This is a genomic window from Pseudomonas sp. PDM32 (assembly GCF_019219225.1).
GTDB lineage: Bacteria > Pseudomonadota > Gammaproteobacteria > Pseudomonadales > Pseudomonadaceae > Aquipseudomonas > Aquipseudomonas laurylsulfatiphila.
This window is the reverse complement of the sequence record NZ_JAHUWE010000007.1, coordinates 114,019-171,473: the sequence shown is the minus strand read 5'-3', so window position 1 is coordinate 171,473 and position 57,455 is coordinate 114,019. Positions and strand designations below refer to the sequence as shown.

Below are 57,455 nucleotides of genomic sequence, written 5' to 3'. Positions count from 1 at the left end.
CAGGCTCGCTCCTACAGAAGGGCGGTAGAGAACACTTCTGGAGGTCAGAAACGCAAAAACCCGCTTTCGCGGGTTTTTGTGAAATTCAAGGCCGTAACCTTGAATTTGAATTGGTGCCCAGAAGAAGACTCGAACTTCCACGACCGTAAGGTCACCAGCACCTGAAGCTGGCGTGTCTACCAATTTCACCATCTGGGCATTCATCTTCAGCGTTGCCGCTGTTGATGTGGCGCACTATACGGAGAGCGTTTTGATCTGTAAACCCCTGATTTTAAAAATTAATAAACCAGTGGTCCAGAATGCAAAAACCCGCTTTCGCGGGTTTTTGTGTGAGCCTTGAAATTGAACTAATCTCAAGCTCGAAATTGGTGCCCAGAAGAAGACTCGAACTTCCACGACCTTGCGGTCACCAGCACCTGAAGCTGGCGTGTCTACCAATTTCACCATCTGGGCAGTATCGGCAACGTCTCCGTCGTCGATGGCGCGCACTATACGGAGCGTCTTTTTAACTGTAAACCCCCGGAATCAAAAAAACCTGGAAAATTTCGCCAGCGGTCTTCAAAACAGCTTTGCGGTGTCGATACAGGGCTTTAGATGGGTCGTCTTAGCCTGAAATTTCCCGTTTCATTACGCCTATGCCAAACTAACCCGCATATAGACAAGGTGAAAACTCTCTAATGGCCGATTGGCAGTCCCTCGATCCCGAGGCCGCTCGTGAAGCGGAAAAATATGAAAACCCTATTCCTAGCCGCGAACTGATCCTTCAGCATCTTGCTGATCGGGGTTCGCCTGCTAACCGCGAGCAACTGGTCGAAGAGTTTGGTCTGACCACAGAAGACCAGATCGAAGCCCTGCGCCGCCGCCTGCGCGCCATGGAGCGCGATGCTCAACTCATCTATACCCGTCGCGGCACTTATGCGCCGGTGGACAAGCTTGACCTGATCCTGGGCCGCATCAGCGGTCACCGCGACGGCTTTGGCTTCCTGGTGCCGGACGACGGCAGTGACGATCTGTTCATGAGCCCGGCGCAGATGCGTCTGGTGTTCGACGGTGACCGCGCCCTGGCGCGTGTTTCCGGCCTGGATCGTCGTGGTCGCCGCGAAGGCATGATCGTCGAAGTGGTATCCCGTGCTCACGAAAGCATCGTCGGTCGCTACTTCGAAGAGGGCGGTATCGGTTTCGTCGTCGCGGATAACCCGAAGATCCAGCAGGAAGTGCTGGTGACACCGGGCCGTAATGCCAACGCGCAGATCGGTCAGTTCGTCGAAGTGAAGATCACTCACTGGCCGACGCCACGCTTCCAGCCGCAAGGCGACGTGGTTGAAGTCGTGGGCAACTACATGGCGCCGGGCATGGAAATCGACGTCGCCCTGCGTACCTATGACATTCCTCACGTCTGGCCTGACGCCGTGCTCAAGGAAGCTGGCAAGCTCAAGCCGGAAGTCGAAGAGAAAGACAAAGAGAAGCGCATCGACCTGCGCCATCTGCCGTTCGTCACCATCGACGGCGAAGATGCCCGCGACTTCGACGATGCGGTCTATTGCGAAGCCCGTCCTGGCAAGCTGCGCCTGTTCTCGGGTGGCTGGAAGCTGTACGTGGCGATTGCCGACGTATCCAGCTACGTGAAGCTTGGTTCGGCACTGGATGCCGAAGCGCAGGTTCGCGGCAACTCGGTGTACTTCCCCGAGCGCGTGATTCCGATGTTGCCTGAGCAGCTGTCCAACGGCCTGTGCTCACTGAACCCGCAAGTCGATCGCCTGGCCATGGTTTGCGAGATGACCATCTCCAAATCCGGCGAAATGACCGACTACTGCTTCTACGAAGCGGTGATCCACTCCCATGCGCGCCTGACCTACAACAAAGTCAGTGCCATGCTCGAAACGCCGAAAGCCACCGAGGCGCGCAAGCTTCGCGGCGAATACACCGACGTCGTGCCGCACCTCAAGCAGCTGTACTCGCTTTACAAGGTGTTACTGGCGGCCCGTCACGTTCGTGGCGCGATCGATTTCGAGACCCAGGAAACCCGGATCATCTTCGGTTCCGAGCGCAAGATCGCCGAAATCCGTCCGACCGTGCGCAACGATGCACACAAGCTGATCGAGGAATGCATGCTGGCGGCCAACGTGGCCACCGCCGAATTCCTGAAAAAACACGAAATTCCTGCGTTGTACCGTGTTCACGATGGTCCGCCACCGGAGCGTCTGGAAAAATTGCGCGCCTTCCTCGGCGAGCTCGGCCTGTCCCTGCACAAGGGCAAGGACGGTCCGTCGCCGAAGGATTACCAGGCATTGCTGGCTGGTATCAAGGATCGTCCGGATTTCCACCTGATCCAGACCGTCATGCTGCGTTCGTTGAGCCAGGCTGTGTACAGCGCCGATAACCAGGGGCACTTCGGCCTGAATTATGAGGCGTACACGCACTTCACCTCGCCGATCCGCCGCTACCCGGATTTGCTCACGCACCGGGCGATTCGCAGCGTGATCCATTCGAAGCAGAACACCCCTCACGTTCGCCGTGCCGGTGCGATGACCATTCCGAAGGCGCGCATCTATCCGTACGACGAAGCGGCCCTGGAGCAACTCGGCGAGCAGTGCTCGATGAGCGAACGCCGTGCCGACGAAGCGACCCGCGACGTGGTGAACTGGCTCAAGTGCGAGTTCATGAAAGATCGCGTGGGCGAATCGTTCCCGGGCGTGATCACTGCCGTGACCGGTTTTGGTCTGTTCGTCGAACTGACCGATATCTACGTCGAAGGCCTGGTGCACGTCACCGCGCTGCCGGGCGATTACTACCACTTCGATCCTGTGCACCACCGCCTGGCCGGTGAGCGCACCGGTCGCAGCTTCCGCCTGGGCGACACCGTAGAAGTGCGAGTCATGCGCGTCGACCTCGACGAGCGCAAGATCGACTTCGAGATGGCCGAAAAAACCATCAGCGCACCGATCGGCCGCAAAAAGCGCGGTACGGAAGCGGCAGCACCTGCAGCCCTCTCTACAAAAACAGTCGCAGAACCGGCCCCGGCGAAAACCGGTCGCCGTCCTGCCAAGGAAAAGGCGGTGGAAGCCTATCGCCCTAGCGATGCCGCGGCGAAAAACGCCGAAGTGCGCAAAAGTCGTGAAATGAAACAGGCGTTGCTGGCCGGTGCGAAAAGCGGCGGTAAAGCGGCGTCTGGGGGAAAGACCAGCCGGTCGGCGCCTGACAAGGCCGTCGGCGGCAAGCCAGCCAAACCGAGCAAACATCGTAAAGGCCCGCCAAAAGCGGGCTCGGCTCCAGCCAAGAGTGGCGGGGCGCGTAAACCTAAGGCCAAGCCATGAGTCAGTTGGAAAAGATCTACGGCGTTCATGCTGTAGAAGCGTTGTTGCGTCATCACCCGAAACGCGTGAAGCAGATCTGGCTGGCCGAAGGCCGCAATGATCCTCGGGTCCAGACGCTGATTGAGCTGGCCAATGAAAACCGGGTCCAGGTCGGCCAGGCCGAGCGCCGCGAAATGGACGCCTGGGTTGAAGGTGTGCACCAGGGCGTGGTCGCGGACGTGAGTCCAAGCCAGGTCTGGGGCGAGGCAATGCTCGACGAACTGCTCGATCGCACCGACGGTGCACCGTTGTTGCTGGTGCTCGACGGCGTGACCGATCCGCACAACCTCGGTGCCTGCTTGCGTTCCGCCGATGCGGCGGGCGCGCTGGCAGTGATCGTGCCGAAGGACAAGTCAGCCACGCTGACTCCGGTTGTACGAAAAATTGCCTGCGGCGCGGCGGAAGTGATTCCGCTGGTTGCCGTGACCAACCTGGCGCGTACCCTGGAAAAGCTCCAGCAGCGTGGCTTGTGGGTTGTCGGTACGGCCGGCGAAGCTGAGGTCAGCCTGTATGACCAGGATCTCACCGGTCCGACCATCCTGATCATGGGCGCCGAAGGCAAGGGCATGCGTCGCCTGACCCGTGAGCATTGCGACTATCTGGTGAACCTGCCGATGGCCGGTAGCGTCAGCAGTCTCAACGTTTCCGTGGCGACCGGCGTTTGCCTGTTCGAAGCGCAGCGCCAGCGCAGCGTCAAAGCCAAGGCTGCCGCCAAGAAATCCTGATCCGGTTGCAGTCCCTGTGGGAGCGGGCTTGCTCGCGAAAGCGGAGTAACATTCAGCAAAGATGTTGAATGTCGTACCGCATTCGCGAGCAAGCCCGCTCCCACAGTGTTTTGCGGTGTGGCATGAATTTGGTGGCTGTTCAAATAATCACCAATTACCTTGCGCCTCTCTCGCCCCTTCTCTACAATTGCGCCCCTTGCTGTGATGGCAGGCACCAACGTGTCTAGCGTCCGCAAGTCCATAAGTGTCATTCACTCCTTGTCTGACCGCTTTTGAGCGGCAGGCTACAACCCGTAAGGAGCATTCATGCGTCATTACGAAATCATCTTTTTGGTCCACCCGGATCAAAGCGAGCAAGTCGGCGGCATGGTTGAGCGTTACACCAAGCTGATCGAAGAAGACGGCGGCAAAATCCACCGTCTGGAAGATTGGGGCCGTCGTCAACTGGCCTACGCAATCAACAATGTTCACAAGGCTCACTACGTGATGCTGAACGTTGAGTGCACTGGCAAGGCCCTGGCCGAGCTGGAAGACAACTTCCGCTACAACGATGCAGTGATCCGTAACCTGGTCATCCGTCGCGACGAAGCCGTTACCGGCCAGTCCGAGATGCTCAAGGCTGAAGAAAACCGCAGTGAGCGCCGTGAGCGTCGCGACCGTCCTGAGCACGAAGGCGTTGAAAGCGCTGACAGTGATGACAGCGACAACAGCGATAACGCTGACGAGTAATCCACGGACCTTTTAAGGAGCCTATCAAATGGCACGTTTCTTCCGTCGTCGTAAATTCTGCCGCTTCACCGCTGAAGACGTGAAAGAGATCGATTACAAAGATCTCAACACTCTGAAAGCCTACGTATCCGAGACCGGCAAAATTGTTCCAAGCCGCATCACCGGTACCAAAGCTCGTTATCAGCGTCAGCTGGCCACCGCTATCAAGCGCGCCCGCTTCCTGGCCCTGCTGGCCTACACCGACAGCCACGGCCGCTGAGACCGGGCAGTCGACACGTAGCAAAGGATTGAATGCATGCGGGCCATAGCTGAGTTCATCATGCGCGGCCGTATGCAGGCCACTCTGGTAGTGGCTGGATGCGCGGCATTGCCGTTGTTGTATTGGTTGGGTGCTGCCGCCGGATGCCTTGTGCTCCTGCGGCGCGGATTGAGGGACGCCCTGGGCGTTCTTGCTCTGGGACTGCTGCCGGCATTGGCCTGGTGGCTTTACTCCGACGACCCACGGGCACTTCTGGTGCTGCTGGGGTCTGCGAGCCTTGCGTTGGTTTTGCGCGCAAGCGAGTCCTGGAACCGCGTGCTGCTGGTCAGCATAGCGATGGGAGTGGTGTTTTCAGTGGTGTTGGGGACAGCTTTTGCTCCCCAGATCGAGATGCTGGCGCAGGCTTTGATCAAAGTCATGCCGTCGCTACTCGGCGATGTCTACCAGAAGTTGTCGGTAGACGAACAAGCGCGTTTCGCGTCCCTGATTGCACCGGTCCTGACCGGCCTGATTGCGGCATTGTTGCAAATCGTCAGCTTGCTGAGCCTGCTTGTCGGGCGCTACTGGCAGGCGTTGTTGTACAACCCTGGCGGTTTTGGTCGCGAGTTTCGCGCCATCCGCTTCCCGCTGTTGCCGGCGATGTTGCTGCTGGCGTGCATGCTTCTGGGGCCGAATCTCGGTTCACAGATGGCTATGTTGACGCCGTTGTGCAGTGTACCGCTGGTGTTCGCCGGGCTGGCCCTGATTCACGGGCTGGTGGCGCAGAAGCGACTGGCCAGGTTCTGGCTGGTGGGGTTGTACGTGACGCTGTTGCTGTTCATGCAACTGATCTATCCGTTGCTGGTGGTCCTGGCCATCGTCGACAGCCTGATTGATTTTCGCGGTCGTTCGGCACCGAAAGATGCCGATAACGCGAACGGTGAAGGTTAAAAGTTAAGAGGATTTTCACATGCAACTGATCCTTCTGGAAAAAGTCACCAACCTGGGCAACCTGGGTGACAAAGTGAACGTTAAGGCTGGTTACGGTCGTAACTACCTGCTGCCTTACGGCAAAGCTACCGCTGCGACCCCAGCCAACCTGGCTGCGTTCGAAGAGCGTCGCGCTGAGCTGGAAAAAGCTGCAGCAGATCGCAAAGCATCGGCTGAAAGCCGCGCTGCCCAACTGGCCGAGCTGGAAGTGACCATCACTGCCACCGCTGGCGACGAAGGCAAGCTGTTCGGTTCGATCGGTACTCACGACATCGCTGACGCACTGACCGCCTCCGGCGTTGAAGTGCAGAAGAGCGAAGTTCGTCTGCCGAACGGCACCATCCGCAACGTAGGCGAATTCGACGTAGCCGTGCACCTGCACGCCGAAGTTGAAGCCACCGTACGCGTTGTCGTGGTAGCAGCTTAAGCAGCACTTGTCGGCTGGCACCCTCGGGTGCTTGCCGGTAACATCGGGCACGATCCTGTTTACAGGTCGTGCCCTTTGTCTTTCTGGCATCCCAGTTTTTACATTCCTGCTTTCCAAAAAAAAACCAAGTGGCCATGAACGAAATCTTAGCTCCCGAGCAATACGACCTGCAAACCGCCGCGCTGAAGGTGCCGCCGCATTCCATCGAGGCCGAACAGGCCGTGCTCGGTGGTCTGATGCTGGACAACAACGCCTGGGAGCGTGTGCTCGATCAAGTCTCCGACGGCGATTTCTATCGACACGACCACCGCCTGATTTTCCGTGCGATCGCCAAACTGGCCGATCAGAACTCGCCGATCGACGTCGTGACCCTTGCCGAGCAATTGGACAAGGAAGGTCAGACCTCGCAAGTCGGTGGCCTCGGCTACCTCGGCGAGCTGGCGAAAAACACGCCGTCCGTCGCCAACATCAAGGCCTATGCGCAGATCGTTCGCCAGCGCGCGACCTTGCGTCAATTAATCGGCATCAGCACCGAAATCGCCGACAGCGCCTTCAATCCTGAGGGGCGCACGGCAGAAGAAATCCTCGATGAAGCTGAACGGCAGATCTTCCAGATCGCTGAGGCCCGGCCAAAAACCGGTGGCCCAGTGGGTGTGAACGAGTTGCTGACCAAGGCCATCGACCGCATCGACACCCTGTTCAACACCGACAACGCCATCACCGGCCTGTCCACCGGCTACACCGACCTCGACGAGAAAACCAGCGGCCTGCAACCGGCCGACCTGATCATCGTCGCCGGCCGTCCGTCCATGGGTAAAACCACCTTTGCGATGAACCTGGTGGAAAACGCCGTGCTGCGCAGCGAGAAGGCCGTCCTGGTGTACTCCCTCGAGATGCCAGGCGAATCGCTGATCATGCGTATGCTGTCTTCCCTCGGCCGCATCGACCAGACCAAGGTGCGTTCCGGTCAGTTGGAAGACGACGACTGGCCGCGCCTGACCTCGGCGGTCAACCTGCTCAACGACCGCAAGCTTTTCATCGACGATACCGCGGGCATCAGCCCGTCGGAAATGCGCGCCCGGACCCGTCGTCTGGTGCGCGAACACGGCGATGTCGGCCTGATCATGATCGACTACCTGCAGCTAATGCAGATCCCGGGTTCCAGCGGTGACAACCGGACCAACGAGATCTCCGAGATCTCCCGTTCCCTGAAAGCCCTGGCCAAGGAATTCAACTGCCCGGTGGTGGCGCTCTCGCAGCTCAACCGCTCCCTGGAACAACGGCCCAACAAGCGCCCGGTGAACTCCGACTTGCGGGAATCCGGAGCGATCGAGCAGGACGCCGACGTGATCATGTTCGTGTATCGCGACGAGGTGTATCACCCGGAAACCGAGCACAAGGGCATTGCCGAGATCATCATCGGCAAGCAGCGGAACGGGCCGATCGGCTTTATCCGCCTGGCCTTTATCGGTAAGTACACCCGATTCGAGAACCTGGCGCCGGGCAGCTATAACTTCGACGATGACGAGTAACTGTTGACGCAGGGCCCCTGTGGCGAGGGGGCTTGCCCCCGTCCGGCTGCGAAGCAGTCGTAAAACCAGCCAACTCGTTTCATCTGGAGAATGGGGGGGCTCAGGATTTGGGGTTGCTTCGCAACCCAACGGGGGCAAGCCCCCTCGCCACAAGGGTTGTGTGTTGCTCCAAGGTATTGCGCTATAGCATCTCCCACCAATTTCCGACCACAGCCGTCGGAATTGGTCAAAATTTGTGCTATATTCCGCGCCCGCGAAATTCAATGAAAGCCAACACCGGTTATCGACATGCAAGCAGCCAAGCCGTTATTTGACTATCCCAAGTACTGGGCCGAATGTTTCGGGCCAGCGCCGTTCCTGCCCATGAGCAGGGAGGAGATGGATCAGCTCGGCTGGGATTCCTGCGACATCATCATCGTCACCGGTGATGCCTACGTCGATCACCCGTCGTTCGGCATGGCGATCATCGGCCGGCTGCTGGAGTCCCAGGGCTTCCGCGTCGGGATCATTGCCCAGCCGAACTGGCAGTCCAAAGACGACTTCATGAAGCTCGGCGAGCCGAACCTGTTCTTCGGTGTCGCGGCCGGCAACATGGACTCGATGATCAACCGCTATACCGCGGACAAGAAAATCCGTTCCGACGATGCCTACACGCCGGGTGGCCTGGCGGGCAAGCGTCCGGACCGCGCCAGCCTGGTCTACAGTCAGCGCTGCAAGGAAGCCTACAAGCACGTGCCGATCGTGCTCGGCGGCATCGAAGCGTCGCTGCGTCGCATCGCGCATTACGACTACTGGCAGGACCGAGTGCGCAACTCGATCCTGATCGACGCCAGCGCCGACATCCTGCTCTACGGCAACGCCGAGCGCGCGATCGTCGAGGTCGCCCAGCGTCTGTCCTACGGTCACAAGATCGAAGACATCACCGACGTGCGCGGGACCGCATTCATCCGTCGTGATACGCCGCAAGGCTGGTACGAAGTCGATTCCACGCGCATCGACCGTCCGGGCAAGATCGACAAGATCATCAACCCGTACGTGAACACCCAGGACACCGCTGCCTGCGCCATCGAGCAGGAAAAAGGTCCGGTCGAGGATCCGCAGGAAGCCAAGGTCGTGCAGATTTTGGCTAGCCCGCGCATGACCCGCGACAAGACCGTGATCCGTCTGCCGTCGGTGGAAAAGGTCCGCAATGATGCGGTGCTCTACGCCCACGCCAACCGCGTGCTGCACCTGGAAACCAACCCGGGCAACGCCCGTGCGCTGGTGCAGAAGCATGGCGAAGTCGACGTCTGGTTCAACCCGCCACCGATTCCGATGACCACCGAAGAAATGGACTACGTGTTCGGTATGCCTTATCAGCGCATTCCGCACCCGGCGTACGGCAAGGAAAAGATCCCGGCCTACGAGATGATCCGTTTCTCGGTAAACATCATGCGTGGTTGCTTCGGCGGCTGTACCTTCTGCTCGATCACCGAGCACGAAGGACGGATCATCCAGAACCGTTCCCACGAGTCGATCATTCGCGAAATCGAAGAAATTCGCGACAAGGTTCCCGGTTTTACCGGTGTGATCTCCGACCTCGGCGGCCCGACCGCGAACATGTACCGCATCGCTTGCAAAAGCCCGGAAATCGAATCCGCGTGCCGCAAGCCATCCTGCGTGTTCCCTGGCATCTGCCCGAACCTGAACACCGACCACTCGGCGCTGATCCAGCTGTACCGCAGTGCCCGTGAATTGCCGGGTGTGAAGAAGATCCTGATCGCTTCCGGCCTGCGTTATGACCTCGCGGTCGAGTCGCCGGAATACGTTAAAGAGCTGGTGACCCACCACGTTGGTGGTTACCTGAAGATCGCCCCGGAACACACCGAGGAAGGTCCGCTCAACCAGATGATGAAACCGGGCATCGGCAGCTATGACAAGTTCAAGCGCATGTTCGAGAAGTACTCCAAGGAAGCGGGCAAGGAGCAGTACCTGATCCCTTACTTCATCGCGGCCCACCCGGGCACCACCGATGAAGACATGATGAACCTGGCCCTGTGGCTCAAGGGCAACGGTTTCCGTGCCGACCAGGTGCAGGCGTTCTACCCGTCGCCGATGGCCACCGCCACCGCGATGTACCACTCGGGCAAGAACCCGCTGCGCAAGGTCACCTACAAGAGTGACGCGGTGACCATCGTCAAGAGCGAAGAGCAGCGTCGTCTGCACAAGGCGTTCTTGCGTTATCACGACCCGAAAGGCTGGCCGATGCTGCGTGAAGCACTGACCCGCATGGGCCGCGCCGACCTGATCGGGCCGGGCAAGAACCAGTTGATTCCTTTGCACCAGCCGTCGACTGACAGCTACCAGAGCGCCCGTCGCAAGAACTCGACGCCGGCTGGCAGCCATAAAGTGGCCAAGGAAAAGACCACCAAGATCCTCACCCAGCACACCGGCCTGCCACCGCGTGCCAGCGATGGCGGCAACCCGTGGGACAAGCGCGAACAGGCCAAGGCGGCGGCGTTCGCCCGCAACCAGCAGGCGGCCAAGGAACGCAAGGACGCGGCCAAGGGCAAGGGGCCGAAGCCGGCTCGCAAGCCCGTCGTCCCGCGATAAGCCTCGCCCGCTGAACAGAACGCCAACCTTCGGGTTGGCGTTTTGCATTCCGGGCTTGGAGGGTGTGCAGGGCTGCTGGCCTCTTCGCGGGCAAGCCCGCTCCCACAGGTTTAGAGGCGTTCGCAAAAATTGTGTTCGACTCGGACACTGTGGGAGCGGGCTTGCCCGCGAAGAGGCCGGTTTTGGCGGCGACTATGCAACTGAACGCCACAAATACGTGCAACTCTTGCAATCCAATTCTCTGCACCGCCCGGTTTTGGTGCTGTACTGCCTCAGGCAACCGAAGAAAGCGCCAGCAATGCGGGATGGCATAAGTCTTGCGCGCTTTCCCACACGCTCAAGGCTCGCAGGAGGCACGCCGTGTCGATTCATGTCGCATTGCACCATGTCACGCATTACCGCTATGACCGCGCTGTCGAGCTCGGCCCGCAGATTGTTCGCCTGCGTCCCGCCGCCCACAGCCGCACGCGGATTCTGTCTTATGCGCTGAAAGTCTCGCCCGAGCAGCACTTCATCAACTGGCAGCAGGACCCTCAGGGCAATTACCTGGCGCGGCTGGTATTCCCGGAGAAAACCGAAGAACTGCGGATCGAGGTCGATTTGCTGGCGGAGATGGCGATCTTCAATCCGTTCGACTTCTTCCTCGAACCCTACGCGGAAAAGATCCCCTTCACGTATGCCGCAGATGAGCGCAAGGAACTGGCGCCGTACCTGGAAACCTTGCCGCTGACGCCGAAATTCAAGGCCTATCTGGACGGCATCGACCGCACACCGTTGCCTGCCGTGGACTTCCTCGTCGCACTCAACCAGCGCCTGAGCGAAGACATCGACTACTTGATTCGCATGGAACCCGGCGTGCAGACGCCGGAACACACCCTCGAACACGCCTCCGGTTCCTGCCGTGACTCGGCATGGTTGTTGGTGCAACTGCTGCGCAATCTCGGGCTGGCGGCGCGCTTCGTGTCGGGTTACCTGATCCAGCTCACCGCCGACGTGAAAAGTCTCGACGGCCCGTCGGGCACCGAAGTGGATTTCACCGACCTGCACGCCTGGTGCGAGGTGTACTTGCCCGGTGCCGGCTGGATCGGCCTGGACGCTACCTCCGGGCTGTTTGCCGGTGAAGGACATATTCCGCTGGCCTGTAGTCCCGATCCTTCTTCTGCGGCGCCGATCAGTGGCCTGGTGGAGCCCTGCGCGTGCGAATTCAGCCACGAAATGTCCGTGGAGCGGATTTGGGAAGCGCCGCGGGTCACCAAGCCCTACACCGACGACCAGTGGCTGGCGATTCAAGCCCTGGGCCGACAGATCGATGCCGACTTGCTGGAGGGCGATGTGCGCCTGACCATGGGCGGCGAACCGACCTTTGTGTCCATCGATGATCCGGACGGCGCCGAATGGAATACCGCGGCACTGGGGCCGGATAAACGACGGTTGTCCGCCGATCTGTTCCAGCGCATGCGTAAACACTACGCGCCCAATGGACTGGTGCATTTCGGGCAAGGCAAGTGGTACCCCGGCGAGCAACTGCCGCGCTGGTCGCTCAATTGTTATTGGCGCCGCGACGGTGTGCCGATCTGGCGCAACAGCGCGCTGATTGCCGACGAACAACAAGACTACGGTGCCGATGGCGCGCTGGCCGGACGTTTTCTGGCGAGTGTCGCCGAACGCCTGAACATTCCGACACGCTTCGTTTTTCCAGCCTACGAAGACAACTTCTATTACCTCTGGCGCGAAGGGATGCTGCCGCAAAACGTCAGCGCCGAGGATTCCCGTCTGGAGGAACCGCTGGAGCGGGCACGTCTGCGCAAGGTATTCAGCCAGGGGTTGGATAAGGTGATTGGCCAGGTCCTTCCGCTGGCGCGCACCGCCAAGGGCGATCAGTGGCAGAGCGGCCGCTGGTATCTGCGCGACGAGCACTGCCGACTGGTGCCGGGGGATTCGCCGCTGGGCTATCGCTTGCCGCTGGGGTCGCAACCCTGGGTGAAAGCGGCGGAATATCCATTCATTCATGCGCAAGACCCGAATCAGGATTTCTCGCCGCTGCCTGACACTGGCCAACTTCCGAGCCAGGGCGCAGCCGTCACAGAAGAGCGCGCGCCCAAAATCGACGAGTCCGCCGACTGGCTGACCCGCACGGCCTTCTGTGCCGAGGCGCGGGAAGGCCGGTTGTACCTGTTCATGCCGCCGCTGGAGCGGGTCGAGGATTACCTCGAACTGGTCGCGGCCATCGAAGCCACCGCTGAAGAACTGATGTGCCCGGTATTGCTGGAGGGCTATGAGCCGCCGAGCGATCCACGCCTGAGCAACTTCCGCATCACCCCGGACCCGGGGGTGATCGAGGTCAACGTGCAGCCGTCCGCGACCTGGGATGAATTGGTCGAGCGAACGGAGTTCCTCTACGAAGAAGCACGCCAGACCCGCCTGACCACCGAGAAATTCATGATCGACGGTCGGCACACCGGTACGGGCGGCGGTAACCATTTCGTGCTGGGCGGTGCGACCCCGGGGGACTCGCCGTTTCTGCGTCGCCCGGATCTGCTGCGCAGCCTGATCAGCTACTGGCACAACCATCCATCGCTGTCCTACCTGTTTTCCGGGCTGTTCATCGGCCCGACGTCCCAGGCGCCCCGCGTCGACGAAGCGCGCAACGATGCCTTGTACGAACTGGAAATCGCCTTCGCGCAGATGCCTGAAGCGGGTGAGGAATGTCCGCCATGGCTGGTGGATCGACTACTGCGCAACCTGCTGATCGATGTCACCGGCAACACCCACCGCGCCGAGTTCTGCATCGACAAACTCTATTCGCCGGACGGTGCCACCGGGCGTCTCGGATTGCTGGAGCTGCGTGCGTTCGAGATGCCGCCCCATGCCCGCATGAGCCTGGCGCAACAATTGTTGCTGCGGGCGCTGGTGGCGCGGTTCTGGCGCGAGCCCTATGCACCGCCAAAACTCGCGCGCTGGGGCACGGAACTGCACGATCGCTTCCTGTTGCCGCACTTTATCGAGCAGGATTTTGCCGATGTCATCGTCGACCTCAACGCCGCCGGCTATCCGGTGCGGGCCGAATGGTTCGCCGCGCATCTGGAGTTCCGTTTTCCCAAGGTGGGCGATTACGCCGTCAGTGGTATTGCCCTGGAACTGCGCCAGGCACTTGAGCCCTGGCACGTGCTGGGTGAAGAGGGCGCCATGGGCGGCACGGTGCGTTACGTGGATTCGTCGCTGGAGCGTTTGCAGGTCAAGCTCAGCGGCTTGCCGCCCCAGCGTTACCTGCTGACCTGCAACGGTATTCCTGTTCCATTGCAGCCCACCGGGCGTGTAGGTGAATTCGTCGCGGGCGTGCGTTTTCGTGCCTGGCAACCGGCCAACTGCCTGCAGCCGACCATCCCGGTCCACGCGCCGCTGGTATTTGACCTGCTCGATACCTGGATGCAGCGTTCGCTGGGCGGCTGCCAGTACCACGTCGCCCACCCGGGCGGGCGCAATTACGACAGTTTGCCGGTCAATGCCAACGAGGCCGAGAGTCGGCGGATGGCGCGCTTCTTCCGCATCGGACACACGCCGGGGAAACTCCCTGTACCCCATCTGGACATTAACGATGAGCTACCGATGACGCTCGATTTACGACGTTTCTAAACCGTCCGCGACGCTCGGATTTTTCGTATATCCGGGCGTCACGAGCCTGCGCTAGTCTGACCGATCATTGCTGTCTGCCGAGCTTTCCATGCCTGACCTGCTTGACCGCTACCCGCTGACGGCGGGCACCTATCACGAACTGCTCGACGACAGTGGCGCCGTGCGCCCGCACTGGCGCCGGCTGTTCGAGCAGTTGCAACGCAGCACGCCGGCACAACTGGTACAGCGTCAGGCCCTACTGACCCGGCAAATCCAGGAAAACGGTGTCACCTACAACGTCTATGCCGACCCCAAGGGCGCTGACCGGCCATGGGAGCTGGACCTGCTGCCCCATGTGATCGCTGCTGATGAGTGGGAGCACTTGTCGGCCGGCATCGCTCAGCGGGCGCGTTTGCTCAATGCCGTGCTGGCTGACCTTTACGGTCCGCAACGGCTGATTGCCGAAGGACTGCTGCCCGCCGAGCTGGTGTTCGGTCACAACAATTTCCTTTGGCCCTGTCAGGGCATCAGCCCGCCTGACGGAGCCTTTCTGCATCTGTATGCCGTGGATCTGGCGCGCACACCCGATGGCCGCTGGTGGGTCACGGCGGACCGTACCCAGGCGCCGTCGGGTGCCGGGTATGCGCTGGAAAACCGCACTATCGTGTCCCGGGCCTTTCCCGAGCTGTACCGCGATATGAAAGTGCAGCACCTGGCCGGGTTCTTCCGCACCTTGCAGGAAACCCTGGTCCGTCAGGCCCCGAGTGACGGGGATGCGCCTTTGGTAGTGCTGCTGACACCCGGGCGTTTCAACGAAAGCTATTTCGAACATCTGTACCTGGCGCGTCAGCTCGGTTATCCGCTGGTGGAGGGCGGCGACCTGACGGTGCGCGATGCCACGGTCTACCTGAAGACCCTGAGTGGGCTGCGGCGGGTGCACGCGATCATGCGGCGGCTCGACGATGACTTCTGCGACCCGCTGGAACTGCGCACCGATTCGGCCCTCGGTGTACCGGGCCTGCTGGAAGCGGTGCGGCAAGGGCGGGTGCTCGTGGCCAACGCGCTCGGCAGTGGTGTGCTGGAATCGCCGGGCTTGTTGGGTTTCCTGCCGAAGATCAATCAGTTCCTGTTCGGCGAAGAGCTGATCCTGCCGTCCATCGCCACCTGGTGGTGCGGTGAAGCGCCGGTATTGGCCCAAGCCCTGGAAAAACTGCCGGAGCTGCTGATCAAACCGGCGTTTCCGTCCCAGAGCTTTGCACCGGTATTTGGCCGCGACTTGAGTGAAAAACAGCGCCAGGAGCTCGCCGAGCGCATGCAGGCACGGCCATACGCTTATGTAGCGCAAGAACTTGCGCAATTGTCCCAGGCGCCGATCTGGCAAGCCGAAGACGGTCAACTGCAGCACCGGGCTATCGGCATGCGCGTGTATGCGGTGGCCAGCCGCGAGGGATATCGGGTGTTGCCCGGTGGCTTGACCCGGGTCGCCGCACAAGCCGATGCCGAAGTGGTGTCAATGCAGCGTGGCGGCGCCAGCAAGGACACCTGGGTGCTGGGCGATCGTGCGCCCAGCGGCGAACAATGGAAGGCCCAGCGCAATATCGGTGTGCATGATCTGGTGCGGCGCGATCCGTATCTGCCATCGCGGGTGGTGGAAAACCTGTTCTGGTTTGGTCGTTACTGCGAACGTTGCGACGACAGTGCCCGTTTGCTGCGCATCATGCTCGCGCGCTATGTCGACGGCGACGACCCGCAAGCCTTGCAGGCCGCAGTCGATCTCGGCGAACGTTTGATGCTGCTGCCCGATGAGGGCGAATTACCCGAACGCCTGTTGGCAGCATTGCTCGGTGACGACTGGCCGTTCAGCCTGCGCTCCAACCTGCAACGCTTGCAGTGGGCCGCTTCGCAGGTGCGCGGCAAGCTCTCGCGGGAAAACTGGCAGGCGCTGGTGGAGTTGCAGCGTGAAGCCATGGAGCTGGAAACCGAAGAACCGGACTTCGGCGAGTTGCTGGATTTCCTCAACCGCTTGGTGATGTCCCTGGCGGCGCTGTCCGGTTTTGCCCTGGACGACATGACCCGGGACGAAGGCTGGCGTTTCCTGATGATTGGCCGGCGGATCGAACGCCTGCAATTTCTCAGCGGCAGCCTGGCGGCGTTCCTGCGGGGCGCCGGGGTCTTCGATCAGGCCGGGCTGGAATGGTTGCTGGAACTGGGCAACAGCAGCATCACCTACCGCTCGCGCTATCTGGCGGTCGCGCAACTGATCCCGGTGCTCGACCTGTTGTTGCTCGACGAGCAGAACCCTCACGCCGTGTTGTTCCAGTTGAAACTGGTGACGCGCACCCTCAAGCGTCTCAACGACGACTTTGGCGTACCGCGTGAAACAATACTGCCGCAATTGGTCGAGCGTCTGGCGCGATTCGATCTGGGGTGCCTGGAAAACCCGTTGTTCGGCGACGCCAGTGTTCGCGCCGCCATCGAAGGGCTGGCCGCACTGTTGCAGGAGATCGCCGATGCCAGCGGGCAAGTCTCCGATCGCCTGGCGCTGCGGCATTTCGCCCATGTCGACGATGTCAGCCAGCGCACGGTGTCCGTCTGATGAGCGCCCACTACCAGATTTTCCACGACACCCATTATCACTACGACAGCCCGGTGTCCCTGGCCCAGCAACTGGCACATTTGTGGCCGCGGCCTTGTGCCTGGCAGCGCTGCACCGACCGGCAATTGCAGATCAGTCCGCAGCCGACCTCGCGTCGCGATGAGCTGGATGTATTCGGCAATCCGCTGACCCGGCTGGCATTTGAGCGTCCCCACGATGAGTTGCTGGTCAACGCCAGTCTCACCATCGAAGTGTTGCCCCGACCTGTGCCGGACTTCAGTGGGTCTGCGGCGTGGGAACACACACGAAGCGCGCTGACCTACAGCAGCCAGCCGTTGTCGCCAGAATTGCTCGAAGCCTGCCGATACCGGTTCGAATCGCCGTATGTGCATTTGAAGAAAAACTTCGTCGAGTTCTCGCAAAGCTGTTTTCCACCCGGTCGACCGTTGTTGCTCGGCGTGCAGGCGCTGATGGAGAAAATCTTCAGCGAATTCACTTTCGATGCCGAAGCTACCCAGGTGGCGACGCCATTGGTGGAAGTGCTGGAGCGCCGACGCGGGGTCTGTCAGGACTTTGCTCACCTGATGCTCGCTTGCGTGCGTTCCCGAGGGTTGGCGGCGCGCTATATCAGCGGCTACCTGCTGACCCAGCCACCACCGGGCCAGCCACGGCTGATCGGTGCCGATGCGTCCCACGCCTGGGTCTCGGTGTTTTGCCCGGTGTCGGGGTGGGTGGATTTCGATCCGACCAACAATGTGCAGCCGGCGCTGGAGCACATCACCCTGGCCTGGGGCCGGGATTTTTCCGATGTGTCGCCCTTGCGGGGGGTAATCCTGGGAGGAGGTAACCACGACCCGGAAGTTCGGGTAACCGTGATGCCACTGGAATAGCCCCCGCCCCTGTAGGAGCTGTCGAGTGAAACGAGGCTGCGATCTTTTGATCTTCGAAAAAAAATCAAAAGATCGCAGCCTCGTTTCACTCGGCAGCTCCTACAAGGGGAATGTATAGCGATTCTGGAGAGGGGTATTTCAGATTGGTCTGTGAGGATCGGCAGCCAAGCTGCCAATCCATTACACAGATCCGGTGGGCCAGATCAGATCAACCGGCCCGGAGGTTCTCAGGCGTCGGGCGCCGAGTCTTTCGGTGCATCAACATCGTCTTCTGCCGCCACTTCACCCTCAGGGTTCAGTGCCGCTTCTTCAGCTGTAGCTTTCTTGCGCTGAAGCTTTTCCTCTTTCTTCTGCTCCTTGGCCAAGTCTCTCTGACGTTTGGCGAAGGAATAATTAGGTTTAGCCATGGGCGATCCTCTGGGGTCGAAGGTGAGGTTGAGCGGCGCATATTCTGCCCTGTATCGGTGCCGAGCCGTTAGCTGGGTTTTTGCTCGGCCCACTTTGGCGCTACGGACGGTTGCCAGGCATCCAGCGCATCGAGCAGGTTTTGCGGTGATTCGCTCACCTGCAGCATGTCACGGTGCTGCCCGCGAACGAAGCCTTCGCCGACGATGTGATCAAGAAAAGACGTCAATTTGCTGTAGAAACCGTTCACTTCCAGCAATCCCAGCGGTTTTCCGTGGTAGCCGAGCTGGCCCCAGGTCCAGACTTCGAACAGTTCCTCGAGGGTGCCAAGGCCACCGGGCAGCGCGATAAAGGCATCGCTGAGTTCGGCCATCCGGGCCTTGCGTGCGTGCATGCCATCGACAACTTCCAGGCGGGTCAGGCCGCTGTGGCCGATTTCCTTGTCCTTGAGGCTTTGCGGGATGATGCCGATCACTTCACCGCCGGCCGCCAGGGCCGCATCAGCGACTATGCCCATCAGCCCGACGGCGCCACCGCCATACACCAGGGTCAGCTTGCGTTCGGCCAGAGCCCGGCCAAGGGCCACGGCGGCTTCGCGGTAAGCCGGGTGGGTGCCGGTGCTGGCGCCACAAAATACACAAACGGATGTTAAAGACATGCCTTGCTCCATGGTCGATCAGGGCCACAGAGTAAAGGCAGGCGCGCGTCACTCCAAGGGCTAGACTTGGTGTTTTGGCGTTTCGTACGTACCGCTGGCGCCGCAGGCGTAGGCGGCCAGCAAACTGCACAACAGGCTGTTGATCGACATGACAGGCATTCCATTTGAAGGGGGACGGCCTGATGATAGGCCCGGGCCAGACACTTGGCCGGTAGATATTTCGTATCGGTGCCATAGCGCGAAAGTTGTATACAATTTTTGATTCAAGTCATATGAACTTGCGAAGTTTTCAGGCAGTCTTCTGTTTATTCGCGATTTCGCTAACCCTGCCTTGGAGATTCACCATGTTTGCCAAACTTGTTGCGGTATCCCTGTTGACACTGGCCAGCAGCCAACTGATGGCTGCCGAGTGCAAAGTCACTGTCGACTCCACCGACCAGATGTCTTTCGACACGAAGGCCATTGAAATCGACAAGAGCTGCAAGACGTTTACCGTGGAACTCAAGCACTCCGGCAGCTTGCCGAAGAACGTCATGGGCCATAACTGGGTGCTGAGTAAAGAAGCCGACATGCAGCCGATCGCCACCGACGGCCTGAGCGCCGGCATCGACAAGAACTACCTGAAAGAAGGCGACGCCCGTGTGATCGCCCACACCAAGATCATCGGTGCCAATGAAACCGATTCGGTGACCTTCGACGTTTCCAAGCTCGCGGCCGGTGAAAAGTACGGGTTCTTCTGCTCGTTCCCGGGCCACATCTCGATGATGAAAGGCACCGTGACCCTGAAGTAATCAGGTACACCGCGTCATCGTGCTTCGCGAGCAAGCCCGCTCCCACAGGTTTGCGCCGTCAATGTGGGAGCGAGCCTGCTCGCGAAGGGGCCATCAGCATCGACATATGTTTTGGCCAAAGAAAAGCCCGCTGAAGCTCAACACTTCAGCGGGCTTTTTCATTCACTCACGCCTCAAGGTGCAAACGGCATCACGCGCTTGTGATGGGTCTTGTTGTAGGTGTCGCAAATGATCTTGAACGCTTCCTCACGCACCGGATGGCCGTGCAGGAACGCGTCGATCTCGGCGTAGGTCACGCCGTGGGAGGCTTCGTCCGGTTTGCCGGGCGACAGGTCTTCAAGGTCCGCCGTCGGGACTTTTTCCACCAGCGATTCCGGCGCGCCGAAGCTGCGGGCGATGGCGCGGACCTGGTTTTTCACCAGGCCGCTCAGTGGCGCCAGGTCGCAGGCGCCATCACCGAACTTGGTGAAGAACCCCATCACCGCTTCCGCCGCGTGATCGGTGCCGATCACCAGGCCATGGGCCGCACCGGCGATGGTGTACTGGGCGACCATGCGCATGCGCGCCTTGGTGTTGCCGAGCACGAAGTCCACCGACACCGCATGTTTGCCTTCGAAGGCTGCCACTTCACTGGCCAGGGATTTGACCGCTGGGCCGATGTTCACGGTGTGGCGCTCGTCCGGCTTGATGAAATCCACCGAAGCCTGGGCGTCGTGTTCATCGAACTGGGTTTCGTAGGGCAGGCGCACGGCAATGAATTTGTATGCGGCATCACCGCTGCGCTGGCGCAGTTCACGCACGGCCCGTTGGGCCAGCAGGCCGGCGGTCAGGGAGTCGACACCGCCACTGATGCCCAGGACCAGGGTCTTGAGCCCGGAGTTGACCAGGCAGTCCTGAATGAAGGTCACCCGCCGGGCGACTTCGGCCTCAAGGGCGGCTTCGTCGGCGAATGGCGGCTGGACCTTGAGCTGTTCAGCAATCTCACGCTGTACGGCTTGCATGAATTCACTCCTTGCTTGATGGACTTGAAAGGGCGGCAGGTACTTGAAAAACGTGTCGCAAGTACGCGACGAAATTCGGGTCTTTGCAGTGCGTCTTGCCGGGCTCGTCCGAGATCTTCGCCACCGGCTGGCCGTTGCAGGCGGCCATTTTAAGCACGATGCTCATCGGTTCGACACCTGGAATGTCACAGGTCAGGTTGGTGCCGATGCCGAAGCTGACATTGATCCGACCGCGCAGCGCCCGGAATATCTCCAGGGCCCTGGGCAGGGTCAGGCTGTCGGAGAAAGTCAGTGTCTTGCTCATCGGGTCGATGCCGAGCTTGTGATAGTGGGCGATGGCTTTTTCCGCCCAGACCACCGGATCGCCCGAGTCGTGGCGCAAACCGTCGAAAAGCTTGGCGAAAAACAGATCGAAATCGCCGAGGAAGGCATCCATGGTGATGCAGTCGGTCAGGGCAATCCCCAGCAGGCCACGGTATTCGCGGACCCAGCAATCGAGTGCGGCGATCTGGCTGTCGATCAGCCGCGGGCCGAGCTGCTGGTGGGCCATGATCCATTCGTGGGCCATGGTGCCCAGCGGTTTCATGTCCAGCTCCCGGGACAGGTGCACGTTGCTGGTGCCGACAAAGCGTCCGGGGAAGTCATGCTTGAGCACATTCACCACTTCTTCCTGCACGCGATACGAGAAGCGGCGGCGCGTGCCGAAATCGGCCACCTGCAACTCGGACAATTCATCGCTGCCGGCGTTGGCGCTCAGCCAGTCGAACTTGCGGTAGAGCTGCTCGCGAGCCTGCTCCAGCACGACTTCGCGGTAGCGATAACGATTGCGTACCTCGCTGACCAGCGCCAGCAGCGGCACTTCGAACAGGATCACATGCAGCCAGGGGCCGCGCAGGCGGATGACCAGCTCGCCGTTTTCGATACCGGTGTGGAGGTAGCGCAGGTTGAAGCGAAACAAGCCGAGAAAGCGCAGGAAATCCGGCTTCAGGAAGCTGATGCGTTCCAGAAAGCTCAATTGATCGGCGCTCAGGCTCAGTTCGGCCAGGCGTTCGATCTGGAAACGGATTTCCGCCAGGTACGGGCGCAAATCCTCGCCGTTACGGCAGCGAAACTCCCATTCGACTTCGACGTTGGGGTAGTTGTGCAGCACCGCCTGCATCATCGTCAGTTTGTAGAAGTCGGTGTCGAGCAGGTTCTGCACGATGCGATCGGCAAACACACTCTCGCTCATAACGGGGGTTCTCCACATTGAATAGAGCTAGTGGCGCACAACGGTGGTGGGGATTGCCAGCAATTTTTCAGACTGCACCAGATCCTTGTGGGAGCGAGCTTGCTCGCGATAGCGGACTGACAGGCAATTCAAGTATTGAATGTAATGACGCCATCGCGAGCAAGCTCGCTCCCACAGGGATTGTGAAAAGGCTCAATGTTGTGGGGCATCCGGGCTATCAATTTGCTCCAGCATCCATTTCACAAAGTCCCGCACCTTGGGCACTTCCGCCGAATGCTCCGGGTAGGCCAGGTAATAGGAGTCGCTGCTGGGCATTGCATGCTGCCAGGGAATGACCAGCTTGCCGTCGGCCAGTTCCTCTTCCACCAGAAAGCGCGGTAGCAGCGCCACGCCGCAGCCAACCTGGGCGGCGCGGATGCACATGTAAAAGGTTTCGAAACGCGGGCCGTGGTAGCTGTGCTCGGTGTGGTAGCCCTGGTGGTCGAACCAGTCATGCCAGGCCTGGGGGCGGGAGGCGTTCTGCAGCAGGACCAGGTCGGTCAGTTGGGTCGGGTCGGTGAACGGCGTGTCCGGCAGGCTACCCGGGGCACACACGGGCACCAGCTCTTCACCGAACAGCTTCAGGCATTCGGTGCCGGGCCGCGAGCCCTGGCCGAAGTAGAACGCCAGGTCACTGCGACCTTGCAGCAGGTCGTCGGCTTCCTGTTCGCTGCACAGGTCCAGATGGATCGATGGGTGTCGCAGACGCCAGCCTTTCAGGCGCGGTACCAGCCAGCGCGCGCCGAAGGTGGGTGGCGTCGAAACCCGCAGGACTTCGGTTTCGCCGCCGTAGGAACGCAGGTAATGGGTCGACATCTCGACCTGAGTGAGGATTTTTCGCACCTCGACCAGGTACAGATCGCCCGCCGGCGTCATCTGCAGGCGACGGCGCACCCGGCGGAACAGCAGGTGCTGCAACAACTCCTCGAGTTGCGCGACCTGTTTGCTCACGGCGCTCTGGGTCAGGTTCAGCTCTTCGGCAGCCCGGGTGAAGCTCAAGTGCCGGGTGACGGCTTCGAAGCACTGCAACGCAGCGATCGATGGCAGGTAGCGTTTATTCAGCATGGGCGGTCCTTGGTTCTTGTTTCTTATTGCCAGCAATGCACTGCATGAATAAACGGAATGATATCTCTCTTAAAGGTCGTTTGTTGAGTAACCTCCGGGCAGCTAAAACTACAGCTCTGATCAGCCGTGATTTTCCGGCTGCACGTGTTCTGTCTTTTGCTTGAGGAGTGACCCATGGTTGCCGCATTGCTTGATCGTCTAGGTGTGAACCCGGCCCTGTACCAGAACGGCAAAGTGCCGGTGCATTCGCCGGTCGATGGCAGCAGGATCGCCGCCGTGAACTGGGAAGGCGCGGCTGAGGTCGAGCAGCACATCAGTCGCGCAGATCATGCGTTCGAACTGTGGCGCAAGGTTCCGGCACCGCGCCGTGGTGAGTTGGTGCGTCAATTCGGTGAAGTGCTGCGCGAATACAAGGCCGACCTCGGTGAGCTGGTGTCCTGGGAGGCCGGCAAGATCACTCAGGAAGGCCTGGGTGAAGTTCAGGAAATGATCGACATCTGCGACTTCGCCGTCGGCCTGTCGCGTCAACTGTACGGTTTGACCATCGCCTCCGAGCGCCCTGGCCACCATATGCGTGAAACCTGGCACCCGCTGGGCGTTGTCGGGGTGATCAGTGCCTTCAACTTCCCGGTCGCGGTCTGGGCCTGGAACACCACGCTGGCACTGGTGTGCGGCAACCCTGTGGTGTGGAAGCCCTCGGAAAAGACCCCGCTCACCGCGCTGGCCTGCCAGGCGCTGTTCGATCGCGTCGTGAAGAACTTCAGCGATGCGCCTGCGAATTTGTGCCAGGTAGTGATCGGCGGCCGCGATGCCGGCGAAGCCTTGGTGGACGACCCGCGCGTAGCGCTGATCAGCGCCACCGGCAGCACCCGCATGGGCCGCGAAGTGGCACCGAAAGTGGCCGCGCGCTTTGCCCGCAGCATTCTCGAACTGGGCGGTAACAACGCCATGATCCTCGGCCCGAGCGCCGACCTGGACATGGCTGTTCGCGCGATTCTGTTCAGCGCCGTCGGCACCGCCGGTCAGCGCTGCACCACCCTGCGTCGACTGATCGCTCATGAATCGGTGAAAGAAGAAATCGTCACCCGCTTGAAAGCCGCGTACTCGAAAGTGCGTATCGGCCATCCGCTGGAAGGCAATCTGGTCGGCCCGCTGATCGACAAGCAAAGCTTCGACAACATGCAGGATGCGTTGGAGCAGGCGTTGAGCGAAGGCGGCAAAGTCTTCGGCGGCAAGCGTCAGCTGGAAGACCAGTTCCCGAACGCTTACTACGTGTCGCCGGCCATCGTCGAAATGCCTGAGCAGAGCGATGTGGTCTGCCACGAAACCTTCGCCCCGATCCTGTACGTGGTCGGCTACACCGACTTCCAGGAAGCGCTGCGCCTGAATAACGCCGTGCCACAAGGCCTGTCCTCGTGCATCTTCACCACCGACGTGCGTGAAGCCGAGCAGTTCATGTCGGCGGTGGGCAGCGACTGCGGCATCGCCAACGTCAACATCGGCCCGAGCGGTGCGGAAATCGGTGGCGCGTTTGGTGGCGAGAAAGAAACCGGCGGCGGTCGTGAGTCCGGCTCCGATGCATGGCGCGGCTACATGCGCCGCCAGACCAACACCGTGAACTATTCGCTGGAGTTGCCGTTGGCTCAAGGGATCACCTTCGACTGATCCGGTAGATGATCCCCTGTAGGAGCTGCCGAAGGCTGCGATCTTTTGAAACAAAATCAAAAGATCGCAGCCTTCGGCAGCTCCTACAGGGGAATGATGAGTTTGTTAGGTTTCTGTTGGAGTCTGGCAATGCCGTTACGCGAAGAGTGTCTGTGGGAAAAACTGACGCCGCAGAGGCCGGACAATTCGGCCCTCAAGGGTGAGGTCACGGTGGATGTCTGCGTCATCGGCGCCGGGTTTACCGGTTTGTCGGCGGCGGTGCATCTGCTGGAGCAAGGCAAGACCGTTTGTGTGCTGGAGGCCCATCGTGCCGGCCATGGTGGTTCGGGGCGCAATGTCGGGCTGGTCAATGCCGGGATGTGGATTCCCCCGGACGAGATCGAAGCAGGGTTCGGCACTGAGGTCGGCAGCCAGCTCAACCGCATGCTGGGCGCGGCGCCATCCCTGGTGTTCAGCCTTGTCGACAAATACAACATCGATTGCCAGTTGCGCCGCGAAGGCACGCTGCACATGGCGCACAACGCCCGTGGCGAAGCCGACTTGCGCAGTCGTGAAGAACAATGGAAGCGTCGCGGTGCGCCGGTGGAGTTGCTCACCGGTCAGGCCTGCGAGCAAGCCACCGGCACGAAAAAGATCGCCGCGGCATTGCTCGATCGCCGCGCCGGCACGCTCAACCCGATGGCCTACACCACCGGGCTGGCCAAGGCGGCCATCGGCCTGGGCGGTCAATTGTTCGATCATTCCCCGGTCACCCGGCTCGAGCGTCAGGGCCAGCGCTGGTCGGTGCAAACCGCCCAGGGTTCGGTGATGGCCGAGAAAGTGGTGATTGCCTCCAATGCCTACACCGAAGGCGACTGGACGGAACTGCGGCGCAATTTCTTCCCCGGTTATTACTATCAGGTGGCCTCGGTGCCGCTGACCGAAGAAGCCGCCCGGCAAATTCTGCCCGGTGGCCAGGGTTCCTGGGACACTCGACAGGTACTCAGCAGTATCCGTCGGGATAAAGACGGTCGCCTGTTGCTTGGCAGCCTGGGCAATGGCAATCAGAAGCCGACCTGGTTCCTCAAGGCCTGGGCCGACCGGGTGCAGCAGCACTATTTCCCCTACCTCAAACCAGTGGAATGGGAGTGCACCTGGACCGGTCGCATCGCCTTCACCCCCGATCATTTGATGCGCCTGTTCGAACCAGCGCCCGGTTTGGTGGCCGTCACCGGTTACAACGGGCGGGGCGTGACCACGGGTACGGTGGTCGGCAAGGCCTTTGCCGAATACCTGTGTAACGGAAATCCTCAAGCGCTACCGATTCCTTTCGCGCCCATGCAGCCATTGGCCGGGGTGGGGTTGCGCAGCTGTCTGTACGAGGCGGGATTCTCGCTGTATCACGCAGGCCAGTGCCTGCGGATCGTGATCTGAATGTTGATTTTTGCAGGGCGCAAGCGGCGCTTTTTCGATCTGCAGCTAGCCTGTAGTGGTGCGGGTTGTAGCAGTCTCGCACCAGCAGTGTGCACTTCGGTGACGCACGTTGTTACAGGCTGGTTGCACGTCGTTTAAAGCCACGGTTGCAATGATGGCGCAGGCGGGTTGCGCCTCAAAAAAATAATGGTTTTACCTTCCGCGGTTTAGACGGTTGCACGCCCAATGAAAATGGGTCCGAAACAGTCGAAATAACAAGAAAGCAGCGACTTTTTTAAGAATAAAAAACCGATGGCACGGCCCTTGCTCTGAGCATTCAGTGAAGTCGCAGTGCCAATTAAAAAAAACCATGGAGCACCACCTCATGTCCCAGACGTTTTACAAGAAAGGCTTTCTGGCCCTCGCAGTGGCAACTGCGTTGGGTGTTTCTGCGTTTGCTCAGGCTGACATCAAGATCGGCGTAGCGGGACCAATGACAGGCGCCAACGCGGCATTTGGCGAACAGTACATGAAGGGTGCACAAGCGGCGGCCGATGCGGTCAACGCGTCGGGCGGGGTCAACGGGGAAAAAATCGTACTGGTCAAGGGCGATGACGCCTGCGAACCGAAACAGGCTGTGACGGTCGCCAAAGACCTGACCAACCAGAAAGTCGCCGGCGTGGTCGGTCACTTCTGCTCCTCGTCGACCATCCCGGCCTCCGAGATTTACGACGAAGCAGGCATCATCGCAATCACTCCTGGCTCCACCAACCCGGCTGTGACCGAGCGTGGCCTGAGCGCCATGTTCCGTATGTGCGGGCGTGACGACCAGCAAGGCATCGTGGCCGGCGACTACATCGTCGACGTGCTCAAGGGCAAGAAAGTGGTCGTGCTGCACGACAAGGACACCTACGGTCAGGGCCTGGCGGATGCCACCAAGGCTCAGCTTGAGAAGCGTGGTGTGAAGCCTGTGCTGTATGAAGGCCTGACCCGTGGCGAGAAAGACTTCAGCACCATCGTGACCAAGATCCGCGGCGCTGGCGCTGACGTCGTCTACTTCGGTGGCCTGCACCCGGAAGCCGGTCCTCTGGTGCGTCAACTGCGTGAGCAAGGCCTGAAAGACGTCAAGTTCATGTCCGACGACGGCATCGTGACCGACGAACTGGTGACCACCGCTGGCGGTCCGCAATTCGTTGACGGCGTGCTGATGACCTTCGGCGCCGACCCACGCCTGCTGCCAGACAGCAAGACCGTGGTAGACGCCTTCCGCAAGGCCGGTACCGAGCCTGAAGGCTACACCCTGTACGCCTACGCTTCGGTCCAGGCCCTGGCGGCAGCCTTCAACGGTGCCAAGTCCAACAAGGGCGAAGAAGCGGCCGCATGGCTGAAGAAGAACCCGGTGAAGACCGTCATGGGCGAGAAGACCTGGGACAGCAAGGGCGACCTGAAAGTCTCCGACTACGTGGTTTACCAGTGGGACAAGGACGGCAAATACCACCAGCTGGAAAAACAGAAGTAAGGGCTGACTCGACACCTGAACCCCACTGATTCCCTGTAGGAGCGAGCCCGCTCGCGAAAAACGTCAACGATAACGCGTGCTTGCTGGTTCAACGCGTTGTCCTCAGGTTCTTCGCGAGCAAGCTCGCTCCTACAGGGGGCGGTGGTGGCCGGGTTGATCCTGGTTGTCATTGCTCCGACGTATATCTGTATTTTCCTTAGAAGAACCGCACAGCCACATGTGCAGGTTCTCATTGCGTGAGATTGCGTTATGGATGGTATTTTCCTGCAGCAACTGGTCAACGGCCTGACCCTCGGGTCGGTCTATGGCCTGATCGCCATCGGCTACACAATGGTCTATGGCATCATCGGCATGATCAACTTCGCCCACGGCGAGGTTTACATGATTTCCGCTTACCTCGCGGCAATCAGTCTGGCTCTGCTGGCTTACTTCGGTATCGAATCCTTCCCGCTGCTGATGCTTGGCACACTGATCTTCACCATCGTCGTCACGGCGGTGTATGGCTGGGTCATCGAGCGTGTCGCCTACAAACCCCTGCGCAACTCCACTCGACTCGCACCGCTGATCAGTGCGATCGGTATCTCCCTGATCCTGCAAAACTACGCACAGATCTCCCAGGGCGCGAAGCAACAAGGCGTTCCGACATTGCTCTCGGGTGCATGGCGCGTGGATATCGGTACCGGTTTCGTTCAGTTGACCTACACCAAGGTCTTCATTCTGGTCGCCGCGTTTGTCGGGATGGCCGCGCTGACCTACATCATCAAGTACACCAAGCTCGGCCGCATGTGCCGTGCAACCCAGCAAGACCGCAAGATGGCTTCGATCCTGGGGATCAACACCGACCGGGTGATTTCCTACGTGTTCATCATCGGTGCAGCGATGGCGGCCCTGGCCGGCGTGCTGATCACCATGAACTACGGCACATTCGACTTCTATGCCGGCTTCATCATCGGGATCAAGGCGTTCACCGCCGCGGTGCTCGGCGGGATTGGCTCACTGCCAGGCGCGATGCTCGGCGGGATCATTCTCGGGATTTCCGAGTCGCTGTTTTCCGGTCTGGTGAACTCGGACTACAAAGACGTTTTCAGCTTCTCGCTGTTGGTCCTCGTTCTGGTCTTTCGGCCTCAAGGCCTGCTCGGCCGTCCTCTTGTGTCGAAGGTGTAAGCGATGTCTTCAACCACTAAAAAAACCATTGATATCAAAAAAAGTCTGGTTGACGCGATTCTTGCCGGCCTCATTGCCCTGATTGTGTTCGGGCCGATTGTCGGCGTCGTTCTCGATGGCTATGGCTTCAACCTGGAAACCACCCGGGTGGCGTGGATCGTGGCGATCGTCATGGCCGGGCGTTTTGCCCTGAGCCTGTTCCTGCAGACAGCCAAGGGTCTGAAAATCCTCGAAGGCTTTGAAACGACAGGCTCCGGGGTGCATGTGCTGGCGCCGGACTACAAGTCGCGGCTGCGCTGGATCATCCCGCTGATGATCGTCATCGCCGTGGCACTGCCGTTTTTCTCCAACTCCTACCTGCTGGGCGTGGTCATCCTCGGGCTGATCTACGTACTGCTGGGGCTGGGGCTGAACATCGTGGTCGGCCTGGCCGGCCTGCTCGACCTCGGTTACGTGGCGTTCTACGCCATCGGCGCCTACGGCCTGGCACTCGGCTACCAATACCTCGGGCTGGGCTTCTGGACGGTGTTGCCGCTGGCGGCGATCACCGCCGGCCTGGCCGGTTGCATCCTTGGTTTCCCGGTGCTGCGCCTGCACGGTGACTACCTGGCGATCGTGACCCTGGGCTTCGGTGAAATCATCCGCCTGATCCTCAACAACTGGTTGTCGCTCACTGGCGGCCCGAACGGCATGCCGGCACCGCTGCCGACTTTCTTCGGCCTGGAGTTCGGCAAGCGAGCCAAGGACGGCGGCGTGCCGTTCCATGAGTTCTTCGGCATCGCCTACAACCCCGACGTGAAGTACTACTTCATCTACGCGGTACTGTTCCTGGTGGTGCTGGCTGTGCTGTACATCAAGCATCGCCTGACCCGCATGCCGGTCGGCCGCGCCTGGGAAGCCCTGCGCGAAGACGAAATCGCCTGCCGCTCCATGGGTCTGAACCACGTACTGGTCAAGCTCTCGGCATTCACCATCGGTGCCTCGACGGCCGGTCTGGCCGGGGTGTTCTTCGCCACTTACCAGGGCTTCGTCAACCCGACCTCGTTCACCTTCTTCGAATCGGCGTTGATCCTCGCCATCGTGGTACTGGGCGGCATGGGTTCGACCATCGGCGTGGTGATTGCAGCCTTCGTGCTGACCGTCGCTCCGGAACTGCTGCGTGGCTTCGCCGAGTACCGCGTGCTGCTGTTCGGCATCCTGATGGTGTTGATGATGATCTGGCGACCGCGCGGTCTGATTCGGATCAGCCGTACCGGTGTGACGCCGCGTAAAGGAGTAGCGCCATGAGCGAAGTCGTACTCTCCGTAGAGAAGCTGATGATGCACTTCGGCGGCATCAAGGCGTTGAATGATGTGAGCCTGAAGGTCAAGCGCAACTCGATCTTCGCCCTGATCGGCCCCAACGGCGCCGGCAAGACCACGGTCTTCAACTGCCTGACCGGGTTCTACAAGGCCTCCGGCGGCAAGATCGAACTGAACGTGCGCGGGCAAAAGACCAACGTCATCCAGTTGCTGGGCGAATCGTTCAAGCCGACCGATTTCGTTTCGCCAAAAAGCTTCATCACCCGGCTGCGTTACAAGATGTTCGGCGGCACCCACCTGGTAAACCGTGCCGGCCTGGCGCGGACGTTCCAGAACATTCGCCTGTTCAAGGAAATGTCGGTGCTGGAAAACCTGCTGGTGGCCCAGCACATGTGGGTCAACCGCAACATGCTGGCCGGCATCCTCAACACCAAGGGCTATCGCAAGGCCGAAAGCGATGCGCTGGACCATGCCTTCTACTGGCTGGAAGTGGTGGATCTGGTGGACTGCGCCAACCGCCTGGCCGGTGAACTGTCCTACGGCCAGCAGCGCCGCCTGGAAATCGCCCGCGCCATGTGCACCCGTCCGCAGATCATCTGCCTCGACGAACCGGCCGCCGGCCTCAACCCTCAGGAAACCGAAGCGCTGAGCGCGATGATCCGGCTGCTGCGCGATGAGCACGATCTGACCGTGGTGCTGATCGAACACGACATGGGCATGGTAATGAGCATTTCCGACCACATCGTGGTGCTGGACCACGGCATCGTCATCGCCGAGGGTGGTCCCGACGACATCCGCAACGACCCGAAAGTGATTGCCGCGTACCTGGGCGCCGACGAAGAGGAGGTGGTATGAGCAAACCCATCCTCGAACTCAAGGACCTGGACGTGTTCTACGGCCCGATCCAGGCCCTCAAAGGCGTCTCGCTGCACATCAACGAAGGGGAGACCGTCAGCCTCATCGGCTCCAACGGCGCCGGCAAGTCGACCCTGCTGATGTCGATCTTCGGCCAGCCACGGGCCGCCGACGGGCAGATCCTTTATCAGGGCGTGGACATTACCCACAAGTCTTCCCACTACATCGCCTCCAACGGCATCGCGCAGTCGCCGGAAGGGCGGCGGGTGTTCCCTGACATGACAGTCGAGGAAAACCTGCTGATGGGCACCATCCCTATCGGTGACAAGTACGCCAAGGAAGACATGCAACGCATGTTCGAGCTGTTCCCACGGCTTGAAGAGCGGCGTACCCAACGGGCGATGACCATGTCCGGAGGCGAGCAGCAGATGCTGGCCATCGCCCGCGCCCTGATGAGCCGGCCCAAGTTGTTGCTGCTCGATGAGCCGAGCCTGGGCCTGGCGCCGATCGTGGTGAAACAGATCTTCGCGACCCTGCGAGAACTGGCCAAGACCGGTATGACCATCTTCCTGGTGGAACAGAACGCCAACCACGCCCTGCGGTTGTCGGACCGGGCGTACGTGATGGTCAACGGCGAAATCCGCATGACCGGTACCGGCAAGGAGCTGCTGGTCAACGAGGATGTGCGTAACGCTTATCTCGGCGGGCACTGAGTTTCAGTGGGTTATGCACAAGCCCCGGCGCGCAATCGCCGGGGCTTTTTTTCATCTCCAAACACCGCCAGTTTCCCTGTAGGAGCGAGCTCGCGATAAACCGGAGAACGCTGTGGGGTGTCTGGTTTCCCGCGTTATCGTTCGCGACCATCGCGAGCAAGCTCGCTCCTACAGGGATCGCAGGAAATTGTGGAAAACAATATTCAAGAGCTCCCGAAGCGCGACATAAAGCCGCTGCAAATAGTTGTTTTGTCACGGTTTTGACTTGTCCCCGTTTGCTGTGGAGCCGGCTGTGAATAACGTGGGAGTAGCTGGCTGGAGGCCTTTTAAATCGTGGCCTGCAGAGGTGTGTTCAGTTTTTGATCAGGTGTTTTTGCGCAACTTGAAGAGCACTTTGTCAACCTTTTTGTTCGAGATGAAAGCGGGTGGAATCAGCGTGGACAAGCCTGTGGATAAGTCTGTGATTAAACTCTGGAAAGACCCGGCTGAAGGCCGTGGTTACTGGCTTGGCGCCATCGCTGGTTTGACCCGTCAGTCATGAAAATCCCCAGGGGCTACACGGCAGGCTATGGAGGGTCAAGCAAAAAAGTTTCAAAAAACCGTGCAAAGCCTTGTGGACAGCGGCTCGCAGCTTTTTCACTTGCCCCCAAAGACTGTGGACCGGCCTGTGGATAACGTGCGCGCACATGGCTGCAAGCCAGGCTGGCCGAGGGCTTGCGATGATTGTTCGTTTTTTGTACAGAAAGGGCGGTTGCCGCTATGGGCAAGGCCGGGCATTCTGCCTGCTGATTTACCATTCCAATGGCTGGCGATCAGCCGAAGCAAGGAGAACACGATGTCCAACACCCTGTTTATTACCGGCGCGACCTCCGGTTTTGGTGAAGCCTGTGCCCGTCGTTTTGCTGACGCAGGCTGGAAATTGGTGCTGACAGGCCGTCGTGAGGAGCGCCTCAATGCGCTGTGCGCCGAGCTGTCGAAGCAGACCGAAGTCCATGGCCTGGTGCTCGATGTGCGTGATCGCAAGGCCATGGAGGAGGCGATTGCCAATCTGCCGCCGTCCTTTGCCAAACTGCGTGGGTTGATCAACAACGCCGGGCTGGCCCTGGGCGTCGATCCGGCACCCAAGTGCGACCTGGACGATTGGGACACCATGGTCGACACCAACGTCAAAGGCCTGATGTACAGCACCCGTCTGCTGTTGCCACGCCTGATTGCCCACGGTCGTGGCGCCGGCATCGTCAACCTGGGGTCCATCGCCGGCAACTACCCGTACCCGGGCAGCCATGTGTATGGCGCGACCAAGGCGTTCGTCAAACAGTTCTCCCTGAACCTGCGCTGCGACCTGCAGGGCACAGGCGTGCGGGTCAGCAACATCGAACCGGGCCTGTGCGAGAGCGAGTTCTCGCTGGTGCGTTTTGCCGGTGACCAGGAGCGCTACAACGCCACCTACGCCGGTGCCGAGCCGATCCAGCCGCAAGACATCGCCGAGACCATTTTCTGGGTACTCAATGCGCCTGCGCATATCAACATCAACAGCCTGGAACTGATGCCGGTGAGCCAGACCTGGGCTGGGTTTGCGATCGAGCGCAAGTCTTAACTGTGGCGAGGGGGCTTGCCCCCGTTGGGCTGCGCAGCAGCCCTAAAACCATAAATATCAATGTTTCAGATGTAACTCATCCACCGGTTTGCGACTGCTCCGCAGTCGAGCGGGGGCAAGCCCCCTCGCCACAAGAGCGGTCCAAGCCGGACATCAGCTAGACTCCTCACCCAACAACCCCGCCACACCCGGCGGTCTAGAGGTATTAGAGGAGATCCAGTGAGTAATCGAGGCGAGCAGTCGCTGCTCAAACAATCGACCTTCCTGATGCTCGCCGTGACATTCGCCGGGATCATCACCGGTTTTGTGTCGGGCGCCCAATCCATCCTGTTCGATGGCTTCTTTTCGTTGGTCGCAGCTTTCATCAAGGTCCTGATGCTGATCACCGCCCGGCTGATCGCCAAGGAAAGCAACCAGCGCTTCCAGTTCGGTTCCTGGCACCTGGAACCCATGGTGCTGGTGATCGAGGGTTCCTTCATTTTCCTGGTCGCCATTTACGCCTTTCTCAACGGCGTGTTTGGCATCATCAATGGTGGCCGCGAGGTCGAGCTCGGGCTGGTAATCGTCTATGCGGCAGTGTTTACCGTCGTCGAGCTCATTTATTTTTTCTACGTCCGCCATCGCAACCGTACGCTTAACTCATCGCTAATCCAGTTCGACAACATCAGTTGGCTGGTGGATGCGATGCTGTCGGCGGGCTTGCTGGTGAGTTTCCTCATCGCGCTGCTGCTCAAGACTCAGGGTTACGACAAGTGGGCGGTGTATGTCGACCCGATGATCCTGATTCTGCTGGCCTTGGGCATGCTCCCCCCGGCGCTCAAAATCCTCGGACCGGCCTTGCGCGATGTGTTGGGGATCGTCCCGGATCAGCTGGACGAAAAGGTGCGTCAGGTGATGGAGGTGGCGAAGGTGGAGCATGGTTTCGACGATTACATTTCCTACGTGCAGAAGCACGGCAGGGCGTGTTTTATCGAGATCCACATCGTATTGCCGAAGGATTACTGGCTGGACGGCGTGGGGCAACTGGACAGTCTGCGCGAGGAAATTTCTGCGAAGCTTGGCGAGCCGGATGCCGCACGATGGCTGACCATCAGCTTTACCGGGGATCGCAAGTGGATTGAGTGACAGTTCGGTGACCTCTTTGAGGTCATTCGCGAGTAGGCTCGCTCCCACATTGAAATGCAATCTACTGTGAGAGCGAGCCTGCTCGCGAAAGCAATCAAACAGTCAGCCGAGATATACCGCCAGCCCGCGATAACAGGTCGCCAGGTGATAAGGCGTGGTCGACGGCATGTCGCGGCGGCTGACTTCACCGTGCTCATCACGACACTCAAACCAGCCTCCTGCATGCAGCGAACGCTGCTGCAACGCCTGCAATTGACGCATTACATCCGCTTCGCTGTCCGGACGCAGCGTCAGGGCGCGCAGGTATTCGGCCTGGGCCCAGATGCGCTGCGTGGCGTCCCGGACGCCGCTACCTGGCTCGAGGTCGAGCATGGCCCGCACCGCACCGGTCTGTTGATCGACGCCCAACTGCTCGGTAAAGGCGAAGGCTCTTTCCAGATCGGCATGCAGGGTTGAAGTGCGCAGCAGCGCCGAGGACTCCAGCAGGAAATACCACTCGAACTGATGCCCCGGTTCAAACCAGTTATCCACAGACCCCAGCGGCTTTTCCATCAACACGCCGTGCTGCGGATCGATGAAGCGCGCGTGCATGGCTGTGCATAACTCGATGAGTGCGTGTTGCGCGTCGAGATCTTCACGCACCGACAGGGTGGCGAGGAATGCTTCGGCCAGGTGCATCAGCGGGTTTTGCAAGGGGCCGCTGCCCAGCGATGCCCAGTCGCGGTCGAGCGTGGCTTCATACAGACCGTCGTCCGTGGCGAAACGCTGCGCGATCACTTCCAGCGAGGCGTTGAGTACCGACTCGACCAATGGCTCGCGGACCTTGTCCCAGTAATGGGCGCAGGCGAACAGGATGAACGCGTGGGTGTAGAGGTCCTTGCGCTGATCCAGCGGCGCCCCTTGTGCATCGACGCTGTAGAACCAGCCACCGTGCTCGGCATCGTGGAAGTGCCGCTGCAACGAGCGGAACAACGCGGCGGCGCGCTCTTCGGCGCCCGGCACCTGACCGATCAGGCTGGCAAAAAGATACAGCTGCCGCGCACAGGCCATGGCCCGGTAGCGTTGCGGTGGCAGCGGTTGGTGTTCGGCATCCAGCGCCTCGTAGGGCAACGCCATGTCGGCATTCCAGCCCGGACCTTGCCAGAGCGGCACGATGACGTTCAGGAAGTGCTGTTGCACCGAGGCGAACAGGGCGGTCAATTCAGGCTTGGAGGCGGAGCGGGGAACAGGTGGCATTGGCTGGCGTCGTCACGGCAGGGGCGATTGCGCGACATGTTAGCAGAGAGGCTGGCTTGAGAGAGGCTGTGTCTGTCAGGCCGCTTTCGCGAGCAGGCTCGCTCCCACAAGGGATCGTAGTACATGGGACCCATGTGGGAGCGAGCCTGCTCGCGATGGGGCCATCACAGGAGACAAAAAATCAACCCGCCAACAACCACACCCCGGTCGCCGCCGAAGCCGCGCCCGCCAGTCGAACCAGCGGTGCTGCCGCCTGCGGTAAGGTCCTCACCAGCGCATAACCTACCGCATGCAACACCGCCGTCGCGGCGACAAAACCTGCGGCATAGGTCCAGGGACTCGACATGTCCGGCAGTTCCAGCCCATGTGCGACACCATGAAACAGCGCAAACAACGCTGTCGCACCCACCGCCATTACCAGCGGTGGACGCACAGCCAGCGCCACCGCCAGCCCCAGGGCCAATACGGAAGCGGCAATCCCGCTCTCCAGTGCGGGCAGGTTCATTCCTTCAAAGCCCAGAACCCCGCCAATCAGCAGGGTCCCGACAAAGGTGCATGGCAGCGCCCAGCGCGCAGCACCTTGCTGCTGTGCGGCCCACAGGCCGACCGCGAGCATCGCCAGCAGGTGATCGAGACCGCCAAGCGGGTGGCTGATACCGGCGATCAAGCCATTGTCGCCGTGCCCAGGATGGGCGAAGGCAAGGGTTGGCGCCAGCAGCAGGGCCAGGGCGCCGAGAATGCGTTTCAGTGTCATGGAAAGCTTCCTTGTTGAAGGGGTGATCAGGCCGCGGTCAGCAAGCCCTGGCGTTCGATGAAGGCGATGATCTGTTCCAGACCCTGGCCGGTTTTCTGGTTGCTGAAGACAAATGGCTTGCCGTTACGCATGCGCTGGGTGTCGCTGTTCATCATCTCCAGCGAGGCGCCGACCAGTGGCGCCAAGTCGATCTTGTTGATCACCAGCAGGTCGGATTTGCAGATCCCCGGCCCACCCTTGCGCGGCAGCTTGTCGCCGGCCGAAACGTCGATCACGTAGATCGTCAGGTCGGACAGTTCCGGGCTGAAGGTCGCGGAGAGGTTGTCGCCACCGGATTCCACGAGAATCAGGTCCAGCCCCGGAAAACGGCGGTTGAGTTGATCCACGGCTTCAAGGTTGATCGAAGCGTCTTCGCGGATGGCGGTGTGCGGGCATCCGCCGGTTTCTACGCCGATGATGCGTTCCGGTGCCAGGGCTTCGTTGCGCACCAGGAAGTCGGCGTCTTCGCGGGTGTAGATGTCGTTGGTCACCACGGCCAGGTTATAGCGCTCGCGCAGGGCCAGGCACAGGGCCAGGGTCAGGGCGGTTTTGCCGGAGCCGACCGGGCCGCCGATGCCGACGCGCAGGGGTTGTGTGTTCATGTGATTCTCCAAAATAACAGGCCCTAGGAACGGAACAGACGACTGTACTGGCGCTCATGGGCCATACACGCCAGGGACAGGCCGAAAGCGGCGCTGCCGTAGTGGTCGGGATCGATTCGGGTGGCGCTCTGTTGAGCCTGTTGAAGCAGCGGCAACAGTTCGCTGGTCAGGCGTTGGGCGGCTTGCTGGCCCAGGGGCAAGGTCTTCATCAGCACCGCCAACTGGTTCTCCAGCCAGCTCCATAGCCACGCAGCCAAGGCGTCCTGCGGGCTGATCTGCCAGGCGCGCGCGGCCAAGGCCCAACCCAGGGCCAAATGGGGCTCGCTGCATTGTTCGAGGAAGGCGCGGGCGGGTGTGTCGAGTTCCGGCAAGCCATTGAGCAATTGCTGCAACGAGTAACCCATTTGCCGGCTTTCCTGATGCAGCTCGCGGGTTTCGCGACTGGCGCGGTGTTCCTCGCAGCGTTGCAGCAATTGGCCCCAGTTGTCCTCGCTGGCGGCCACGCAATGGGCGAGCAGCAGCGGCGCTTCGAAGCGTGCCAGGTTCAACAGCAACTGATCGCTGATCCAGCGTCGCGCACTGTCGGGGTCGTTTACCCGGCCGTTATCCACAGCCATTTCCAGCCCTTGGGAGTAGCTGTAGCCGCCAATCGGCAATTGCGGGCTGGCCAGGCGCAGCAGCGCCCAGGCCGGGTTCATGGGCGTACGCCGAACTGATGCAGTTTCGGCGCGTAGTTGAAGTCTTCATCGCCGTGGCGCGAATGATGATGGCCACCGCCGTAGGCGCCATGTTCCGGCTGGAACGGTGCTTCGATGTTCGAGGCCATGGCACCGAGTTGTTCGAGCATGGCCTTCAGCACGTAGTCGTCGAGCAGGCGCAACCAGCCGTCGCCGACTTGCAGGGCGACATGGCGGTTGCCCAGGTGATAGGCCGCGCGGGTCAGTTCGAAGGCATTGGCGCAGGTGACGTGCAGCAGTTGTTCGGGGCGGGCGCAGACGCGCACGATCCGCCCGTCTTCGGCTTGCAGGCATTCGCCGTCATGCAGCGGCGGTTGGCCACGCTCCAGAAACAACCCGACGTCTTCGCCCTCGGCACTGAAACAGCGCAAACGGCTTTTGCTGCGGGCTTCGAACGTCAGGTGCAGTTCAGCGGCCCAAACGGGTCGGGGGTCGATTCTGCGATGAATCACCAGCATCGGAAGGCTTCCAGCAATGGACGATGCTTAGGCTAGAGCAAGGGGCTTGCCAATCGACATGATGTGTAGGAAATGGCTGACGGAGGCGTAGGAGGGGGATCGATTGAGTGGGTTTTTGGTTGAAGTTGGTGCGTTGTTTTTGAGTTGCGCACCAAGTTGAAGCGATGTGTTTAATGTGGGAGCGGGCTTGCTCGCGAAGGCGGAGTGTCTGTCACATGAATGTTGAATGTGCCGGCGCTTTCGCGAGCAAGCCCGCTCCCACAGGGTTACTCAGTACTGCCGAGCCCTTGCCAGTGCTTGAGGCCGATAAAGATGAAGCGCAGTTGCTGGGTGATCTTGGCCTGGGGCGTCAGGTGCTCAGGCAAGGCCTCGGCGGGCGGATCGATGATGTCCGGCAGGGTGGCGAACACGCTTTTGACGATCAGGTCCGCCATGACGCTCAGGTCGGCGATGTCCAGGTGCTGCAGTTTCGGCATCAGTGACAAATCTGCCGCCAGGTCCGAACTGATGCCTTCACGCAGACGGCCAATGGCCTGGCGCACCGGCAGCGAACCGCCGTATTGCTCGCGGGCGAGAAACAGGAACTGCGAGCGGTTGGCGCTGACCACGTCGAGAAAAATCCGCACCGAGGCATCGATGATGCCGCCCATCACGAATTCGTTGTGCCGTACCAGGCGAATGGTTTCGCGGAAGGTCTGGCCGACTTCGCTGACCAACACCAGGCCCAGTTCATCCATGTCGGCGAAATGGCGGTAGAAACCGGTCGGTACGATGCCGGCGGTTTTCGCGACTTCACGCAGGCTCAGGCTGCCGAATCCTCGGCCGCCATCCATCAGGCGCCGGGCAGCGTCCATCAGGGCATTACGGGTCTGTTGTTTCTGTTCGGCGCGGGGCAGCATCGCAAGGGCGTTTTCTGGACAAGGACGCGGCGCACTCTAGCAAATCGGCTTTGCCGGCGTCGAACGACTGTGAGGGATCAAGCGGGGAGGTGCGGCATCTATAAAGCGCAGTGCTGAAAAGTCAAAAGCCCAATCCGGGGATTGGGCTTTTTTTCTGGGCGGCCATGGGGCTTAGCTCAGGGTGCTGTTGCGTTCGATCACACGGTCACCACCGCCTTCAGCGAGGGTTTGACCTTGTGGAGTGCGATCCGAACCGTCGGCAGCCAGGGTTTGACCTTGCGGGGTGCGATCCGAACCGTCGGCGGCCAGGGTTTGACCTTGTGGGGTGCGATCCGAACCGTCAGCAGCGAGGGTCTGGCCTTGTGGGGTGCGATCCGAACCATCAGCGGCGAGGGTCTGGCCTTGTGGGGTGCGATCCGAACCATCAGCGGCGAGGGTCTGGCCTTGTGGGGTGCGATCCGAACCATCGGCAGCCAGGGTCTGGCCTTGTGGAGTACGGTCCGAGCCATCCTGAGTGATCAGGCCTTTTTCTTTCAGGCGATCATTACCGCCTTCAGCAAGGGTTTGACCCTGAGGAGTACGGTCGGAGCCATCGGCGGCGACGGTCTGGCTGAACACCGAGTGGTCTTGTTTCACTTGTGGGGTGGCCTGGTCAGCTGCTGGCAGGGCAAAAGCAGTGCTGGCCAGCATCGAGAGTGAAAGGCTAAGCAGTAATTGGCGTTTCATGATTGTTGTGCTCCTCGGGGGTGCGAAAAAGTGGGTACGAGGGCAATGCTACTCTCGATAAGTCGATATAAAAGTTCATAAACGCAATGGTAATAATCAACGGAATTGATTGTTTGCTGGGGAGGCTCTAGGCCGGGCGTTTCCGGCGGGTTGTCTTGCACCGGTTTGGGTATTTTCGACCCATCTTTGACGTGTAGAAGTGCGGGGCCGGTAACGCTGCTCGACTGATGGGTCAGTATCTGACTGGCTGAATTCGGCGAAATCCGTCGATCGATTAAACCTGCCGGGTTTTTATCAGTCGTAGACTTCATGGCGAGCCGCTTCCGGCTCACCGTTTCACCTGTGCGCCGCAGTCGGGGCGCTCAGTCGTATCAGGAGCCCTGTGCAATGACGCGCACCCAAAAGACGTTTGTCTGGACCCTTTCCACCTTTCTTACCTTGTTGGCGTTGCTGGTGCTGATCATCGTGTTCTTCGACTGGAACCGGATCAAACTGCCGCTCAACGCCAAGGTTTCCGAAGAACTGCACCGCGCTTTTGCCATCAACGGCAATCTGTCGGTGGTCTGGCAGACCGAGCCCGATGAAAGCGGCTGGCGCGCTTGGGTGCCGTGGCCCCATGTGGTGGCCGAGGACATCAGCCTGGGTAACCCGGACTGGTCGAAGCAACCGCAGATGGCCACTCTCAAGCGTGTCGAGTTGCGCATTTCACCCCTGGCTTTGTTGGCTAAGCGGGTGGTGATCCCGCGTATTGACGTTGCCGAGCCGAATGCACAGCTGCAACGCCTGGCTGACGGGCGCGCAAACTGGACGTTCAAGTTCGACCCCAAAGACCCGAACGCCGAGCCTTCCAGTTGGGTGGTGGATATCGGGGCGATCGGCTTCGACAAGGGCCACGTCACCCTCGACGACCAGAACCTGAAGACGCAGCTCGACGTGCTGATCGATCCGTTGGGCAAGCCGATTCCGTTCAGCGATATCGTCGGCGACAAAGCGGCGAAAGCCGTGCAGGAAAAGGGCTCGTCACCCCAGGATTATGCGTTCGCCCTCAAGGTCAACGGCCAGTACCACGGCCAGAAACTCGCGGGCCAGGGCAAGATTGGCGGGCTGTTGGCGCTGCAGGACGCGGCACGCCCGTTTCCGCTTCAGGCACAGGTGAAGATCGCCGATTCCAGCGTCGAACTGGCTGGTACCCTGACCGATCCGCTGAATCTCGGCGCCCTGGACTTGCGCCTGAAACTGGCTGGCACCAGCCTGGGCAACCTCTACCCGCTGACCGGCGTGATCCTGCCGGACACGCCACCCTATGCCACCGACGGCCATCTGATCGCCAAGTTGCACGAGCCGGGTGGCGCGGTGTTCCGCTATGAAGAATTCAACGGCAAGATCGGCGAGAGTGACATCCACGGCAGTATGACCTACATGGCCAGCCAGCCACGGCCAAAACTCAGCGGCTCGCTGCTGTCCAATCAATTGCTGTTCGCTGACCTGGCGCCGCTGATCGGCGCCGATTCCAACGCCAAACAGAAGGCCCGTGGCGGTGACAGCAAACAACCGGCGGACAAAGTGCTGCCGGTCGAAGAGTTCAAGACAGATCGCTGGCGCGATATGGACGCCGATGTCGAGTTCACCGGCAAGCGCATCGTACACAGCGAAAAATTGCCATTCAACGACCTCTACACCCATCTGGTGCTCACCGATGGCGTGCTCAGCCTCGAACCGCTGCGCTTCGGCGTGGCCGGCGGCAAGCTGGATGCGCAGATTCGCCTGAACGGCCACAACGATCCCCTGGAAGGCCACGCCAAGCTTACGGCCCGGGGCTTCAAGCTCAAACAGTTGTTCCCCGGCTTTGAGCCGATGAAAACCAGTTTTGGCGAGCTCAATGGCGACGCAGATATCACCGGTCGCGGCAATTCGGTGGCCAGGCTGCTGGGCAGTGCCAACGGCAATCTGAAAATGCTGATCAACGATGGCGCCATCAGTCGCGAACTGATGGAGCTGGCGGGCCTGAACGTCGGCAACTACGTGGTGGGCAAGATCTTTGGCGACAAGGAAGTGAAGATCAACTGCGCGGCCGCCGACTTCGGTATCCAGTCCGGCCTGGCCACCACCCGGCTGTTCGTATTCGACACCGAGAACGCCATCGTCTACATCGACGGCACTGCTAACATGGCGACGGAACAACTGGACCTGACCATCACCCCGGAATCCAAGGGATGGCGCCTGATTTCATTGCGTTCGCCGCTGTATGTGCGCGGCAAGTTCATCAAACCTGATGCCGGTGTGAAAGCGGTGCCACTAATGTTGCGCGGCGCGGGGATGGTTGCACTGGGTGTGATCGCCGCCCCGGCAGCGGGGTTGCTGGCGCTGGTTGCACCAAGTGGCGGTGAGCCGAACCAGTGCGCACCGTTGCTGGAGCAGATGAAGGCCGGCAAGGCACCGAAGACGGTGAAGGACTGAAGACCTGCAGCCCTGCAGCCCGAACCTTTTGAGTGCTGGAGGGCGGCATGCCGCAGGCTTTTCAACGCGGGCTCAGATTTCTGGATCTGATTCAAAAATCTGGAACAGGTGAGTCTGAGGCTTGCTGCCAAGTTTACCGACAATCTGAGTTCTGATTTTGGCGTACTTGTCTTCGGACAAATAGGTGGTCCATAAGCTGGTCTCAATATCGCCCTGTATGACCGCTTCAGGGAGCGGTTGCCTAAGAAAGGCGATGTCTACGGAGCGAGTCGTTTCGAGGGAAATTTGAAGTGAGATGGTTTTTTTGTTTTCGCAGACGATTGTCAACAGCGTGCTCACGGTATGCGAGCCCTCTCCGTGGCTGGGCGCGATTTCTGTTTGAAATCTGTTCAGGAGTGCCTTGAGGGCAGGTGCTTCGCTGGGTAGTTGTGCAATGTTTGAAAGCGCGCTGCTCAGTTGTTGCAGTTGCTCTTTTTGTAATGTATCAGCCAGTACCGTGGATGCAATGCTGAACAGGCTGGATGAACTTTTTGGAAGGGGATGATTCTTTGAGCCATTAAGTACCCAGTAAAATTTTTCAATTGAAGTTCTGTACGATGTAAACCACTTATCTGGAGTGCTATCAGCGAGTAGTTGTCCCAGTAGGCTGGAGTAAAGAATGTCCTTTTTGAATTGATCGGAGTGTTTGCCTAAAAAAAGTGTGATATTGCCATCGACGATGTAAATCTCGGATAATAATGATTTCATGTTGGCCTCAAGCAAAAAAGTGAGGTAAGTGTGGCACTGAGACCGTCAGTATGGGGCGGTCCCAGTGCAAATCTGAAGTTTATGTGTTACTGAAAACCCGGGATATTGTCGAGGTACTGGTCAGCAGCATTGCCCAGTTTCTCAAGTACTTTGTTGCGCACTCGCGCATAGACTTGAGTGTTGAGGTAAACCGGCGTTGCCTGCGATTTTACGGCGGTGGATTTAGTTGTCGATTTCCACCAGAGAATACCGCGAGTACTTTCCCTGACATCCACACTTGTACAGCTAAGGATCATCATCGGAGAGCCTTCCCGGGTTTGCCAGACAGGGGAAATATCAAACACCGCTTGATAACCTTTTTGAGCGTTACGATTGTAGATCTGGATCAGGCCGTCCTCACCTTTCACTCCCTCCACGGCTTTACCAGCCAGTGCTGCCAAGCGAGGAGCGTTTCCCCCGACCAGAGTCTTAAGTATGTCAAAAGCGACGGCGTCCATGGTAAGGCCGGCTCTTTCAATGACTACGTCCTGAGCGTGAATCTTGTTGATCGTCCATCCAAGGTTACGCAGACCTTCGGTGTAAAAGTTGTACCACTGATGCAACTCTTTAACCATGTCGTATTTTTGCGATGCAGCGTTTTGCATCAGTAATTTGCAGTTGTCGACATCTTCACGGTTTTGCACCGATACGCCGGGTACATAGATGTTCATCATGTCCGGGCCGACGGTGCCACTTTCCTTGTTTGGATCGACTGGAAGGTCGTCGGAGACGCTTCGAATGGTCGGCAGTGTTTGAGTGTAGGCAGCACGCCGAGCAGGCAAGGCGGGCAGGCTGTCCAGAAATTCAAGTTGTTGTTCAATGTGCATGATTGCTTAGTCCTTAATATGTTTTCCAGACTTCTTGTCTGTCAGTTGAATATAAGGGGTGGGAGAGTTTAGTCCATGGTGTGGTTGTAACTTGATAAGTATCGTACGTTACTATTTCGTGTGGGGGGTTGGTCTGGTTTAAGTTAGTGATCAGTATGTTTGGTGTCTGCTAACTATTGTCGCTGTCGTTATTTGCGTCGGTAGTCGATGAACATTCATCGTATTGAATGACCGGATGCCAACGCCTCCTCACGCAACCACCCAAAAAACGCCCGTACCGGCGGATGACGTTCGCGCCCCGGCACGCACAGTGCACTGTACCCGGCGCCATCGACCTGGACGTCACCCCGATACGGCACCAGCAACCCACTGGCCACACTTTCCGATACAAGAATATTGCTCGCCAGCACCAGGCCTTGCCCGGCAATGGCTGCTTGCAGGGCGTAGTGCTCTTCGTCGTATTCGCGTACGGCGGGCGAGCTGCTCAGCCAGGTTTCGCCGGAGCGAGCGCACCAGGCCTCCCAGCCGTGGGCATAGAGTTTCGAGTTGTGCCAACGCACGCTGATCAGCGTTGGGGCACGATTCAATGCCAGCGCCACTTGTTCGGGCGAGCCGTAGACGCCGAAGGACTCATCGAACAGGCACTGGCCATACAGGTTGGGGTAGTCGTCGAGGCTGTAGCGCAGCACCAGATCGACGCTGGCGTCCTGATGCAAATCGATGACCTCGCAATGAGTGTCGAGGCGAACGCTGATGTTCGGGTGGCGCGCATAGAAGCGCCCCAAGCGCGGCACCAGCCACAGCGCGGCGAAGGCTGCGGTGGTGGAGACCGTCAAGTTCGCACCGCTGCGTTGCGGGCGCAGGGTATCGACACTTTGCGCCACTTCGAGGAACGCCCCGTGCAGGCTCTGGAACAGCCGTTCGCCGCATTCGGTCAGGCGCACCTGGCGTGGCAGGCGTTCGAACAGCGACACGCCGAGCCAGCTCTCCAGGGAACGGATCTGATGGGACACCGCCGTCGGGGTGACGGACAGTTCTTCGGCGGCGGCCTTGAAACTCAACAGGCGTGAGGCGGATTCGAAGGCGCGCAGGGCGGTCAAGGGCAGCGAGGCGAACATTGAACACTCCACAGGTGAAATGGATTCACCTTGGCTGATTTTTACTCATTTGAAGGGGCGCAGTCGCGAGCTTCAAGCTGCAAGCCACAAGCCGTTTGAGTTTAGTCCCTGAGGAGGTTCAGATGAGTAAAATTCTTGCCGTTCATGCCAGCCCCCGTGGCGATCGTTCGCACTCCCGGCGTTTGGCCGAAATGTTTCTGTCGGCCTGGCAGGCCCGTCATCCACACTCGTCACTGACCCGGCGCGAAGTAGGTCGGGCGCTGATCCCGCCGGTCAACGAGGCATTCGTGGCCGCCGCGTTTTACCCCGAGCCCGACGCTCGGCCGCTGTCGATGCAGGCCGACCTGGCGTTCAGCGACGAACTGGTCGGCGAACTGCTCGGCCATGATGTGCTGGTGATTTCCACACCGATGCACAACTTCAGCCTTCCCAGTGGCTTGAAGGCCTGGATCGATCAGATCGTGCGGGTGGGGGTGACCTTCGATCACACCCTGGACAATGGCGTGGCCCAGTACGAGCCATTGGTGCAGGGCAAAAAAGCCCTGATCATCACCAGCCGTGGCGGCTTCGGTTTTGGCCCGGGTGGCGAGCTGGAAGCCATGAACCATGCCGACACGCTACTACGCACGGTGCTCGGATTCATCGGCATCACCGATGTCACAGTGGTCGCTGCCGAGGGCGAGGAGTCTGCCGAACGCAGCTTTGAAATCTCTGCCGCCGAGGCTGAGCAGCGCTTGCTGGCGCTGGCCGGGGAGTTCTAGATGGCCTGGCTTTTTCTGCTGGTCGCCGCCGGGTTCGAGGTCACCTTCGCCATGGGCATGAAGTACGCCGAGGGCTTCACCCGGCTCTGGCCTTCGCTGATCACGGTGGTGGCCGCTGTGGGCGGGATCTACTTCCTGACCCTGGCCATGCGCGAGTTACCCGTGAGCATCGCGTACCCGATCTGGACCGCTATCGGTTCGCTGGGCACGGTGTTTCTCGGGTTCGCGCTGCTGGGGGAAAGCCTGAGCGTGATCAAGCTGGTCTCGGTCGGGCTGATCGTGGCGGGCGTGGCGGGGTTGAAGTAGGGCGGATGACATAGACTTGTCGTCGAGTTGTCATCTTCGCAGGCGTAGCTTGGCGGATGTCTTGCATTCCGCTTGTGTCACCATTCGACCACAAGGATGTCCACCCATGTCGCAAGGTTCTGCCCCGCGCTACCCGCTGGTGCTGGTCCCGGGAATGCTCGGGTTCATCCGCCTGGTGCTTTATCCGTACTGGTACGGGATCGTCGAGGCGCTGCATCGTAGTGGCGCCGTGGTGTTCGCTGTGCAGGTCTCGCCGCTTAATTCGAACGAGGTACGCGGCGAGCAATTGCTGGCGCGTATCGACGAAATCCTGCGGGAAACCGGGGCCGACAAGGTCAACCTGATCGGCCATAGCCAGGGCTCACTGACCGCCCGCTACGCCGCGGCCAAACGCCCGGACCTGGTGGCATCGGTGACCTCGGTGGCCGGGCCGAACCATGGTTCGGAGCTTGCCGATTATCTGCACAAGCATTACCCCCATGACAGCGTCCGTGGTCATCTGCTGTGTTTTTTGCTGCGGATGGTCAGCGCGCTGATGGGGTGGCTGGATACCGGTTACCGAGGGCCGAAGCTGCCGGTGGATATCCATGCGTCCCATCTCTCCCTCACCAGCGCCGGCGTGGCGCTGTTCAACCAACGTTATCCACAGGGCTTGCCTGAAACCTGGGGCGGTCACGGGCCGGAAGAGGTCAATGGCGTGCGCTATTACTCCTGGTCCGGCACTTTGCAGCCGGGCATCACCGATCGCGGGCGCAATCTGCTGGACGGTACCAACCGCAGTTGCCGGTTATTCGCCAAAACCTTCGTCCGTGAAGCCGGGCATTGCGACGGCATGGTCGGGCGCTACAGCTCGCACCTGGGCACGGTGATTGGCGATGAGTATCCGCTGGATCACTTCGATATCGTCAATCAGTCGCTGGGGCTGGTGGGCAAGGGGGCTGCGCCGGTGCGGTTGTTTGTCGAGCATGCGGCGCGACTGCAAGCGGCGGGTTTATAAGATCAAAAGATCGCAGCCTGCGGCAGCTCCTACAGGGGAACGTATTCCAAATGTCGGAGCTGCCGCAGGCTGCAATCTTTTCAATCAGGCAACACCGACCTTGCGCCCCAACACCGTCGTCCAGCGCTCGGAAACAATCACCCCGCCCAACGTCAACACACCACCCACCAGGTGGTACATCGCCAGTTGTTCATGCAGCACCACCGCTGCAATCAATGCGGTAATCAACGGCAGCAAATTGAAAAACTGCGTGGTCCGGCTCGGCCCCAAACGTACCACCGCCTGCATCCACGCCAACGGCGCGACCATCGAAGCCAGCAGGCAGGCGTAAAGCACCAGCGGAATGTTCTGCAGGGTCGGGCCGACTTTCGGTGAGGCGAGGAACAGCGGAAACAGCACCACCACGGCCACCAGCACCTGCAGATACAGGAGCACTAGCGGCGGCAGTTTCAGCTGCCATTTTTTCAACAGGGTGCTGTAGACCGCGTAGGCCAGGGTGGCGATCAGCATCATCGCGTCGCCCAGGTTGACCCCGTGTTCGAGCAATGCGCCCAGGCTGCCGGACGACACCACCACCAGGACGCCAGCGAACGACAGCACCGCACCGGCCAGGGCACCCAGAGTCAGGCGCTGGCCGAGGCTGATGATCGCCATCGCGAGCGACATCAGCGGCATCAGCGACAGGATGATGCCCATGTTGGTGGCCGAGGTCAGGCTCGCGGCGAAGTACGCCAGGCTTTGATAGACCGCCATGCCAAGAACACCGAGGACAAAGATCTTGCCCAGTTTCGGACGGATCAGCGGCCAATGGGCGAGCACCGGTTTGAGCATGAAGGGCGTGAACAGCAAACCGGCCAGCAGCCAGCGGTAGAAGCCGATCTCGGCGGGGAAGATCGCCCCGGCCGACATTTTGGTGATCACGGTATTGCCGGCCCAGATGAAAATGGCCAGCAGGGGATAAGCGTATTGCATCGGGAAAAACCAGAACGTTAATGAAGTGCAATTATCCGCTTGTCTGGATGCAAGCCTATACTTCGATCCGGACAACTCGCCCCTGATGACGGACAGCATGAGCAGTAAACACATCGACCTGCTGGATTTCAGCGAACTGCCGTCGGCGGTGTACTTCCGCTACGCCGATTTTGACGCCCACGAATACGCCGCCCCCCATCGACATCCCTGGGGGACGCTGGAATATGCAGCCCACGGCGTACTACACATGGACGTTGAGGGCAGCCGCTTCATGTCGCCTCCGCAATACGCGGTGTGGGTGCCGCCACAGATCGAGCACAGTTTCTATAGCCATCAACCGGTCAACTACCGCGCCGTGTGCCTGGCGCCCAAGGTGTGCGCCGAACTGCCGTCGCGAGCCTGTACCCTGGCCATCAGCGACATCCTCAAGGCGATCCTCAAGGATTTCGCCGCCCGGGACGTGCAAATTCCCGAGTGCGATGCGGACCAGCGTCTGGCCCAGGTATTGGTGGATCAACTGCAACAGGCCCCGGTGCACGAGTGCTACTTGCCCTACGCCAGCAGCCCCGGATTGCTGGGGATTCTGGAAGCGTTGCAGGCCGAGCCTGGGGATAACCGGCCATTGTCGGAATGGGCCGCACGCATCCATGTCAGTGAACGCACCCTGGCGCGGCAGTTCGTGCGGGAGTTGGGCATGAGTTTCGGCGAGTGGCGCCAGCGCCTGCGTTTTCTGGCAGCGATCGAAGCGCTGGACAGCCCGCGCAGCATTCAGCAAATCGCTTTCGACATGGGCTATAGCACCGGCTCGGCGTTTATCGCGATGTTCCAGCGCCAGGCCGGATGTACGCCGGAGCAGTATCGGCGCAGCCATCTGGAGAACAGGAAGGTGTAACAGGGGTTGTCTACACTCCAGTACGAGGCCGCGCCCCTCGGTGTGGCAACAAGGAGAAAACTCCATGAAGAATTTGCGTGTCCCTTTGTTGATGATCGGTTTGCTGCTCTGTTCCCAGGGCTTCGCCGCCACAGCCCAACAGGAAAAGATGACTACCTGCAACGCCGACGCCACGGCCAAGAGCCTCAAGGGCGACGAGCGCAAAGCCTTCATGAGCACCTGCCTGAAGGCTACTCCGGCGGCAAACGATGCCGGCAAGACCTTGACGCCGCAGCAGGAGAAAATGAAAACCTGCAACGCCGACGCCGCCACCAAAGCCCTCAAGGGTGATGAGCGCAAGGCGTTCATGAGTGATTGCCTGAAGAAAAAATAATTCACAGGGATCAACTCAGTCGAGTGTGGGAGCGGGCTTGCTCGCGAAGGCGGTGCCTCAAACAGCATTGAAGTTGACTGACACGACGCCTTCGCGAGCAAGCCCGCTCCCACATTTGATTGATGGCGATTTTCAGATATGTGTACGACGATCCGCGATGGGACCCGCACTCGAGCTGCCATCCCACTAAGGTCGACCCACACAATCCTAGTGCTCGCACCGGATCGCTGGCAGACTGCCAATCCTTTTTACGCCGTTCGTTTTTGAGGCTGTATGCCAACGTTTTCTCAGCGTCAAGTTTTGCTGGTCATCAGCTGGGTCATCATTTTTGGCGGGCTGCTGCTGGTCCTGCCGCTGCGGTTGCTGCCGAGCCTGCTCGCCGGGTTGCTGGTGTTCGAACTGGTCAACATGCTCACTCCGCAACTGCAACGGCTGATCGAAGGCCGGCGTGCGCGCTGGCTGGCGGTGGCCTTGCTGGGGACGCTGATTGTCAGCGTACTGTCGCTGATCTTTGCCGGTGCCTTCAGCTTCCTGTTGCACGAGGCGGAAAACCCTGGCGCTTCCCTCGACAAATTCATGGGGGTGGTCGACCGCGCACGCGGGCAACTGCCGCCGTTCATCGACGCCTATCTACCGGCCAGTGCCGCTGAGTTTCGGGTGGCGATTGGCGAGTGGGTCAGCAAGCACCTGAGCGAATTGCAACTGGTGGGCAAGGATGCGGCACACATGTTCGTGACCTTGCTGATCGGCATGGTGCTGGGCGCGATCATTGCGTTGCAGCGTGTGCCGGATCTGACCAAGCGCAAACCGCTGGCGGCGGCGCTGTTTGATCGTCTGCATCTGCTGGTTCAGGCGTTTCGCAACATCGTGTTCGCCCAGATCAAGATTTCCCTGCTCAATACCTTCTTCACCGGGATTTTCCTGGCGGTGATCCTGCCGATGTTCGGCATCAAGCTGCCGCTGACCAAAACCCTGATCGTGTTGACCTTCCTGCTCGGTCTGCTGCCGGTGATCGGCAACCTGATGTCGAACACCTTGATCACCATCGTCGGTCTGTCGCTGTCGATCTGGGTCGCCGTTGCGGCGCTGGGATACCTGATTTTTATCCACAAGCTCGAATACTTCCTCAACGCGCGTATCGTCGGCGGGCAGATCAGTGCCAAGTCGTGGGAGTTGCTGCTGGCGATGCTGGTGTTCGAGGCCGCGTTCGGCCTGCCGGGGGTGGTGGCGGGACCGATTTACTACGCGTATCTGAAGAGTGAGTTGAAGCAGGTGGGGATGGTTTGATCCGCTGAGTCTTTGTTGGCTGAGCTGGCCTCTTCGCGAGCAAGCCCGCTCCCACAAGGACAGTGCATGACCTGTGGGAGCGGGCTTGCTCGCGAAGGGCGCGCCAAAGATTCTGGATCAGTCCATCGACCCGTAGCGTTTCGCAGCTTCGATCGCCAAGCCACTGCCGATACTGCCAAAGATATTCCCTTCCACATGCCGCGCCTTCGGCAGCATCGCCGAAACACTGTTGCGCAGCGCCGGAATGCCGCTTGAGCCGCCGGTGAAGAACACCGTGTCGACCTGGTCGACCCGAACATCGGCGTCTGTCAGCAATTGGGTGACGCTGTTGCGCACCCGCTCCAGCAGGTTGTCGATGGCCGACTCGAACAGCGCACGGCTCAAGTCCACGCTCAGGCCCGCTTCAATGCGGTCCAGCGGCACGTGGCGGTTGTCGGCGTGGGTCAGCTGGATCTTGGATTCTTCCACTTCCATCGCCAGCCAGTGGCCGGCGCGCTGTTCGATCAGCTTGAACAGGCGATCGATGCCGCCGGTGTCCTCGATGTCGTAGCGCATACTGCCCAGGGCCAGTTGCGATTTCTGCGAGTACACCGAGTTGATCGTGTGCCAGGTCGCCAGGTTCATGTGATGGCTGGTAGGCATGTAGGCACCGCTCTTCATCCGGCTGCCGTAGCCGAACAGTGGCATCAGGCCGGCCAGCGAGAGTTGCTTGTCGAAGTCGGTTCCGCCGATATGCACGCCGCCGGTGGCGAGGATGTCGTCCTGGCGGTTATCCACAGCGCGCCGCTCTGGTGACAGGCGCACCAGGGAGAAGTCGGACGTGCCCCCGCCGATGTCGACGATCAGTACCAGCTCTTCTTTCTCGATGGTCGACTCGTAGTCGAATGCCGCGGCAATCGGTTCGAACTGGAACGAGACTTCCTTGAAGCCGATCTTGCGCGCCACGTCGACCAGGGTGTCTTCGGCTTCCTTGTCGGCCATCGGGTCGTCATCGACGAAGAACACCGGGCGACCCAGCACCACTTCTTCGAATTCCCGACCGGCGGCGGCCTCGGCACGGTTCTTGAGCTGGCCAATGAACAGCCCGAGCAGGTCCTTGAACGGCATGGCCGTGCCCAGGACGCTGGTGTCGTGCTTGATCAGCTTGGAGCCCAGCAGGCTTTTGAGCGAGCGCATCAGGCGGCCTTCGTAGCCTTCCAGGTACTCGTGCAGCGCCAGCCGGCCGTACACCGGGCGACGTTCTTCGATATTGAAGAAGACCACTGACGGCAGGGTGATCTTGTCGTCCTCCAGCGCGATCAGCGTTTCCACGCCGGGGCGCAGCCAGCCGACGGTGGAGTTGGACGTGCCAAAGTCGATACCCACGGCACGGGCTGGAGATGCGTTGTTCATGTCTTTCAGGTTCCGGTTAAAAAACGGCCGCGCAGTGTATGCCAGTGCGCGCCAGATTCGAAGGCCGGTTATCTGCTAATTCTTCGCAAACAATGCCTTGAAAGATGGGGCATCCCCCCCAAACTACCCTGCATCAACCGGACAGCGGCGGGCGTGCTTGCAAGAAGCCCCGCCGGCTGCCGATAAACTTCTGCTGCGCCGCCCGGTCACAAATTTGAGATCGGTCAAACCAACGGCTGCAAACAAGCGCATGCTGTGGCCCGTGGCGCGATTTGATAACGGATGGTGATTCCCGCGATGGACTTCAAAGACTATTACAAGATTCTCGGTGTGGAACCGACCGCAGACGATAAGGCGATCAAGGCCGCTTATCGCAAGCTGGCGCGCAAATACCACCCCGACGTCAGCAAGGAAAAGGACGCCGAGGCCAAGTTCAAGGACGCCTCGGAAGCCTATGAGGCGCTGAAAAGCGCCGACAAACGCGCCGAATACGATGATCTGCGCCGTTATGGCCAGCACGGCCAGCCGTTCCAGGGACCGCCGGGCTGGCAGAGCCGTGGCGGTTTTGGTGGCGGTGGCCAGGACACGGGCGATTTCTCGGACTTCTTCAGTTCGATCTTCGGCAACCGTGGGCCTGGTTTCAGTGGGGGTGGACAGTCGCGTCGCAGCACCGGACGTCGAGGGCAAGACGTGGAAATGGAACTTGGGGTTTTTCTCGAAGAAACACTGTCGACCGAATCGAAGAAGGTGACCTTCCAGGTACCGCAGTACAACGCGGCCGGCCAGCATGTGAGCAACACCAGCAAAAGCCTGAACGTGAAGATTCCGGCCGGTGTGGCCGACGGCGAGCGCATTCGCCTCAAGGGACAGGGCGCTCCGGGTGTGGGTGGCGGCGCCAATGGCGACCTGTACCTGACGATCCGTTTCGCACCGCACCCGAAATTCGATGTCGAAGGCGATAACCTGATCATCACATTGCCACTGGCTCCGTGGGAGCTGGCGTTGGGGGCCGAAGTCGCCGTGCCGACCCTGACCGGCAAGATCAACCTCAAGGTGCCGGCCGGCAGCCAGAACGGCCAGCGCATGCGCGCCAAGGGACATGGCCTGATGAACAAGGCCGGTGAGCGCGGTTACCTGTTCGTGCAATTGAAAGCCGTGATGCCGAAGAAATCCGACGATGACATCAAGGCCCTGTGGCAGGAGCTGGCGAAAAAAGCCGCATTCGACCCGCGAGAGCATTTTTGATCCCTTAGAACCAAGGAGTCACTGACAATGAGCAGTCCCCTGATCGTTCAACTGGACATGGCAGAATTCTGTGAGGCGACCGAGCTATCGGACGTCTACGTGATCGAAATCGTCGAACACGGCATCCTCGAACCTCAGGGCGCTCAGCCCAAGGACTGGGTTTTCAACGACTATGAGCTGACCCTCGCCAAGCGCGCCGTCAAGCTGCGGCGCGACCTCGACCTGGAGTGGGAAGGCGTCGCCCTGGCGCTGGACCTGCTTGAAGAAGTGCAGCAACTGCGCGCCGAGAACCGCATGCTCAAGCAGCGCTTGGGACGGTTGTTGGTGGAGTAACCAAAAGAGTGACGCCCAACCTGTGGCGAGGGAGCTTGCTCCCGCTGGGCTGCGCAGCGGCCCCCAAAATATCGAGTCAGCACATTTCAACAGGTTCAGCGCAAATATAGAGTTTGCGACCGCTTCGCGCTCGAGCGGGAGCAAGCTCCCTCGCCACAAAAGCCGCCCCTCAGCAGGCGTCTAGACTGTCCTCGGCAACACCACGGTAAAGATCGTGCCATCCATTTCACTGGAACTGACTTCAATCGTCCCCTGATGGGCGTCGACCACTTCCTTGACGATAAACAACCCCAACCCAAGGCTGGTAGTGGGCTCGCCGAGTTCTTCGCTGGCACTGCGCACCAGTGGGTCGAAAATGGTCGGGATCGCATCACCGGGGATGGGGACTCCGTCGTTCTGCACCGTCAGCCGAACGCTGTCGGCCTCGCCCTTGAGGGTCAAGGTCACTTCACGTTTGCTCGAGCCATGCTGCAAGGCATTGCCGATCAGGTTTTGCAGCATCTGATCGACCCTGCGCGGGTCCCAGGTACCGCGGGTGTCACCCTGTACCGTCAGGGTCGGATCGCACTCCGGTTGACCGGCACAGGCCCTCGCAATCGCGTCCCGTGCCGCTTCAGCCAGGTCCATGGGCGCCGGTTCGATCGGCAGGTGCTTGCCCAGGCGACTGCGCACCAGTTCCAGCAAATCCCCGACCATCACCGCCAGATGTCCGGTGCTGCGCTGGATATTGATCGCGCACTTGAGCGCATCACCTTCCAGTGCGGCTTTGCGCAGCAGGATTTCGGTGGACATGCTCACCGCCTGCAGGGGCGCGCGCAGGTCATGACCGAGGATCGCGAGGAAAATGTCCCGGGAGCGGTTGACCATTTCGGCATAGGCGGCGGTGGATTCGGCCAGGGCTTCGTCGATGGCTTCGTTGAAGCGGATCATGTCCTGGAAGTAGGCCAGGTCAGGCGATTGCAGGCTGTTGACCCACAGACGGATGACACAGGCGCGCAAATGACGGAACTCACTGGTCATCTGCACCAGATCAAAACCCACGGTATGGCGCAACTCGCCATGGCTGGCACCGGCCTCGTCGAGGCTCGGGGTTTTCTCCGGGCCCTCGCCGCGTGCTTTGGCCGCTTGTTCGGAGGGTGTCTGGGGCTTGCACATGTCCCGGGCCGCGGCCAGCAGGATCGACCGGGCATGGTCGCGCAAGGCGGCGCTGTCCATGGATTCGGCGGCCGGGGTGATGGTTTTGGCGAACTGCTCCCACTCATCGACGATGCGATCAACCTGTAGCACGATGAATTCGGAAAGACGCATGGCGGTTACCTGAGCATGAATCGGGGACAGCGAATCGAATAGTAGTCCCTTTGCCGGAAAAAACACGACCGCTCGTTCGGTGGCATAAGTCCAGGTCTCTATGGCGGTACTTATGTATTGAAGGCTCTTTGAATTTCGATCGGTGGAGGCCTTTTTTCAGGGGCGGCCCAACGGTTTTTTTGGCTTTTGTTTGGCGGGCGGGTTGGCGAAGCTGTGAGTTCAAATCCAGCCATCAAGGTGATGTAACAGTGTCTGAATTGCATGGAAGCCATTCACAGCAAACGATTGAAACCACAGGCGTCGAACACCAGGGCGTGCATTACCGTCGCGTATTCGACGGGATACCGGGTGCCCTGAAAAATGCCCCGCCTGCAAGGCTAAAATCCCTCGAAACCCTGAAGCCGGCGATGCCCGAGTGGTACAGCGGCGCACGGGCCATCGACCGCCAGTACCTGAAGCAGTTGATCGAGGAGCGCTGGCGCGCGCAGGGCATACTGGACAAAACCCTGGGCAGCTTGCAACACGACATTGAGGCCTTCGCCGAACCGCTGCTCAGGGAGATGTTGCAGGCGAATTTCAACTCGGTTGAACGCGCCGACGAACTCAGCGTGCAGCTCGAGGTGCCCAGTACGATCATCTTCGGCATCGACACCGGCGCCAGTCGCGTCCGCCAGTCGACCTTGCTGGAGGCTGCACTGCACAACTTCGAGGAAGCTGAAACTGTCGAAGGGGCGTTCCGAGACAGTTCCGGTATTTACCGCAAGGACAACCGGGGCAGTCTGAGCCTGGAGTCGGCCATTGCCCTGCCGGATTTTGCCGCGTTGTGTCGCAGCCTGGACATCGGCGGGCAATACCAGCGGCACATCAAGTCCGTCCTGTTGCCCGACGCCCCGCAAGCACAGCGAACCTTGCAACAAGACTCGGTGGCCAGTGAACAGGCGGCCTTTCATGTGGCCGCACTGATTGCCCGATTGAAGGGCGATATCAGTGACCATGCCTACTTCAAACTGGGCCAGGTGCGTGAAGGGCAGGCAAACATCACGCTCTACGACCGGCCGTTACAGAGTCATCGATTGTCGCTGATGGGGTTTCGCTTGACCGGTATCGTGTTGTTCAGCGCGGTCAGCGAGCCATCGCAAATAAAACGCGAAATTGAAGCGTTGACACCGGCCCTGTTGAAATTCTGGATCGACTGGTCGCACCGCGTCCCGGTTCTTCCGGGCCGGGAATACGATCAATTCAAACTGCTGCAAGCCTTCTTCGCCAATGGGCCGCAGGGGTTGAGCGATGAGCTGTTGCGCCGCGAGGATATCTATCAACAGAGCCGTGTTACCGGGCCGTTGATCGCCTATGTGCCCGATGATCCTGACCATCCGTTGAAAGAGTATCCCTCGCTGACCGCGTTCATGAAGGCGCTCCTGGGGCAGTTGAGAAGTACCGACTACCAAGCGTTTTTCAGCCGGTTTGTGGCGCAGAAGGACAAGGGACTGTTTTTCGCCCGGGTCAAGGAGCGTCTCACGACCTACACCTGGCATGAGCGCGAACCGCTGGACATGGGGCCGTGGTGGCGTGAAACGGCGGTCGAAAATCCCGATGCGGAACCGGTGACCAACCAGATCGCGGATGATCTGTGGATCACCCTGTTTGTGGAACGGCGTAACAAGGCCATCGCCGATGCCCGGCTGATCGCCGTACCGACCGGTGACGAGGATGCCAACGCACGCTTCAAGCGCCTGAGTAGTTACCTGTCGATCGGCTGGAATGTTTTCAATTTCGCCGCAATGCTGGTGCCCGGGCTGGGCGAAGCCATGCTCGGCATCATGGTCGCGCAAATGCTCGCCGAGGTTGCCGAAGGCGTCGAGGACTGGAGCAAGGGTGACAAGGAACAGGCTTCGGCGTACTTCAACGGGGTCTTGATCAACTTCGCGCAACTGGCACTGATGGGCGCCGGACATGTGTTGCCCGGCACTACTGTCGCACCGATCAAGGTGTCGCCATTTGTCGAGGGGCTCAAGCCAGTGGAAGTCGGCGGCAAGGAGCGGTTGTGGAACCCTGACCTCGCGCCCTATGAGCAACCGATCACATTGCCCGATGGGGCGAAGGCCGGTGACACAGGGCTGTACCGTCATCAGGAACAGGACCTGCTGCGCCTCGATGACAAATGCTATGCCGTCAGGCAAGACCCGGAAACCGGCCAGCATCGGCTGCAACACCCGACTCGCTCCGAGGCCTATCAGCCGCTGTTGGAGCACAACGGTGCCGGCAGCTGGAAGACCGAACTCGATCAACCGCTCGAATGGGATCGGCGTGTAGTACTCAGGCGCCTGGGCGCTTCGGTGCAGGGGCTTTCCGATGAGACCCTGGAACAGGTTTTGACTGCCAGCGGCGTGCATGAAAACGTGCTGCGCCGACTTCATGTCGAACATGAAACCCCGCCCGCGTTGCTGCTCGACACCCTGAAACGCTACAAGACCCACGCCGATGCCGACGCTTGCGCAGCGCATATCCTGGCGAACCGGGTCGATGAGGAATGGGCCGGTTTTCTGCCACGCTTCATGACTGAGCTGCCGGGATGGCCCGACGGTAAAGCCATCGAAATCTTCGACGACCCGGACCTGTCAGGTGCGTCGATCAAGGAGGGTTACGCCGATGCGCTGCCGGCCGAGACCTTGCGCATGAGCCGGCAGGATCTGCTCGCCGGTGAGTTGACCGAACGGGTTGTCGGGTTCCTCGATGAACAGGCCC

The 57,455-nt window shown here is 60.1% G+C and carries 50 protein-coding genes and 2 tRNA genes (1 of these 52 running past the window's edge); 32 read left to right on the top strand and 20 right to left on the bottom strand.

Annotated features, from left to right (window positions below):
- Positions 1 to 111: 111 nt before the first annotated feature.
- A tRNA-Leu gene (locus KW846_RS15270) sits at positions 112 to 198 on the bottom strand.
- Between the two features lie 168 nt (positions 199 to 366).
- A tRNA-Leu gene (locus tag KW846_RS15265) sits at positions 367 to 453 on the bottom strand.
- A 224-nt stretch (positions 454 to 677) separates the two neighbouring features.
- Here KW846_RS15265 and rnr point away from each other — a divergent pair.
- From rnr to KW846_RS15210, 11 genes are all read left to right on the top strand, one after another.
- On the top strand, positions 678 to 3,314 hold the full coding sequence (gene rnr, locus KW846_RS15260; RefSeq protein WP_218476033.1) for a ribonuclease R: 2,637 nt from the start codon (positions 678 to 680) through the stop codon (positions 3,312 to 3,314).
- Complete coding sequence (gene rlmB, locus KW846_RS15255) at positions 3,311 to 4,078, top strand: 23S rRNA (guanosine(2251)-2'-O)-methyltransferase RlmB (RefSeq protein ID WP_007973273.1); 768 nt, start codon at positions 3,311 to 3,313, stop codon at positions 4,076 to 4,078. Before rnr ends, rlmB begins: the two co-directional genes overlap by 4 nt.
- Before the next feature lie 306 nt (positions 4,079 to 4,384).
- A complete protein-coding gene (gene rpsF / locus KW846_RS15250; RefSeq protein WP_007973274.1) occupies positions 4,385 to 4,807 on the top strand; it encodes a 30S ribosomal protein S6 in 423 nt (140 codons plus the stop codon).
- 28 nt (positions 4,808 to 4,835) lie between these two features.
- A complete protein-coding gene (gene rpsR / locus KW846_RS15245; RefSeq protein ID WP_002551829.1) occupies positions 4,836 to 5,066 on the top strand; it encodes a 30S ribosomal protein S18 in 231 nt (76 codons plus the stop codon).
- Positions 5,067 to 5,102: 36 nt separating this feature from the next.
- Positions 5,103 to 5,996, top strand: coding sequence for a hypothetical protein (locus tag KW846_RS15240; RefSeq protein ID WP_046039838.1), 894 nt, complete (start codon positions 5,103 to 5,105; stop codon positions 5,994 to 5,996).
- Between the two features lie 19 nt (positions 5,997 to 6,015).
- Positions 6,016 to 6,462, top strand: coding sequence for a 50S ribosomal protein L9 (gene rplI / locus KW846_RS15235; RefSeq protein ID WP_007973276.1), 447 nt, complete (start codon positions 6,016 to 6,018; stop codon positions 6,460 to 6,462).
- Between the two features lie 134 nt (positions 6,463 to 6,596).
- Complete coding sequence (gene dnaB / locus KW846_RS15230) at positions 6,597 to 7,994, top strand: replicative DNA helicase (protein WP_007973277.1); 1,398 nt, start codon at positions 6,597 to 6,599, stop codon at positions 7,992 to 7,994.
- Between the two features lie 288 nt (positions 7,995 to 8,282).
- The gene (locus KW846_RS15225) at positions 8,283 to 10,586 is read left to right on the top strand and encodes a YgiQ family radical SAM protein (RefSeq protein WP_218483157.1); all 2,304 of its coding nucleotides are present in this window, start codon (positions 8,283 to 8,285) and stop codon (positions 10,584 to 10,586) included.
- Between the two features lie 360 nt (positions 10,587 to 10,946).
- A complete protein-coding gene (locus KW846_RS15220; RefSeq protein WP_218483155.1) occupies positions 10,947 to 14,219 on the top strand; it encodes a transglutaminase family protein in 3,273 nt (1,090 codons plus the stop codon).
- An 88-nt stretch (positions 14,220 to 14,307) separates the two neighbouring features.
- Entirely contained in the window at positions 14,308 to 16,794 is a 2,487-nt protein-coding gene (locus KW846_RS15215) for a circularly permuted type 2 ATP-grasp protein (RefSeq protein ID WP_218483153.1), read from the top strand.
- Positions 16,794 to 17,684: a transglutaminase family protein gene (locus KW846_RS15210; protein WP_218483151.1), complete on the top strand. Its 891-nt coding sequence runs from the start codon at positions 16,794 to 16,796 to the stop codon at positions 17,682 to 17,684. The genes KW846_RS15215 and KW846_RS15210 overlap by 1 nt, the downstream gene beginning before the upstream one ends.
- A 227-nt stretch (positions 17,685 to 17,911) precedes the next feature.
- Here KW846_RS15210 and KW846_RS15205 read toward each other — a convergent pair whose 3' ends face one another.
- Complete coding sequence (locus KW846_RS15205) at positions 17,912 to 18,091, bottom strand: hypothetical protein (protein ID WP_007973286.1); 180 nt, start codon at positions 18,089 to 18,091, stop codon at positions 17,912 to 17,914.
- 68 nt (positions 18,092 to 18,159) lie between these two features.
- Complete coding sequence (locus KW846_RS15200) at positions 18,160 to 18,747, bottom strand: TIGR00730 family Rossman fold protein (protein WP_007973290.1); 588 nt, start codon at positions 18,745 to 18,747, stop codon at positions 18,160 to 18,162.
- A gap of 344 nt (positions 18,748 to 19,091) precedes the next feature.
- Between KW846_RS15200 and azu the strand changes: the two genes are divergently transcribed.
- Entirely contained in the window at positions 19,092 to 19,538 is a 447-nt protein-coding gene (gene azu / locus KW846_RS15195; protein WP_007973294.1) for an azurin, read from the top strand.
- 173 nt (positions 19,539 to 19,711) lie between these two features.
- Here the strand turns inward: azu and nadE are convergent, their stop codons facing one another.
- From nadE to KW846_RS15180, 3 genes are all read right to left on the bottom strand, one after another.
- Complete coding sequence (gene nadE / locus KW846_RS15190) at positions 19,712 to 20,539, bottom strand: ammonia-dependent NAD(+) synthetase (RefSeq protein ID WP_095964709.1); 828 nt, start codon at positions 20,537 to 20,539, stop codon at positions 19,712 to 19,714.
- Positions 20,540 to 20,543: 4 nt separating this feature from the next.
- Complete coding sequence (gene pncB / locus KW846_RS15185) at positions 20,544 to 21,770, bottom strand: nicotinate phosphoribosyltransferase (RefSeq protein ID WP_218483148.1); 1,227 nt, start codon at positions 21,768 to 21,770, stop codon at positions 20,544 to 20,546.
- Between the two features lie 192 nt (positions 21,771 to 21,962).
- Positions 21,963 to 22,874: a LysR family transcriptional regulator gene (locus KW846_RS15180; RefSeq protein WP_007973301.1), complete on the bottom strand. Its 912-nt coding sequence runs from the start codon at positions 22,872 to 22,874 to the stop codon at positions 21,963 to 21,965.
- A 174-nt stretch (positions 22,875 to 23,048) separates the two neighbouring features.
- Here KW846_RS15180 and KW846_RS15175 point away from each other — a divergent pair, with 174 nt between their 5' ends.
- From KW846_RS15175 to KW846_RS15130, 10 genes are all read left to right on the top strand, one after another.
- Positions 23,049 to 24,539, top strand: a complete 1,491-nt coding sequence (locus tag KW846_RS15175; protein WP_007973303.1) for an aldehyde dehydrogenase family protein — start codon at positions 23,049 to 23,051, stop codon at positions 24,537 to 24,539.
- A gap of 129 nt (positions 24,540 to 24,668) precedes the next feature.
- On the top strand, positions 24,669 to 25,952 hold the full coding sequence (locus KW846_RS15170; protein WP_218483145.1) for an FAD-binding oxidoreductase: 1,284 nt from the start codon (positions 24,669 to 24,671) through the stop codon (positions 25,950 to 25,952).
- Between the two features lie 364 nt (positions 25,953 to 26,316).
- A complete protein-coding gene (locus KW846_RS15165) occupies positions 26,317 to 27,450 on the top strand; it encodes an ABC transporter substrate-binding protein (RefSeq protein ID WP_007979707.1) in 1,134 nt (377 codons plus the stop codon).
- Between the two features lie 249 nt (positions 27,451 to 27,699).
- Complete coding sequence (locus KW846_RS15160) at positions 27,700 to 28,614, top strand: branched-chain amino acid ABC transporter permease (protein WP_008048116.1); 915 nt, start codon at positions 27,700 to 27,702, stop codon at positions 28,612 to 28,614.
- Between the two features lie 3 nt (positions 28,615 to 28,617).
- Positions 28,618 to 29,901: a high-affinity branched-chain amino acid ABC transporter permease LivM gene (gene livM, locus KW846_RS15155; protein WP_116580692.1), complete on the top strand. Its 1,284-nt coding sequence runs from the start codon at positions 28,618 to 28,620 to the stop codon at positions 29,899 to 29,901.
- Positions 29,898 to 30,770, top strand: a complete 873-nt coding sequence (locus KW846_RS15150; RefSeq protein ID WP_007979702.1) for an ABC transporter ATP-binding protein — start codon at positions 29,898 to 29,900, stop codon at positions 30,768 to 30,770. The genes livM and KW846_RS15150 overlap by 4 nt, the downstream gene beginning before the upstream one ends.
- The gene (locus KW846_RS15145) at positions 30,767 to 31,483 is read left to right on the top strand and encodes an ABC transporter ATP-binding protein (RefSeq protein ID WP_007979701.1); all 717 of its coding nucleotides are present in this window, start codon (positions 30,767 to 30,769) and stop codon (positions 31,481 to 31,483) included. Before KW846_RS15150 ends, KW846_RS15145 begins: the two co-directional genes overlap by 4 nt.
- A 292-nt stretch (positions 31,484 to 31,775) precedes the next feature.
- Positions 31,776 to 32,024, top strand: coding sequence for a hypothetical protein (locus KW846_RS15140; RefSeq protein WP_218483143.1), 249 nt, complete (start codon positions 31,776 to 31,778; stop codon positions 32,022 to 32,024).
- 294 nt (positions 32,025 to 32,318) lie between these two features.
- A complete protein-coding gene (locus KW846_RS15135; RefSeq protein WP_007979699.1) occupies positions 32,319 to 33,080 on the top strand; it encodes an SDR family oxidoreductase in 762 nt (253 codons plus the stop codon).
- A 219-nt stretch (positions 33,081 to 33,299) separates the two neighbouring features.
- Positions 33,300 to 34,205: a cation transporter gene (locus KW846_RS15130; protein WP_218483141.1), complete on the top strand. Its 906-nt coding sequence runs from the start codon at positions 33,300 to 33,302 to the stop codon at positions 34,203 to 34,205.
- Positions 34,206 to 34,307: 102 nt separating this feature from the next.
- Here KW846_RS15130 and KW846_RS15125 read toward each other — a convergent pair whose 3' ends face one another.
- The 7 genes from KW846_RS15125 to KW846_RS15095 all read right to left on the bottom strand — a co-directional run bounded on the left by KW846_RS15125 (position 34,308) and on the right by KW846_RS15095 (position 39,656).
- Complete coding sequence (locus KW846_RS15125) at positions 34,308 to 35,441, bottom strand: AGE family epimerase/isomerase (RefSeq protein ID WP_116582485.1); 1,134 nt, start codon at positions 35,439 to 35,441, stop codon at positions 34,308 to 34,310.
- 181 nt (positions 35,442 to 35,622) lie between these two features.
- A complete protein-coding gene (locus KW846_RS15120; RefSeq protein WP_218483139.1) occupies positions 35,623 to 36,195 on the bottom strand; it encodes a HupE/UreJ family protein in 573 nt (190 codons plus the stop codon).
- 26 nt (positions 36,196 to 36,221) lie between these two features.
- The gene (gene ureG, locus KW846_RS15115) at positions 36,222 to 36,836 is read right to left on the bottom strand and encodes an urease accessory protein UreG (protein ID WP_007979691.1); all 615 of its coding nucleotides are present in this window, start codon (positions 36,834 to 36,836) and stop codon (positions 36,222 to 36,224) included.
- A 23-nt stretch (positions 36,837 to 36,859) separates the two neighbouring features.
- The gene (locus KW846_RS15110; RefSeq protein WP_218476059.1) at positions 36,860 to 37,534 is read right to left on the bottom strand and encodes an urease accessory protein UreF; all 675 of its coding nucleotides are present in this window, start codon (positions 37,532 to 37,534) and stop codon (positions 36,860 to 36,862) included.
- Complete coding sequence (gene ureE, locus KW846_RS15105) at positions 37,531 to 38,031, bottom strand: urease accessory protein UreE (RefSeq protein WP_116582482.1); 501 nt, start codon at positions 38,029 to 38,031, stop codon at positions 37,531 to 37,533. The genes KW846_RS15110 and ureE overlap by 4 nt, the downstream gene beginning before the upstream one ends.
- A 266-nt stretch (positions 38,032 to 38,297) precedes the next feature.
- Positions 38,298 to 38,930, bottom strand: coding sequence for a TetR family transcriptional regulator (locus KW846_RS15100; RefSeq protein WP_007979686.1), 633 nt, complete (start codon positions 38,928 to 38,930; stop codon positions 38,298 to 38,300).
- Between the two features lie 171 nt (positions 38,931 to 39,101).
- Positions 39,102 to 39,656: a hypothetical protein gene (locus KW846_RS15095; protein WP_218483137.1), complete on the bottom strand. Its 555-nt coding sequence runs from the start codon at positions 39,654 to 39,656 to the stop codon at positions 39,102 to 39,104.
- Positions 39,657 to 40,043: 387 nt separating this feature from the next.
- Here KW846_RS15095 and KW846_RS15090 point away from each other — a divergent pair, with 387 nt between their 5' ends.
- Positions 40,044 to 42,113 (top strand): AsmA family protein, encoded by a 2,070-nt coding sequence (locus KW846_RS15090; RefSeq protein ID WP_218483134.1) that lies wholly within the window; start codon positions 40,044 to 40,046, stop codon positions 42,111 to 42,113.
- A 72-nt stretch (positions 42,114 to 42,185) separates the two neighbouring features.
- On the opposite strand, the gene KW846_RS15085 is transcribed toward KW846_RS15090, so the two are convergent.
- The 3 genes from KW846_RS15085 to KW846_RS15075 form a co-directional block, all read right to left on the bottom strand.
- Complete coding sequence (locus KW846_RS15085) at positions 42,186 to 42,860, bottom strand: hypothetical protein (protein WP_218483132.1); 675 nt, start codon at positions 42,858 to 42,860, stop codon at positions 42,186 to 42,188.
- A gap of 86 nt (positions 42,861 to 42,946) precedes the next feature.
- On the bottom strand, positions 42,947 to 43,726 hold the full coding sequence (locus KW846_RS15080) for a hypothetical protein (RefSeq protein WP_218483130.1): 780 nt from the start codon (positions 43,724 to 43,726) through the stop codon (positions 42,947 to 42,949).
- Positions 43,727 to 43,941: 215 nt separating this feature from the next.
- The gene (locus KW846_RS15075) at positions 43,942 to 44,856 is read right to left on the bottom strand and encodes a LysR substrate-binding domain-containing protein (protein ID WP_218483128.1); all 915 of its coding nucleotides are present in this window, start codon (positions 44,854 to 44,856) and stop codon (positions 43,942 to 43,944) included.
- Between the two features lie 110 nt (positions 44,857 to 44,966).
- Between KW846_RS15075 and KW846_RS15070 the strand changes: the two genes are divergently transcribed.
- The 3 genes from KW846_RS15070 (at position 44,967) to KW846_RS15060 (ending at position 46,908) form a co-directional block, all read left to right on the top strand.
- Complete coding sequence (locus KW846_RS15070; protein WP_218483126.1) at positions 44,967 to 45,605, top strand: FMN-dependent NADH-azoreductase; 639 nt, start codon at positions 44,967 to 44,969, stop codon at positions 45,603 to 45,605.
- On the top strand, positions 45,606 to 45,911 hold the full coding sequence (locus tag KW846_RS15065; protein WP_095964730.1) for a multidrug efflux SMR transporter: 306 nt from the start codon (positions 45,606 to 45,608) through the stop codon (positions 45,909 to 45,911).
- Positions 45,912 to 46,017: 106 nt separating this feature from the next.
- Positions 46,018 to 46,908, top strand: coding sequence for a triacylglycerol lipase (locus tag KW846_RS15060; protein ID WP_218483124.1), 891 nt, complete (start codon positions 46,018 to 46,020; stop codon positions 46,906 to 46,908).
- Between the two features lie 84 nt (positions 46,909 to 46,992).
- Here the strand turns inward: KW846_RS15060 and KW846_RS15055 are convergent, their stop codons facing one another.
- Positions 46,993 to 47,880 carry a DMT family transporter gene (locus KW846_RS15055; protein ID WP_218483122.1) on the bottom strand — a complete coding sequence of 296 codons (888 nt, stop codon included), beginning with the start codon at positions 47,878 to 47,880 and terminating at the stop codon, positions 46,993 to 46,995.
- A gap of 97 nt (positions 47,881 to 47,977) precedes the next feature.
- Here KW846_RS15055 and KW846_RS15050 point away from each other — a divergent pair, with 97 nt between their 5' ends.
- The 3 genes from KW846_RS15050 (at position 47,978) to KW846_RS15040 (ending at position 50,432) form a co-directional block, all read left to right on the top strand.
- Positions 47,978 to 48,772 (top strand): helix-turn-helix transcriptional regulator, encoded by a 795-nt coding sequence (locus KW846_RS15050; RefSeq protein WP_218483120.1) that lies wholly within the window; start codon positions 47,978 to 47,980, stop codon positions 48,770 to 48,772.
- A 64-nt stretch (positions 48,773 to 48,836) separates the two neighbouring features.
- Positions 48,837 to 49,145 carry a PsiF family protein gene (locus KW846_RS15045; RefSeq protein ID WP_218483118.1) on the top strand — a complete coding sequence of 103 codons (309 nt, stop codon included), beginning with the start codon at positions 48,837 to 48,839 and terminating at the stop codon, positions 49,143 to 49,145.
- Positions 49,146 to 49,418: 273 nt separating this feature from the next.
- Positions 49,419 to 50,432: an AI-2E family transporter gene (locus KW846_RS15040; protein ID WP_007979667.1), complete on the top strand. Its 1,014-nt coding sequence runs from the start codon at positions 49,419 to 49,421 to the stop codon at positions 50,430 to 50,432.
- 117 nt (positions 50,433 to 50,549) lie between these two features.
- On the opposite strand, the gene KW846_RS15035 is transcribed toward KW846_RS15040, so the two are convergent.
- On the bottom strand, positions 50,550 to 51,824 hold the full coding sequence (locus KW846_RS15035) for an Hsp70 family protein (protein WP_218483116.1): 1,275 nt from the start codon (positions 51,822 to 51,824) through the stop codon (positions 50,550 to 50,552).
- A gap of 297 nt (positions 51,825 to 52,121) precedes the next feature.
- On the opposite strand from KW846_RS15035, the gene KW846_RS15030 reads away from it, so the two are divergent.
- A complete protein-coding gene (locus KW846_RS15030) occupies positions 52,122 to 53,069 on the top strand; it encodes a DnaJ C-terminal domain-containing protein (RefSeq protein WP_007979664.1) in 948 nt (315 codons plus the stop codon).
- A gap of 27 nt (positions 53,070 to 53,096) precedes the next feature.
- Positions 53,097 to 53,402, top strand: coding sequence for a chaperone modulator CbpM (locus KW846_RS15025; RefSeq protein WP_218483114.1), 306 nt, complete (start codon positions 53,097 to 53,099; stop codon positions 53,400 to 53,402).
- Positions 53,403 to 53,582: 180 nt separating this feature from the next.
- Here the strand turns inward: KW846_RS15025 and KW846_RS15020 are convergent, their stop codons facing one another.
- Positions 53,583 to 54,710 carry a sensor histidine kinase KdpD gene (locus KW846_RS15020; RefSeq protein ID WP_218483112.1) on the bottom strand — a complete coding sequence of 376 codons (1,128 nt, stop codon included), beginning with the start codon at positions 54,708 to 54,710 and terminating at the stop codon, positions 53,583 to 53,585.
- Positions 54,711 to 54,958: 248 nt separating this feature from the next.
- Here KW846_RS15020 and KW846_RS15015 point away from each other — a divergent pair, with 248 nt between their 5' ends.
- Positions 54,959 to 57,455, top strand: the 5' end (the start) of a protein-coding gene (locus KW846_RS15015) for a dermonecrotic toxin domain-containing protein (RefSeq protein WP_218483110.1). The gene runs 2,774 nt beyond the window's last position; 2,497 of the gene's 5,271 nt are visible here — the first part of the coding sequence; it begins with the start codon at positions 54,959 to 54,961; the stop codon falls past the right edge of the window.

Bases quoted from the DNA above. Each gene is read 5' to 3' on its own strand.
- KW846_RS15145 (WP_007979701.1), top strand. From the start codon at position 30,767: ATGAGCAAACCCATCCTCGAACTCAAGGACCTGGACGTGTTCTACGGC.
- KW846_RS15035 (WP_218483116.1), bottom strand. From the start codon at position 51,824: ATGAACAACGCATCTCCAGCCCGTGCCGTGGGTATCGACTTTGGCACG.
- KW846_RS15095 (WP_218483137.1), bottom strand. From the start codon at position 39,656: ATGAAACGCCAATTACTGCTTAGCCTTTCACTCTCGATGCTGGCCAGC.
- rpsR (WP_002551829.1), top strand. From the start codon at position 4,836: ATGGCACGTTTCTTCCGTCGTCGTAAATTCTGCCGCTTCACCGCTGAA.
- rplI (WP_007973276.1), top strand. From the start codon at position 6,016: ATGCAACTGATCCTTCTGGAAAAAGTCACCAACCTGGGCAACCTGGGT.
- ureG (WP_007979691.1), bottom strand. From the start codon at position 36,836: ATGAACACACAACCCCTGCGCGTCGGCATCGGCGGCCCGGTCGGCTCC.
- KW846_RS15120 (WP_218483139.1), bottom strand. From the start codon at position 36,195: ATGACACTGAAACGCATTCTCGGCGCCCTGGCCCTGCTGCTGGCGCCA.
- KW846_RS15210 (WP_218483151.1), top strand. From the start codon at position 16,794: ATGAGCGCCCACTACCAGATTTTCCACGACACCCATTATCACTACGAC.
- nadE (WP_095964709.1), bottom strand. From the start codon at position 20,539: ATGCAAGCCGTACAGCGTGAGATTGCTGAACAGCTCAAGGTCCAGCCG.
- KW846_RS15215 (WP_218483153.1), top strand. From the start codon at position 14,308: ATGCCTGACCTGCTTGACCGCTACCCGCTGACGGCGGGCACCTATCAC.
- KW846_RS15085 (WP_218483132.1), bottom strand. From the start codon at position 42,860: ATGAAATCATTATTATCCGAGATTTACATCGTCGATGGCAATATCACA.
- KW846_RS15165 (WP_007979707.1), top strand. From the start codon at position 26,317: ATGTCCCAGACGTTTTACAAGAAAGGCTTTCTGGCCCTCGCAGTGGCA.
- KW846_RS15020 (WP_218483112.1), bottom strand. From the start codon at position 54,710: ATGCGTCTTTCCGAATTCATCGTGCTACAGGTTGATCGCATCGTCGAT.
- dnaB (WP_007973277.1), top strand. From the start codon at position 6,597: ATGAACGAAATCTTAGCTCCCGAGCAATACGACCTGCAAACCGCCGCG.
- KW846_RS15060 (WP_218483124.1), top strand. From the start codon at position 46,018: ATGTCGCAAGGTTCTGCCCCGCGCTACCCGCTGGTGCTGGTCCCGGGA.
- KW846_RS15050 (WP_218483120.1), top strand. From the start codon at position 47,978: ATGAGCAGTAAACACATCGACCTGCTGGATTTCAGCGAACTGCCGTCG.
- rlmB (WP_007973273.1), top strand. From the start codon at position 3,311: ATGAGTCAGTTGGAAAAGATCTACGGCGTTCATGCTGTAGAAGCGTTG.
- pncB (WP_218483148.1), bottom strand. From the start codon at position 21,770: ATGAGCGAGAGTGTGTTTGCCGATCGCATCGTGCAGAACCTGCTCGAC.
- KW846_RS15160 (WP_008048116.1), top strand. From the start codon at position 27,700: ATGGATGGTATTTTCCTGCAGCAACTGGTCAACGGCCTGACCCTCGGG.
- KW846_RS15045 (WP_218483118.1), top strand. From the start codon at position 48,837: ATGAAGAATTTGCGTGTCCCTTTGTTGATGATCGGTTTGCTGCTCTGT.
- KW846_RS15100 (WP_007979686.1), bottom strand. From the start codon at position 38,930: ATGCTGCCCCGCGCCGAACAGAAACAACAGACCCGTAATGCCCTGATG.
- KW846_RS15070 (WP_218483126.1), top strand. From the start codon at position 44,967: ATGAGTAAAATTCTTGCCGTTCATGCCAGCCCCCGTGGCGATCGTTCG.
- KW846_RS15040 (WP_007979667.1), top strand. From the start codon at position 49,419: ATGCCAACGTTTTCTCAGCGTCAAGTTTTGCTGGTCATCAGCTGGGTC.
- rnr (WP_218476033.1), top strand. From the start codon at position 678: ATGGCCGATTGGCAGTCCCTCGATCCCGAGGCCGCTCGTGAAGCGGAA.
- KW846_RS15110 (WP_218476059.1), bottom strand. From the start codon at position 37,534: ATGAACCCGGCCTGGGCGCTGCTGCGCCTGGCCAGCCCGCAATTGCCG.
- KW846_RS15180 (WP_007973301.1), bottom strand. From the start codon at position 22,874: ATGCTGAATAAACGCTACCTGCCATCGATCGCTGCGTTGCAGTGCTTC.
- KW846_RS15135 (WP_007979699.1), top strand. From the start codon at position 32,319: ATGTCCAACACCCTGTTTATTACCGGCGCGACCTCCGGTTTTGGTGAA.
- KW846_RS15055 (WP_218483122.1), bottom strand. From the start codon at position 47,880: ATGCAATACGCTTATCCCCTGCTGGCCATTTTCATCTGGGCCGGCAAT.
- KW846_RS15025 (WP_218483114.1), top strand. From the start codon at position 53,097: ATGAGCAGTCCCCTGATCGTTCAACTGGACATGGCAGAATTCTGTGAG.
- ureE (WP_116582482.1), bottom strand. From the start codon at position 38,031: ATGCTGGTGATTCATCGCAGAATCGACCCCCGACCCGTTTGGGCCGCT.
- livM (WP_116580692.1), top strand. From the start codon at position 28,618: ATGTCTTCAACCACTAAAAAAACCATTGATATCAAAAAAAGTCTGGTT.
- KW846_RS15080 (WP_218483130.1), bottom strand. From the start codon at position 43,726: ATGCACATTGAACAACAACTTGAATTTCTGGACAGCCTGCCCGCCTTG.
- KW846_RS15240 (WP_046039838.1), top strand. From the start codon at position 5,103: ATGCGGGCCATAGCTGAGTTCATCATGCGCGGCCGTATGCAGGCCACT.
- KW846_RS15030 (WP_007979664.1), top strand. From the start codon at position 52,122: ATGGACTTCAAAGACTATTACAAGATTCTCGGTGTGGAACCGACCGCA.
- KW846_RS15205 (WP_007973286.1), bottom strand. From the start codon at position 18,091: ATGGCTAAACCTAATTATTCCTTCGCCAAACGTCAGAGAGACTTGGCC.
- KW846_RS15175 (WP_007973303.1), top strand. From the start codon at position 23,049: ATGGTTGCCGCATTGCTTGATCGTCTAGGTGTGAACCCGGCCCTGTAC.
- KW846_RS15125 (WP_116582485.1), bottom strand. From the start codon at position 35,441: ATGCCACCTGTTCCCCGCTCCGCCTCCAAGCCTGAATTGACCGCCCTG.
- KW846_RS15065 (WP_095964730.1), top strand. From the start codon at position 45,606: ATGGCCTGGCTTTTTCTGCTGGTCGCCGCCGGGTTCGAGGTCACCTTC.
- KW846_RS15150 (WP_007979702.1), top strand. From the start codon at position 29,898: ATGAGCGAAGTCGTACTCTCCGTAGAGAAGCTGATGATGCACTTCGGC.
- KW846_RS15225 (WP_218483157.1), top strand. From the start codon at position 8,283: ATGCAAGCAGCCAAGCCGTTATTTGACTATCCCAAGTACTGGGCCGAA.
- KW846_RS15090 (WP_218483134.1), top strand. From the start codon at position 40,044: ATGACGCGCACCCAAAAGACGTTTGTCTGGACCCTTTCCACCTTTCTT.
- KW846_RS15170 (WP_218483145.1), top strand. From the start codon at position 24,669: ATGCCGTTACGCGAAGAGTGTCTGTGGGAAAAACTGACGCCGCAGAGG.
- azu (WP_007973294.1), top strand. From the start codon at position 19,092: ATGTTTGCCAAACTTGTTGCGGTATCCCTGTTGACACTGGCCAGCAGC.
- rpsF (WP_007973274.1), top strand. From the start codon at position 4,385: ATGCGTCATTACGAAATCATCTTTTTGGTCCACCCGGATCAAAGCGAG.
- KW846_RS15200 (WP_007973290.1), bottom strand. From the start codon at position 18,747: ATGTCTTTAACATCCGTTTGTGTATTTTGTGGCGCCAGCACCGGCACC.